The following is a 57,671-nucleotide window of genomic DNA, read 5'->3' as shown; positions in this document are numbered from 1 at the left end:
GCTTCTCTATGTTTTTTTATCTCATTAACTGCGTTTACTATAGACTTATCTATTGTTTCCAAATCTTTCTCTAATCTTGCGTTATCCATTCTTTTGGCTAGATCTTTGCATTCTCTATAGGATACCATTATTGGGTGTATTATCCCTGCTTCAACATGCCAATTGTAAACTTTTCTCAGTTCATCACTTGATAGTATTTTGATCGCATTTTCCCTCTGTAACCTAGAATATTTTTTATTTAATGGATTAGTACGATTTAATAGGAAATTCTCAACTAATTCGTCTTTTTAACTTGAGATAATTTTTCTAGTGACTCTATATATTTAAAAGTTTCCGCAAAGAGCTGTGCACCAGATGGAGCAAATCCTTCAAGCTGCTTGCTCTGAGCTTGATAAAAATCACTTTGTAAAAAATCTTTAGCTTGTTTCTTCATTATGGATAATTCTCCAAGCGCTTTTTCTTGGGACATTTCCCTTAAAATACCGATGGCCTTTTCAATTGCTTTCTTTCTCTCTTTACTGCCTTGTTTCCCATTTAATATGATGTGTTCAGTTTTGATGAAGGCATTACCACGATGACTCTTTGCGATGTTACAAATAATATTTTTTACAACTTCTTTATTTGCTGTATAATCTATCTCTTTTTCAAATATGTTGACAAATAATTGCCAAATTTCTTTGCTAACAAGCCTATTTCTCTTACTCTCAAAATCTTCTCCACTTTTAAATCCTAAAACAGTATAAAGATTTTCTTCGACTGTTGGCTTAGGGTGTTGTATCGTTGCTTTTATTTTTTCAGCAGCATATCGCTCTACTTTATCGCTTATACCAAAAAATCTACTTGTTGTACCCATAATATTACCTCACAATATTGATGTTATATAATAAAAGTATAAAAGTTTAATGTTTAATTTTTACTTAGTAATGGAATTATTAGGACAATGCCATTAACATTTAGACGAATAAATGAATCTTATGTCTGATCTTGGGAATGTATTGCTGCTCATAGCTTGTATTCTATCTTTAATATATTTATTTACACCATCTATCTATTACCGATTTATTACTTCTGGTATATTTTTTTGTGTATCTGCAGCAATAGCGATCTTAATTTACTGTCACATTACAAACGATTTTTTACTTGAAAATGTATATTATCATTCACATACAACAAAGCCTCTGATCTATAAAATTTGCGGTGTTTGGGGAAATAAAGAAGGTTCAATGCTGCTTTGGGTTTGGGTGCTTACATTGTATTTATTATTAATAGACATCTTTATTGATGATAGTAACAAACTGAAGAAGATCTCTCTAATCACTCAAGGCTTAATTTGCTTTTGTTTTTTATTGTTCACTTTAATTGAATCCAATCCGTTCACAAAAATGCCAATCATCGAAACAGACGGGCTTGGTTTTAATCCAATACTGCAAGATATAGGCCTAGTAATTCATCCACCAATACTATATCTGGGGTATCTTGGGTTTAGCGTTCCTTTTTCACTCTCTATAGCTGGATTAATTACAAAAATTGAAGGAAATGTTTGGGCAAAGATGGTAAGACCTTGGGTACTTATTTCTTGGTCAATCCTTACTTTAGGTGTCAGTCTTGGTAGTTGGTGGGCATATCGTGAACTTGGTTGGGGTGGATTTTGGTTTTGGGACCCAGTAGAAAATGTTTCTTTATTACCATGGCTAATTGCTGTAGCGCTTACACATTTGTTACTTGTGGTGCGAAATTTTAATACTTTGAGGAATTTTGCTATTTTACTAACTCTGACAACTTTTATATTGAGCATAACTGGAACATTTCTAGTGCGCTCTGGAATGCTTACTTCAGTGCATACGTTTGCTGATGATCCAAGATATGGACTATATATGCTAGCTCTACTTGGTGTGGTTACAGGCTGTAGTTCAGTGGTATTTGTTATGTATACGAGAAAAAATTCTACTTCGATGTCATTCCAGTGTGTAACACCAGATGGACCTAATTACATACCAAAGCCAAGCTTTCCTACTTTTTCACGATTTACAATGATGCTAATAAACAATTTATTATTCATCACAGCTTTTTTTGTCGTTTTTGTTGGCACTCTATATCCAATGTTCCTTGAGTATTTTACCGGTGAGTTAATTTCAGTTGGAGCACCGTATTATAATGCTCTATTTAATCCTATAGCACTTGCTATTTTAGTGCTTACCATAGTGGGGCAATATTGTCGTTGGCAGGGAAATAGCCTGATGCCAATATTTCGTGAATATAGATTTTCATTCTGTAGCGCTGCAGCCATTGTACCTTTTATTTTTCACATGGAGCTGATGATTATACTGTCGATCACCATTTCTATCGCATTGCTAGCCTTCATTTTAGAAGCGTATAGTAAGAGAATTCGTTTATTTAAGACAGCCTTTAGTGAATTAATTTTATTGGCAAGAAAAGTTTCTAAAGCTTACTATGCAATGATGATAGCACATGCCGGAGTGGCAATTCTAGTGCTTGGCATAGCTTGCTTGGTTGGTTGGCAGGAAAAAAAGGAAAATTATCTAAAAATAGGGGATAGCATAATAGTTAATAAATTTAAAATCACTTTGCAAAATATTGAGTTGATAAAAGAAAAAAATTTCCATGCGGTAAGAGGAGCAATGGATATTAAGAATTTACTGAGTAACAAAATATTAGGCAAAACAACGCCTGAATACAGATTTTACCTTGTAGAAGGCCAGAAAAATGTTGAAAGCAGCATTTACCATAATTTATTTTCTGATATCTACGTTGTAATTGGAGAAATTGATAAAAGTAAGAACAAAATCGCAACTAAAGTGCGCTATAAACCTGGAATGCCCATAATCTGGCTTGGATCCTTTCTAATTGCTTTTGGTTCACTCCTAGCTGCTTTGCCATTAAGGAGGCTTTCAGTTCACTGAATGTATAGGGAGTAAGATTAAAGATTTTAATTCAACTGTATATTGCTTTCATAATAACTATGCTAGATGTAATAATTAACATTATGTTAATAATATAGCATTAAGTATGTTTTATAAATATTCATTACAGGAAAATATGAAAGCATTATTTATATTACCTATTGTGCTATCTTCACACCTTTGTGTCGCTGATATAAGCATTAATGAACTTTTAGAAGTACAAATCCCTGTTATAGAAAAACAAAAATTCAGTAAGCATACTGAAAAAATGCAAACAATTTGCAGAAAAACAACAGGTGATCAACCCTATGTAAATGTAGCGGCTGAGAATCAACCCATAAAAAATACACCTGTAAACCAAACATTACTGGCTGATTCAAAAACTATAACAAATTCTAAAAAGGTAATTGAGCGTTCTACAAAAACACTTAGTAATGAACAGATTGTAAAAAAACAATTTGAAAATAAAAAAAGAGAAATATTAAACACAATGAATGAGCTAAAATATAAAAAAAGAGATATAGCAAATAAAATAAACGAATTAACATCAGAAATTGAGTCATTACAAGATTTTGCATTAACTGGAGAAGAGAAAAAACGTGATTTTTATTTTAGCGTTAGTGGAGGGAAAACACACTCTAGCAATCCTAATGCAGTTGTAAGTAGTATGAATGTAATAACTAAAGAAATTGCAAATACAGTTAAAGTTATATATGAGAATAGAGCAGATGGTGAAATAAATGCAATGCACACCAAAATCAACCCTTTCAAGGATAGCACAATAGATTTTCAATGGCTCGGTAGTGCAGCTTTAGGATATCATGTTGGTGGTAACGGGAAGATTGAGTTTGAGGCTATAAATTCTAACATGAAGATTATAAACACAAGTGACACAAAAGAAGCAAGCTTGTGGGCAATTATGTCCAATTTATATTATAATCCTACTATTAAAAATATACCATTTACTCCATACGTTAGTATTGGTGCAGGGCCAGTGAATTTTAAATTTGCTAGTGAACTGAAGGACAATGTAAATATCAATTTACCCTGGTTTGCTTACCAAGCAAAGCTTGGTATTGCTTATTCTTTCATTCCAGAACTAAAAATCTCTCTTGGTTACCGTTGCTTTAATATTCCTATACCTATAGCAGATAGCGTTGCTACACACAACGTTGAAGTTGGATTGATTTTTAATTTTTAGTGTTCTTGTAACGTATAGAAAAGGAAAATCATGAGAGTTAAAAATTTAATAGCGCTATTTTTATTTGCAAATACACCTTTTTTTGCCTTTGGAAAAAATATAGATGTAAAGCACAATTATTATGCCAGCGCTCGTTATCAACATATAGTTTCTCACAACACGAATGAAGTGTGGAAAGAATTTTATAAACAAGTTGACACTGATAAAGAAATGACTAAATATAAATTTGAAAGTTTATCTGATGCGCTGACAAGAGATATTAATTTTGTTGGTTCTGCTGCAATAGGCTATTATTTTGGCAATTCCAGAATTGAATTTGAATATATTAATACTAAATTAAATTTACATACTCATTCTGATAAGTTTAAAGATAAAAAATCATTATTTAACCAGAGTAATAGTGATAATAAATTTATAGAAAATGATGATAATTTTAGGGTTTTTCAAAAAAGATTTAGTGGTAGATATTACTATGACATCAGAGAATCTAAACGTTTTCACACGGGAATGATTAACCTCTATTATGATTTAAATATTAATTCTACATATTTCACTCCATACGTTGGAGTTGGTGCTGGAGTAACTTTTGGTCATAATGAGCTATTCTTTGTTAATAAAGATATGTTTTTCTTGGATAGTAGTAGCAATGACAAAGAGATCAAAGTTGAAACACAAAACGTAATAAATTATCAAGCAAAGCTTGGTGTTAATTATAATTTCAATTTAGAAACAAAGATTTCTGCCGGTTATGTTTATTTTGGTAGAGTAAATTCTGCTATGCCTCATTTTGTAAGACATAATATTGAAATTGGATTGAGTTTTAATTTTTAGTAAATTAAAGGCTTTGTCCTTTTACAACTGTTACCTGGTCTCACGAGTAGGTGTCGCCTTGTTTATGTTTTAAACTTATTCTTGATGTGATTGCAGTTTTTTGTTAATATATATTAATGTATGTATAATAAAATGTAAAGAGGCTTATGTTAAGTGTTATTTATTATATTAATGGTGATCCAAACTCCGAAGGGAGTACGATACATGTAGTGAAGTTTTTTGGAATATTTGGGTGTATTAAAGTTAATGCACTTAGGCAAGAGTTTCCCACAAATCTAGATAAATTTAATGTAGTTGAGTATTATTTTGACTATCCTTATTTTTCTAAAATTGTTAACCCAGAGCATTTTCAGGAAAAATTGGACGATGGAGAAAAGAGATTTACTAGAATAATAACTTCAATGTGGTCATGTGCCGCTATATTATCTATTGCTTCTAATGTGTTACTATGTTTAGCATATAGCAATCAAAAATCTAAAAAGGTACTTGCCGTGTTAGCTACTGCATCAGCAGTATTATCAACTATAGCTTGTATATTTTTTGTCGTGGGCATTCTATGGGTATTTTTTGACTTTGTTAAGGAAAAATTAGTTATTCATAAAATTAAAAGCTTGCTTAAAGATGAACTCAGTGACGAGTGGATAACACTCTTTAAAAATAAATTTCTGGGCGAAAAATCAGAAATAAATGGGAAAGCTAACGATGAGGAAGCTAATGATAAAGAATTAGAAAAAAACAAGAATATAGAAGAAATCCTCCAATTTTTCTTGGAAAGAAGAAAGATTCCAGCGCTATTTAAATTTCTTACAAATGGTGAGGAGTTAGTTTAGGCTGGAATGGCAATGGTGGATATGCTGCTTTTAGCTGGCAACCACCCAAATAATATAGTTCTAGATACTAACTCTATGGGAGGAGGAATCGCAACTGAAGTTTTAAAAAGATTTGAAGAACAAGGTATTTATTTAACACTAATTCATAGTAATTCTTACAGCTCACTTAAAGATGTATCCAGTACTTTTAAAGGAAGGTTGGCTGCACAGTGCTTAAATATTTTGCATAAATTTTTTGGATTAGAATTTAATTCAAAAGCAGATATAGAAAAAATGAAATCCCCTGTCTTAATTGCTGGTAGGAAAGATGATCCTATAATTACAGAGGATGCACAACTTGTTGGTAAATTGCCTGATCTCGATGGAAAAAATGGCAACCGATTAAGACAGAATGTGATACTTGAGCATGATCCTGAGAAAAAAGATTGCGAGATTACAAATATTCATACTGATGATGAAAAACATTTAGTTGGTCAATGGAAAAATAGTGATACATATACTCTCTTTCCAGAAATAAAATCCAAGTTTATTAGTGAAGCACATGATAATCTTATGAATTCTGGACTTAATAAAAAATTTGATTCAGAAGAATATAGGGGAAGCAAATTCTCCAGGGATTTAACTCCAAAAATAACACTGGTACGCGTCAATAAGGCAGGTAATTTATTAAGAGAATCTAGAACCGCTGGTTGATAAGGCGATTATGGAAGTTTATTATTTATATTGGGAAGTACTTTAGAGGAAAATTTATCTACATGAAATTCTCCAATAATCTTAAATAAAATTTCCAGTGAACGATTGTCAGACATATTATGTGCTGCTGATTTGATCAAATGTACTTCAACATCAGGTGATCTAATTTTTTCAGCTAAGCTAAGCGATGTGCGATATGGAACATCTTTATCATTAATGCTATGCAATAAACGTACGGGACAGTTTATGTCTATAACTTCTTTATTTAAAAGTAGATTTTTTTTACCATCTTCAATCAAGTTTTTAGTTATTTTATATGTGCAATTCTGATCATGCTCTGAAGTGAAATCTATTATTCCTTTAGAGTCTAGCTCCTCTTTTTGTTTATTTGATAATTCCTTAAACATTAAATCTTCAGTAAAATCAGGAGCAGATGATATACCGATTAATGCTGAGATTTTTTCTGGAAATTGAAGTGCGGTAAGAAACATCAGCCAACTTCCCATACTTGAGCCTATAATGATTTGCTTGCCACTTGTTAATTCATTTACTACTCTAGCGCAATTTTTTTGCCAATCGCTTATTGTATAATCAGTAAAGTTACCACTTGAATATCCATGTCCAAAATAATCAAACAATATGAGTGCTATATCGTTTTCTTGGCAAAATTTGTAAATAGCAGTAGCTTTTGTACCATCCATATTGGATGCAAACCCACCAAAGAAAACTATAGAAGCTTTTTTTCCTTGTAACTTTCTATATACTATGTAGTTGTTATCTTTATCAAACAATTTACAGTAGTCCATATTACTTTGGCAAAGCTACAGGATTATCACTCATTGAACGCAAGTAGCTGATTAAATCAGCAACTTCTTGTGGCTTAGAGATCCCTGTAAATGCCATACGCGTGCCTTTTATATAGGCCTTTGGATTTTTTAAGTAGGTAAAGAGTTCTTCATAACCCCAATTCCCACCTTTTTCAAGCATTGCTTTCGAATAATTAAATGAATTACCAAGATGAGCTTTTTTGTTGCCAACTATATTCCATAAGTTTGGACCTACTTTATTAGCTCCACCTTTTTCAAAACTATGACAAGCTATACATTTTTTTGCTACTGACTTTCCTTTATCAAAATTAGCATTCTGCATGAGTGTTCCAATATCCAACACAACTTGTTCGATCTTCTGCTGTGACTCATTGTTATCACTTGCTACTATTGTTTGGTGCTCAATCTTGTATTCCTCTGGATTGTAGAGCATATCAACTACATTACTAACTATCATAATGATTAGCCCAGATAGTAAAATAGATGCTGCAATTTTATTAAGCTCCATAGTTAAATTTTATCAAATAATGTTACTTAAATTATGCAAATATTTTTGCAAACAGCAAATAACAATCTTGGTAAGTGCACTTTAACATGCTTGGGGTGTAGCTAAATTTGACATATATGTATTAGACTGGATGATATCCTCTCTTTTCTTCCTTGTTAAGATAAACATCTTTTAATGAAAGCCCTGGTTTACGAGCATAGTCAGCTATTTTATTTTTAAACATCTCAAAAGCCAAAAGTACTGCAACTGTCATTACGGGTGCCACAACAGCTCCAATCACTGCACCTGCAGCAGCAGCCCACCATGTTGCAAATATGCCAGGCAAAATAGCGTCTGCAATTGCAGCAATAACAACTCCGATTGCAATATCTGTAAGTACAATAGTACCAATAAGTGGCATAGCAGCTAATATTAAACGCTTTCCGTCAAGTTTTTTGCTTCTAAAATTTTCTGTAATTTCATTACGACGGAAGTAATACAATCCTATAGCACAAGCTGCAATAAATGCCGGAAATGCGCCAGCCACAAGTGCACCTATAATTAGAGGTGACAGAGTTGTGAAACTAAATAGTCCTAATCCTGCAAAAGCTCCTATCACAGCTCCTATACATGCTACTCCAAGTAATATCAAAGCATTTTCCATGCCACCTCCTTTAATAATTAATTAATAATTTTATACTAGCGTTTCCATCTTAATTTATAAAGTTATTTTATTTGTTAATATAATTTTAAGATAAGGCAGGAAAGATTGATAAAAAACGTGTAAGTTATGTGCTATATAAGTGGAAGATTTTTTACTTACATCATGATTTCATCTAAAAATCTAATAACCAGTGAGTCAGTTGCAGCTGGTCATCCGGACAAAGTAGCAGACCAAATTTCAGATTCGATACTTGATAAATATCTCTCAACTGATCCTTTGTCACGTACTGCAATAGAGACTTTAGTTACTAAGGATAATGTAATTATTGCAGGAGAAGTATGTGGCCCTAATATTGAAAATAGCGAGATTGAAAATATTGTACGAAGCACAATAAAGGATATTGGTTATGAACATGAAGGTTTTCACTGGAAAAAAGTGAAAGTAAATATATTACTGCATGAGCAGTCGAATGATATCGCAATTGGTATAGATAGAGATGATCAGTGTGCTGGAGATCAGGGCATAATGTATGGATATGCTACTAAAGAAACAGAAAGTCTCATGCCGGCACCTATTTTCTATGCACACTTAATTCTAAAAAGTATTATGAATGCAGTGAAGGAAGAAAAAATCCCAAAACTTGGTCCAGATGCAAAATCGCAAATTACTTTAGCATATGAGAATGGTCTTCCAGTATGTGCTGAAAGTATTATTGTTTCAATACAGCATCCTGAAGATTTGGATCAGTTAAAAGTAAAAGAAACAATTTATCCTTATATAGCTTCATGTTTACCTCAAGGGTGGATGTGCTCTGAGGAAAATCTTTTAGTCAATCCAACTGGCAGGTTTGTTATTGGTGGACCAGTTGGTGATTGTGGTTTAACTGGAAGAAAAATCATGGTTGATACTTATGGAGGCTACATACCACATGGTGGTGGGGCGTTTTCCGGAAAAGATGCAACAAAAGTTGATAGATCCGCAGCTTATATGGCAAGGTACCTTGCTAAAAATATTGTGTTTGCAGGGTTGGCTGAACGCTCTCTTGTACAACTTTCTTATGCCATCGGCATGCCAAAACCAACTTCATTTTATATTGACACATTTGGTACAAATGTAGTAGAAGAAAAAAAGATTAAGAATTTTATAGAAGATAACGTAGATTTATCAACAAAAGGCATAATCAAACATTTAGCACTTGATCGCCCTATATATAAACGTACGGCCTGTTATGGACATTTTGGTAAAGAGCTAGAAAACGATGGCGGATTTTCTTGGGAAAACATGGATTTATCTGCTAACCTTTGCAGAGAATTCAACATAACAGGCAATTCCAAAATTTTAAAAGTCTTTAGATGATGCAGTCTGCTAAAATTTTTGATTTACAGCCTAATATTTATATATTAACTTATGTAAAGTGTAATAATTTTTACATAATAATTATACTATATTGATAATAATTTTTATTGTGAGGCTCCTACAGTGCATAATGATGTAAAAGAAGAATTCTATAACTTAGTAGTAACAGAATCGTCTGATCTGATTGAGAGAATAAAAAAACATCCTTTTAATGTTGAGTTAATGAATAATACGCTGGATTATAAAAAATTTAAGTTCTACCTTCAGCAGGACTTTTTATACTTGGTAGACTGCGCTCGCGCTTTATTAATTATTGCAGCTAAAGCTAATGACACTGAAATAATGGATAAATTAACTTATATAGCTGTAGGAACATTTGCTACGAGAGGTTTATATCAAGAACATTTTGCAGATTGTGACTTATCTGATAACCATAAAAAGTCAAGGTCTTGTTCGGCGTTTACTGATTTTTTCATGCGTGTTGCATATCATAATACCGTTGCTGAGGGTTTGGCAGCTTCTTATCCATGTTTCTGCATATATCAGATAATTACTCGTCATATAGTCAAGAGTAGTGTCGTTTCTAGTAATAAATATCAAAAATGGATTGATATCTTCAACACCGATGTGGCAAATAGTATGATTAATGATGCAACCGAGATTATGAATAAACTGTATAAAAAATCTAGCATGGATGAGCGAAAACGGATGGTAGAGTTTTTTCGCAATGGATTAGAGCTTGAGATAGCGTTTTGGAACGAGATATATTATTCTAATGTGTCTCGCAATGAAGGCACATTGACAGAAAATTGTTTTCGGCTCACATGATTTTTCTGGTAAGATAGTGTTCAGCAGTGTGATTAGAAGCTGTTATGGGTCGAATCTTTTAAAAGATATAGTTGAGCATCCTTTTAACATTGGATTGATGAATAATACTCTAAACATAGAGAGCTTCAAGTTCTATATTCAACAAGACGCATTATTTTTAGATGATTACATTCGTACCATGTTAATTGTTGCATCAAGAATGGAGGACTATCACAATGTCATTTCACTTGTTGAGGTTGCACAAGGATCAATAACTGTTAGCAGGTTTTTACACAATCACTATTTTACTATATATGGTATAAACCGTGGAGAGAAATCCCTTGAGTGCTTCAATTTTACTAATTTTCTTTTGTCCATATCATATGGCAATGCTTATGAGGCTATAACAGTTTTGTATTCCTGCATGTTTATATATCAAATTGTTATTGATAGCATGAAAAATGAGTTTAAGAAAAATAACAGGTATAAAGATTGGTTTGATTTTTGCAGCGGTAATTTAATGGAGTCCGCGTCTAATACTCTAGAAAATATAGTGGATGGATATTGTAGTAAGGCAGGAGAAAACGAGAAGAGCAGAATGCTTGAGCTATTTAAAATAAGTGCTCAATTTGAGTTAGATTTCTGGGATAGTGCATATCATTTTTCAAAATTTAATATTAAAATGATCTAAAATAGATCTAATTTAAGCTTCCTAAGTGAATTTTGAAAGAAGTCTCCCGAAAATGCCTCTAAAAATCTTCTTATACTTGGCATTTTTTATTCTCTCTATTTCAAAAGAAGAATTTTCACTATATTTTATTTATTATAAATATTAATCTTTATGACTATTTTAATAATCTATGATCTTGCCCTACCCTGTGAAAGCATATAAAAGATATTTACAATTAATACTTGGCATGATAAATTGAAAACAGCCTATTCCTCGGTAGCTCAGTGGTAGAGCAATTGGCTGTTAACCAATTGGTCGCTGGTTCGAATCCGGCCCGGGGAGCATTGTTTTTGTGAGGTTCCAGCACTTATAAGGTATGAACTTTAAATTAGTGGTTTTATGTATACTGGATGGTTGGGGAAATGGAATAGAGGGCAGCAAGTATAACGCTATTAGTAACGTAAACCCACGTTGTTGGCAATATATCAGTTCTAATTATCCAAAATGTAGCTTATCCGCTAGCGGAATTGATGTTGGATTACCAGATGGACAAATAGGTAATTCAGAAGTTGGCCACATGAACATTGGCAGTGGCAGAATAGTAAAGCAAAGCTTGCAGCGCATTAATCAAGAAATTCAAGCAATAGAGAGTAATAAAAACCTACAAGATTTTATTAGTAATTTAAAAAATAAGAATGGTATATGCCATATATTGGGATTAATATCTGATGGTGGTGTCCACTCACATCAAAAGCATATTTCCACTTTAGCAAACAAAATATCACAATGTGGGATTAAGGTAGTAATACATGCTTTTTTAGATGGCAGAGATACACTGCCTAATGCGGCAAACAAGTGCATTCAAGAATTTGAAGATGATATAAATAACAATGATATAAAAATTGTCACTGTTTCCGGGCGTTATTATGCTATGGACCGTGATAATAGGTGGGAAAGGACAATTGAAGCTTATGATGCTATCGCATTTGCAAAAGCGCCGTGTCATGAAGATGCAATATCACTCATTGATCAAAATTATCAAGACAATATAACTGATGAATTTATTAGGCCTGCGGTAATCGGTGATTATCAAGGTATAAAACCTGAAGATGGAGTGCTCCTAGCTAACTTTCGTGCTGACCGAATGATACAATTAACAAGTATGTTGCTAGGCAAAACGGACTATATACAATCTTCTGTTATCCCAATGCTTGACACTGGGATCCATCCATCCTATTTAAGTATGATGCAGTATAAAGAAGACTTTAAAATTCCTTGTCTTTTTTCTCCCACATCTTTTTCTAACACTTTAGGAGAAGTCATAGCAGGCAATAAATTGCAACAATTACGTATTGCTGAAACCGAAAAATATGCACATGTAACTTATTTTTTTAATTGTGGCAAAGAAGAGCCTTTTTCTGGTGAAGCAAGAATACTCATTCCTTCACCAAAAGTTAAAACTTACGATTTACAGCCAGAAATGTCAGCCTTTGAACTTACAGAAACACTGATAAAAAAGATTTATTCACAAGAATTTGCATTGATAGTTGTAAACTACGCTAATCCTGATATGGTTGGGCATACAGGTAATATAAAAGCAGCTGAAAAAGCTGTATCAGCTGTAGATGGCTGTCTTCACAAAGTGCTAAATGTTGTTAAGGAAGTTGGCAGTACTGCATTAATTGTTACTGCAGATCACGGAAATGTGGAATGTATGTTTGACGAAGAAAGCAACACTCCACATACAGCGCATACTCTAAACAAAGTGCCATTTATTGTATGTTCTAATTCTTATAATAATCTAAAATTGAGAGATGGAACTCTATCTGATATTGCTCCTACCATTCTGCAGTTACTTGGAATAAAAAAAACAGATGAAATGACGAGTAATTCGTTGTTTATGCTTAACTAGACAACTATCGTTCCTCTATAAACCCCAACTATGAATTAGAAAACAAAGAAAGTGTAGGAAATACAGGTCTTTTTGGGTTTTAGCGAATATGAAATAAGTGTCGAAACAATAGCCCCCCTGCGAAAAGGTAGAAAGTAGGTAAAAACGACTAAAAAGCATGTAAAATGAAAGTTTTAGAAGAGGGAAGATGGCAATAAGTTACGTGAAAATAGCAAGAACACCATATGTTTTCAGGCAATTAACGGGTCTGACAACAGAAGAATTTGAAAAAGCTGAGGTTTTTATGGGATTTTTGAACTTCGTTGGGGTACTTATATGGCTCTCATAAAATTTTGTTCACAGAGCCTAGATCGTGATGAGTCTTTTTTGCGTTCAATTGTTCTACTTTCAGGAGGATGCTGTCAGCCATCTCATATGATTATGTTTCTGACACTACAAATAGAGTGAGGTGAAATTTATAAAAGACTTCTATGCTATTTATTAAATAAGGGTTAACAACGTTAAAATTTTCTCATGAGCTATATAATTTTAGTAGGAAGTTTATACTTATTCTGATATACTGAATTTAATATGGTGAAAGGCTGGAGGTAAATATGGCTAATGATATAAGCTCTCTTAACAGACAAGACTCAATAACTAAAAGTTTAACAGCATCTTTAGTAGAAAAGAACACGCTTAACAGTCTAACTTCTGTTGAAGAAGAGGACGAATTAGAACAAAAAATAGTTGATCCTTTGATAACAAAAGGGCAAGAGCTGAAGTTAACAGAAAATCAAAAAAAGCTAAATAGTGAATTGTTAGATGCATTAGAAAACTTAAATGTTTATTCAGGAGTGTATAATTTTTATACAGATTATATTTGTGATCGTCCAGGTGCTTTAACCCTTAAAGAATTTTTAAATAGTCATAAAGATGATCAAGATCTGAAAATTGTTCTTGATTTGAGAAGAGAAGAATCAGAAGAAACAATATTGCATGATGTTGCAGATTTTAATATTGAAGCAGTAGATTTATTATTAACAGCAGGAGCTGATCCTAGTATTAAAAATAAAGAAGGCAAAATTCCATTGCACTATGCCGCTAATAGTTATTGCCATGAAGCTGTAAAGTATCTTTTAGATGCGGATGCTGACCCTAATATACAAGATAAAGAAGGCAAAATTCCATTGCACTATGCCGCTAATAGTTATTGCCATGAAGCTGTAAAGTATCTTTTAGATGCAGATGCTGACCCTAATATACAAGATAAAGAAGATAAAACTCCATTGCACTATGCCGCTCATGTTAATTGCTCTGAAGCTGTAAAGTATCTTTTAGATGCAGATGCTGACCCTAATATACAAGATAAAGAAGATAAAACTCCATTGCACTATGCTGCTGAGGAAAATTCTGAAGATGCTATCATTACACTATTAAACAAAGGAGCAAAAGTTGATATTCAAGATAAAGAAGGCAATACACCACTCCACAATGCTGCAAGGTGTGGAGATTTTAATGTGGTAGAGTTACTGACAGAGAAAAATCCTGATATTAATCTTAAAAACAAAAATGGAGATACAGCATTACATTTAGCACTTAACAGTAAAGATACACGTGTTCCAGAGAGTATTCTAGGTAACGCAAAAAGCATTGATTTTAATATTCGTGATAATAAGGGGGATACTACACTACTGTTGACTGCTTCTTTAGCTCAAGTGAATGTGTTGAGAGAAATACTAAAACAAGGCGCGGATATCAAATGTGTAAATAGCGAAGGTAATACTGCATTACATTATGCTACATATAATAGCCATACAGGAGGAAATTGTAAGACTACAAAAAGCGACATTCTTTCTTTAGATAATGATCCATTAGATAGTAATAGCAATGATTATTCTGAAGATACTCCTTATAAATGTGTAGATGAGCTAATTTATGCAGGTATAGATGTTAATGTTAAAAATCACTGTAATCAAACCCCATTGTTTTTTGCTACTGAAGCTAATAATATCCATGTTACAGAACTACTCTTAGAAAAAGGAGCTGACATAAAAGTACAGGATAAAAATGGTTACACACCATTGCATTACGCAATCAAGATAAGAAGTCTTAAGATGTTAAAGGCGCTTCTTCCTTGTAAAATAGATTATGATGGCGAGTATGGTGTTGGAACGGAAGAAGTTGATATTGAAAAAGCTAAAGAGATACTGGTTAATATTAGAGATAATGAAGGCAATACCCTTTTACACCATGCTGTAAAATATGGATGTAGCAGAGGAATGCTTAACTTTCTTGTAGAAAGTGGAATAGATATTAATGCAAAAAATAAAAATGGACTAGCACCAATTCATATAGCTGCGAAGTATGGGCATGCACATCTTATAGATTTTTTTATAGAGAATAAAGCTGATATTAATGTTCAGTGTGGAAATTTTACAAAGTCAGAAATTGATATTACGGAAAAGAATTTCATTAATGTTCAAGATGAAAGTGAAGATGAAAGTAGTGTTATAGATGTAAAAAACGACACTACTTATAAAGACGCGTCACCGATATCAATAACTGTTGAAAATAACCACGAAAATGCTACAGGTCAGTTATTATCCAGAGGAGCAAAGCCAAATATAGGGGATTATAGAGGATGGACACCTATATATATTGCAATAAGAGCAGCGTGTGATGAGAACTGTAAAGAAGAAGAAAGGGAAAAGGCATATAGAATTATAGAAAAGCTAGCAGTGTTTTCTAATGGAATACATCTTTCTAAAAAAGCTGAAGCTAATGAAAGAATTAAGACAATACTAGAAAATGCTATGAAAAGTAAAGATGGTAATAAGCTACCAACTGCGCCGGTGGATGAATATGTACCAAGCGTTCCGCCACTTGATGATGATTTTTATGACAAGATAGGTTCTTATGTAAAAAATATTCCTGAACTTTGCCTTTATCCAAGTCATTATCTTTCGGAAAAGTTAGAAGAAAATACTATCGATAGCAGGGATGAAGAGAAATCTATACAAAAAATAGACAGTGTAAGTAAAATGAGATTCACATTTCATGACAGAGAAAAACTGAATATATTTTCAGATAAAGTAGCAAAGAGTAAAGACATAGCTGAATTAAATCAAGTTGTAAGTGAAGCGTTAAATTCAGGAGTAAGGTTAAATTTTCTTAATAATAAAGATAACAGCTTTACAAATATTGTAATGCTAAGAATACAAGAGCTAAAAGAGAATTCTAAAATTTCCAGCAATATAATATGTAATTTGGTATCAAAAGGAGCCGATATTAATAGCTATGAAAAAATAAATCAAGAATTGGAAGAAGTATTTAAAGATCACAAGACCAATATAAAAAAAGCTTACTTAGAAGCTAATAAACGCATCGATGATTTTCACAAAGCTGTAGCAAGTGCAACTACTGGTAAAATAGAACTTATAGAAATAGATAATACAACTTTTTACCTGGAGTGCTCGGCAGATAGCACAGTAGATGTTGCAAAAGCCATAGAAGCAGCAAGAGGTTTAGGGTTATACGATGGAAACATTACGTTTGGTGGTAATATAGTAAAAATCGGTAAAGATGAAGTAGAAATAGAGACAAGCAATGGCACAAGAAACTACACTGATCTTTCAGACAATGGTGATGTAATAATAACGTTTCAGACAAGTTTAGGTAAGTTAGATGTTAGATTACACAACAGCATACAACATAAAGATTTTATTCAAGTAGAAGTTTGTAACCTTGAAAGATTTAATGAACTAATAGATATCAAAGAAGAAATAGGAAAAAGTTGTCTATTTGGAAGATTATCCGTTTATAATGCTATTACACAAGGAGGTTTTAAAAGATCAGGAAAACTTCAATCTTCTGAAACAATAAGCTGTAAAAGGCCTGAATCTTTTGAAGTTATTTCTCAAGACGTTAAGGCAGAAGAAATAATTGGAAGAATTAGTAGCACAGACATAAGCAGTTCAAGGGAAGATTCCTGGGCAAATAGAATACAAGGCAAAAGAACAAATGAAGGTTGTAGTAGAGGGGTGTGAATCTCTATATTTTTTATCCTTTTTTATGCCAGTGTGAGGTGTGTTGCCTCATAAGCAAGAATAGCCTTTTTACGCTCTATTCCCCAGCGGTACTTGTGAATTTCTCCAGATTTACGAATAACACGATGGCAAGGTATCAGGTAAGAGATAGGGTTATTAGCAATTGCATTTGCGGTAGCACGCACAGCTTTTGGTTTACCAATCATGCATGCAATATTTTCATAGGTCGTTGTTGTACCTTTTGGAATTGAGAGTAATCCCTGCCAGACTTTTACTTGAAAATCTGTACCTTTAGCAAATAAACAAAACGATTTCTTAGGATTTTCATCATTTTCAAAAATACTGCGCACTACAGTTTTTGTATAATATGTATCTTCTTTTAGTTGTGCCTGTGGCCATTCTTTTTGAAGCGCTGCAATAGCTGAAGTTTCGCTATCATCAACAAAAGACAGGCAACAAATACCTTTTTCAGTGACTCCAATCAGAGCATTTCCGAAAAGAGTAGAATGAAATCCGTAAAAGATCTCTAGATTATTTTTATCTTCTTTAGGTGTTGTAATTTTAAGCATTGATGCAATAGATAAAATTAAAATATGCTAATCTTGGAATCGAATTTTTATACTAATTTAAGAATCAAAGATACATAATTGTAATATATAGCTAGTCCAACACTACTTTGCAGCAGGTCTATGATAAAAATCACCTACAAATCTATAAATTGGATGCTTTTTTGCCTTTGTTTGCTCATATTCTTTTGTCAAAAATCTCCATTTACTCTGGTAATTTCTCTCTAAAGTTTTATCTTCTATGTTTCGTCTCATACCTTACTCCCTCAAAAATGTTTTTTTTATCTTAACATTTTTGTCATTGAATTATGTGACCTTTACAGGGATGAGAAGCTGGCACTGGAACGACACCAGTAGTTGACACTTAACACCAAGACCTATCACTTTACATGATGTTCGTATAGCTGTGGTATGGATTGGGTAATGCATATTTATCACACTGCTACGGGTCGAGAAGGGTCAGAGTCTTCAATCTCAGAAACACTTTCTTCGGTAGAATCAGGATCTTCGACTTTTGCAACTGATACCACTTTTTCACCGTTTTCTGTTTTAAATAAAGTTACCCCTTGAGTGCTGCGCCCTGCAATTCTGATATCATTGACTGAAATGCGAATCAATTTTCCTTTATCCGTGATCAGCATGATATTGTCACTTTGCTCAACTGGAAAGCTTGCAGTAACATTGCCGTTTCTGTTGGTAGTCAGAATATTGGTAATGCCAACACCACCCCTATTGGTTATTCTGTACTCATATGCGGAAGTTCTTTTACCAAAGCCATTTTCGGTAATGGTTAATATAAACTCCTCGTTCACTGCTAATTTTAAGAATAATTCGTTATCTATTCCTAAATTACTTAAGGTTTTTTCTAACTTAGGATTTATAGAATTACTACTTGCAGTTTCTAATCTCTTCTCAAGTGGTATTTTTAGGTAAAGTTCTTTTACTTCCGTAGTAATTTCTATCCCATTGAGCATTGTCATTGAGATTACACTATCGGCCTTTGCAAGCCTAATACCCCTTACACCATCTGAATTTCTACTCTTAAATTGGCGCACATCACTTGCAATAAATCTTATACTTTTTCCAAGTCTTGTTGCAAGTAAAACATGATCAATTTCATCACAGACTTTAACTGATATTAATTTATCACCTTCATCAAGCTTAATTGCTATTTTCCCATTGCTTGGAATATAGTGAAAATCTGCTAAAGAATTACGTCTTATATTTCCATGGGCAGTAGCAAAAACTATGTTTTGATTTTCATCATTCTCACTTGGTAGTGGCATGATGTTAGTGATTGTCTCATTTTCAGCGAGAGGAAAAATATTGACAAGCGCTCTTCCACGTGCAGTTGGTTCTGCAAGAGGTAATTTATAGACTTTTAATCTATAAACTCGACCAATGTTAGAAAAGAACAAAACGCTAGTATGAGTGTTTGTCACAAATAATTTTGTGATCACGTCTTCTTCTTTCAACCCCTGCCCTAGCTTTCCTTTGCCACCACGACGCTGAGTTCTATAGTGAGAAAGCTTAACGCGCTTAATATACCCATTCATGGTTACGGTGATTACCATGTCCTCTTGTGGAATCAAATCTTCAGCTTCAATGTCTGTATCTGATTCTTCTATTGTGGTTTTTCTTGCTACAGCAAATCTATTCTTTATTTCTTGTAAATTGTTTTTTATTTCTTTCATCAATTTCTCTTCTGAGCCAAGAAAATCGATGTATTCTTTGATCAAGTCGACCATTGTTTTGAGCTCTGCTTCTAGTTTTTCCTTTTCAAGGCCAGTTAAACGCTGTAGTTTCATATCAAGGATAGCCTTAACTTGTAATTCAGTTAATCTATACACTCCACCTTTCAAAAAGCTCGCGCTGTCAGAAATCAACTCAATAATAGTATTGATTTCATCTGAAGTTCTCCATTCTTTGTTCAAGAGTTCCTTGCATGCTTCAGCTGGATCTTTTGAGCCACGGATTATCTTGATAACTTCATCTATGCTTAAAACTGCAATATAAAGACCTATATATACATGAGCTTTCTCTCTTGTTTTTCTTAAGCGGAACTCTGTTCTTCTGATTAGTACTTCTTTTCTAAAATCAACAAAAGCTACTATGATTTCCTTTAGTGACATCAAAGCAGGTCTATTGTTATTGAGCACCAAAGTGTTAACACTAAAGCTACTTTTTAAAGGAGTGAGTCCCAATATTTGATTTAATATGAACTCTGCTGCAGCGTTTCTTCTGAGATCAATTACCACTCTGACACCAGACTTATCAGACTCATCTCTGATCTCTGTTATGCCATCAATTCTTTTTTCTTTTACAAGCTCGCCTATTTTCTCTATTAACTTAACTTTATTTACTTGATACGGGATTTCATCAATAACAATTGCTTGCCTATCTTGCGGCAAGTCTTCTATGTGGGTTTTGCCTTGTACAACAATCGATCCCTTTCCAGTTGCAAATGCTGACCTTATTCCTGACCTTCCAAGAATTGTTCCGCCTGTTGGGAAGTCTGGTCCTGGTATTACCTCTAACAATTCGTCCAGAGTAACTTCATTATTCTCTATGTATAAGATACAAGCGTCAATTATCTCTCCAAGGTTGTGGGAAGGTATATTGGTTGCCATACCAACTGCAACACCGCTTGCACCATTAACCAATAAGTTGGGAAATTCTGCAGGTAGCACAACCGGCTCAGTTTCATGCCCATCATAGTTTGGCCTAAAATCAACAGTGTCCTCATCAATATCATTGAGTAAAAAGTGTGACACTCTCTGAAGCCTTGCTTCTGTATAACGCATCGAAGCTGGTGGATCACCATCTATAGAACCAAAGTTACCTTGCCCATCAATAAGCGGTAAAAGAAGTGAGAAATCTTGCGCCATTCTCACTAAAGAGTCATAAATAGCTGCATCACCATGCGGGTGATATTTCCCCATCACGTCACCAACTATACGCGCTGCCTTTTTATATGGCTTACCAGCATCATACCCGGCTCTGGACATTGCATACAATATACGTCTATGAACTGGTTTGAAACCATCACGAACATCTGGTATTGCGCGGCTTATTATCACGCTCATCGCGTAGGAAAGATAAGAATCCTCTAATTCCTTTGTAATTGATACTGATACTATATTATCTGACATTTAAATATTAATTCGTTTATGAAAGTTTAACATTTAATTTAGCAAATGGTCAACGTTAAATCAGGCAAAAATGAAAATGTATCTGTTTAACCACAACTTGTGTCTTTAAGGAGTAAGGAATTATAGCTAGAACGACTTGCAGAGAGGGTGAGCCAGTTCATGACAATGATCAATTTCAAATTGATTAAAATTTAAACCATCACCTTATAGGTGATGGTTGTTAAGTTAGATAATTTGTTTGACATCAGAGACAGTATCTTGGGTCTGTATAATTAACTATTATAAAAACATGTTTTTAAATTTCTGCCAAAACCCTGGTTGATTATCATTAATCTTGGTAAATTTTATGTCTAAATGGTAATTTGGGTCTTTTGGTGCATCATACTTAAATGCTGAAGGTTGATACTTTATCATTATTATAAACATGTACATCATCATATAAGAGCTTTGTTGTGTGGTACTTTACGCTCTTTTGTTTATCACGCACTAAATTGCCTGATTCTCTTTCTATTTCCACAAATTTCGTTTTTTTCTGACATTCTACTATTTTTATTGAATCATTATCTAGTGATATTGAAATTGGCAGCCCATTTCCAGCATATTGCTTGGCTAAAAGCTTACTTTGAGGATGCATTTTTATCTCTCTACCAAAATGTGAGTCTATAAAATCGTTAGTCCAAAACCTATCTCCAGCATGTATGTTTTCTTGAGTAACATATGGCACGCCACCATAATCGCATTGAATTCTATAATCCCCAACACCGTTATTTTGAAAAAAATCGTGAGTGGCAGTGTAGCTACCAACAACGTCATTAATATAACCCATTATCTTACCTCATTAAAGTTTTAACCTAGCTCTATTATAATATAATATTTTTATAAATCAATCTGAAAACCCATATTCCTTCCACTTCTCTGTTACCTTTCTCACTATTTCTTCGCTCATTTCAATTTTCTTTCCCCATTCTCGTTTTGTTTCAGGTGGGATTTTATTTGTTGCATCAAAGCCCATTTTACTTCCGAGTCCACTTTCGGGGGAAGCAAAATCTAAATAATCAATTGGAGCATTTTCTATTGTGATTGTGTCACGCGCTGGGTCCATTCTTGTCGAGATTGCCCACATCACTTCCTTCCAATCACGTATATTTATGTCATCATCAACAACTATAATAAATTTTGTATATAAGAATTGCTTCAAAAAAGAAAGTATGCCCATAACAATTCTTCTTGCGTGTCCTGGATAAGATTTTTTTATCGACACTACTGCTATTCTATATGAGCAACCTTCTGGTGGTAGGTGGAAATCCACTATTTCTGGAAATTGATTGATAAGAATAGGAACAAAAATTTCATTTAATGCTTCACCAAGAATCGATGGTTCATCCGGTGGCTTGCCAGTGAAAGTGCTAAGGTAAATTGGATTTTTACGCATAGTAATTGCAGTAATATTAAACTCAGGAAACTGTTCAACAGAATTATAGTAGCCAGTATGATCTCCGTATGGTCCTTCATCTCGATAATTTTCTAGGCTCACGTAGCCTTCCAGAACGATCTCAGCATGAGCTGGTACCTGAAGCGGAACAGTTTTACAATTTACGAGTTCAAGAGGCTTTTTGCGTAGTAGTCCAGCAAATTGATATTCCGACAATGTTTCTGGCACTGGAGTTACAGCAGCAATGATCGTTGCAGGATCAGCTCCAATCACAACAGCTGCAGGAAATTCCATATCCCTGCCTTCCTCCTTCCAACGCTTATGGTGAGTTGCACCACCCCTGTGTGCTAGCCAACGCATTAGTGTTGTTTTTTTATCTATTACCTGCATACGATATATTCCAAGATTGAAATTATCTTGTTTATTGTCAGTTGGTCCTTTAGTTACCACAATCGGCCAAGTGATGAGTGGTGCAGGTTCGTTCGGCCAACATGTTTGAATAGGAAGAATGCTCAAATCTACTTCATCTCCCTTTAGTATCACTTCCTGGCACAGAGCTTTTTTTACTATCTTGCTTCGCATCGACAACACTACTTTGAGTAAAGGAAACATTTTTATTGCATCCTTAAAATTTTTTGGCGGCTCAGGGGATTTTAAAAATGCTAGAAGTTTACCAAGTTCTCTAAGTTCACTTTGATTTATATTTAGCCCTAAAGCAATTCTATCAATAGTGCCAAACAAATTAACTAGAACTGGAATAGAATTTTTACCATGTTCAGTGACAACGTTTTCAAAAATGATAGCTGGGCCTTTATTTGACAAAACTCTGCGGTGAATTTCTGTCATCTCCAGTATCGTTAACACTTCCTCTTTAACTCTAATCAGGTCTTTTTTTTCTTCTAAGACTTTAATGAAATCGCATAAATCGTTGTACATGTTTTTATTTCAGAAATTTTAATTTTATACCTGGTTTTTAACTTTTTTTATATACTGCTTGTTTTTCAGAGAAAGCAACAGTAGATACCTTATCTATTTACTTTTTACCGCTGCCCTGAACGGATATGTTAATTTTAAATATCTACTGCTCACAGCAAATACTTCTTGGTTCTTAGAAGTTAGTTTCAGTATGGCCAGTATGTTGATAAATAATAAAGCAGCTATTGAAATGTCAGCAACATCCCATAGTAATTGAATTTTACCTATAGAGCCAAGCGGAATAATCATGGTAAAAATTACAATCCAGATCTTAGTGTATTTATCATTCATAGACAAGTAGCGTATTGTCTGCTTTGAGCAGAAAAACCAGGTAAAAATAGTAGTAAAAGCAAAGCAAAACATTATAGCCATAATTAGGTAGCTAATATAAGGCCAATTTATTGCCTTTTTAAAAGCAAATATGCACATGTTTGTGCTTTCTAAATCAGTGGTCCAAGAATCTGTAACAAGGAGTACCATTGTTGTAACAAAAGCTATCAATGCAACTATAAAAGGTGATATTATGGTGATTAAACTCTGCTCAATAATAAATTTATTATTATTCTTTTTGGGAACTATTGAAGAGTGTACGATCCCTTCGAGGCCCAGTCCTATATCTGTTGCAAAAATACCTCGCAAAGTTCCCACTTGAATGATAGTCAATACTTCCAGAATTAAACTCAAAGATAAACCTGAATTAAAACTACTAATTGTAAAAAAATTGCTTCCTATTGATTGTATAGAAGGCAAAATATTTTCACTGAACGTAAATAACACGGCACCGCAAAGCGCAAGATAACTTATTGTCATTATTGGTATCATAGCTGATATGACAATTTTAATTTTTTTTAAACTCAAGGCTGTGATGATAAAAAAAATTGCAGCCATTGTAATTCCACCAACAATTACAGGTACACCTATCATATCAAGCGGTATTGAAAGTGAGTTTACCTGTACGAGACTACCAACAGTGATTGAAGCCACCATCATAATAACTAGAAATACAATTGCAGCCTTTTCAGAATTAAACGCATCAGCCATATAAGTTATAGGACCACCTATAAACCTTTTATTTTTTTCCTTTCTATTTTTTATACTCAGGTAACAGGTGACATATTTTATTACAGAAGTAATAACAATAATTATCATCATCCACAAAATGAACCCAGGTCCTCCTGTTTTGAGAGCAATAGCTGTTCCTGAAATATTTCCTACCCCTAAATTTCCACCTAAAATTGTGAATAGAGCAGCTATGGAAGAAAACTTATTTTCTCCTCTTTTGGCTCCAATAAGCGAAAGGGCGTATGGTAATCTAAATATCTGTAGCCACCTGAGTTTAAACGATAAGTACACTCCAGTGAGTAACATAAGTAATACTGTTGGCAGTAGTAAAACGAACTTTACTATATCCATCTGTGCACTAAAAGTGAGGATTTTTACTTAGTGTATACATAGAAGCTAGAAATATCTATCCTTATTTTCTCAAGTTAGGGTTACAGGCTATTTTGAAAGCTAAAAATCAATCAAATCCTCGCAAGTTTGCTCCTCATAAAAGAAATTCAACGTTATTGTGGTACCAAGTTTTGCTTCACTTTTTATATCAAAAGTTCCGCCCATTAATTCCACTAGTTTCTTACTTAGTGGCAATCCGATACCTGTGCCCTCATTTCTATATCCTGAATCTGCTTGGCCAAAAACAGACATAACTTTATATATATCTTGTTGCATTATCCCTATTCCATTGTCATGAAACTCAATAGTTAATAAATTTTTCTCTGTGTGCTCATTAATCACCATTCTGATTAAACCATTTTTCGGAGTAAATTTAATTGAGTTTGATAATAAGTTTATCATCACTTGCTTCATTCTCTTAGGGTCTGCAATAACTAATAATTGTTTATTAGGTATCTCTTTTTTTAAATTGATTCCGGTTTCTTTTAACTTAGGTAGTAGCATATCCAAACATGAATCTATTATTTTATTCAGGTTAAATTTTACTTTTTCCACCGTTAAACTACTTGATTCGGCTTTTGAAAAATCCAGTACATCGTTAATTAAACTAAGTAAGTGTGCTCCTGCATTATATATATCGTCTGCATACTCTTTATATTGTGAATTATTCATCGAATCTAAAGTGTCATTCTTAATCAGCTCTGCAAACCCAATAATAGCATTGAGAGGTGTGCGTAACTCATGCGTAACGCTTGCAAAAAACTTTAGCTTATTTGCATTTTCTTGCTCCAATGTTTCTTTTATTTGCTGTAACTCGATATTAGTTTTATGTTGCTTGGCTAGCACTTGAGTATTAGAGGCGTTTAAATAATACATTATTAGCAACAAAATTACCAATAATACACTTATGGAAGTTAAAAATATGCTATATATTGTAACGTAAGAATGGTTATAGTCTCGAAAAACCTTCAAAAAAAACGATGGTTTGGTTGCATTTTCATAGGAGATAGGAAAAATAGAAACTAACCTATTTTCTATAGTATAAAATATCTCTTGACCATTTAATAATTTATCAATGTCATTGTTTGTGAGTAATTGCTCATAATCATCATCCCGACTACTGAAATTATTGAATATTATTCTATTATTTTGATCATACAATATTATGCTCAGACCTTTTATTCCACTGGTCAACTGCAACAATTCGGCGCGGAATTTTACTAGATGGTTTATATAATCAAGATTTTTATATTCAGCGTGGTGTTTCTCTATTAGTAAGTAATGATACTTTTTGATTACGCTGTTTTCCAGTGCAGTTTTTAAGTTTATATTTGAAGAGCGGTAAGAAGAAAGTAAGTTGCTTTTTAGCGAATAGTTACAGTATATAACGCTAGATAAAGGTATCAAAATTGACAAAAGTAACAAGGTGATTCTTACGTGTCCGTCTTTCTTTATTACAGAAAATATCAATTTACTTGGCTTATACATATCCCCCTCATTGTAAAACCGGAGCTTTTATGTTATTAACAATAAAATTTAATATATCACATTTTTATGACTATTTCTCCTAATTTGCCAGTTTATTCTCCTATTAATATAGATTTTTCTTATGGTGAAGGTGTATACTTGTATGATGTTGATGGTAAGCGCTACATAGATTTTCATTCTGGAATAGCTGTTAATAGCTTAGGTCATGCCAACCCACAATTAATTAGTGCCCTTAAAAGGCAAGGGGAAAAGTTATGGCATATATCAAACACCTATAATATACCAACTGCTAATCATTTTGCAAAAAAGTTAATAAGTAACAGTTTTGCTGACACAGTATTTTTTGCAAACTCTGGATCAGAAGCGGTGGAGTGTGGGCTTAAAATTGCTAGGGCCTATCAAAACGGAAAAGGGAACAGAAATTGTCACAGAATTTTGACATTCCATGGTGCATTTCATGGCAGAACTTTTCTAACTTGTGCGGCAAATGACAAACGGAATTTTTCCGAATTGCTTAACCCTTATATTGATTGGTGTGATAACGTTGAACCCAATATTGAAAGCGTAAAAAAAGCAATTTCAAACGGTATAGGTGTTATATTAATAGAGCCAATACAAGGGCAAGGCGGCGTCAAAGTAATGGACAAAATCTTTCTAAAGGAATTAAGGAAATTATGCGATGAAAATGACATATTGTTGTTTTTTGACTGTGTGCAATGCGGTGCAGGTAGAACAGGAAAATTATTCGCATATGAACATATAAGCGTGGAGCCTGATATATGCGCTCTTGCAAAAGGGATAGGAGGAGGCTTTCCGCTTGGGATTTGCCTTGCAACTGAAAGAGCAGCTCAGTACATGGCGGTAGGCATGCACGGCTCTACTTTTGGTGGCAATCCACTTGCAACATCGGTTGGCAATGCTGTACTTGATGAATTGCTTAAGCCTAATTTTTTAGAGGACATTAAAGCTCGCGGTAAATACTTAAAAAGCAAATTAGAAGGTCTGGCTAGTCAATTTTCAATAATAGAAGAAGTTAGAGGTATGGGGCTAATGCTTGGAATGAAGGCAAAAACAGATAACAAAAAATTTGCAGACGAGTTAAGTCACCGTGGCCTACTGACAGTTGGAGTAACGTCAGATAACGTTGTAAGAATTTTGCCACCACTCATTATCGCTGAAAAAGAAATTGATGCAGGCATTGAAACTCTGAGCAAATACTTATCTGAGAAATTTTCTGGGTAAGGTCAATGGTTGTTTAGTTGTAATATACTGCTATAATGACAATAGAAATATTATTGATGGTAAGGTATGGAATTAGCAATAGGAAGCAATGCACCAGGTTTTAATTTACCAACCGATTCTGGTGAGAATTTATCATTGAGTGAATTTTTTGATAAAAAAAATGTGGTTCTTTATTTTTACCCTAAAGACGATACTCCAGGTTGTACGATGGAGGCTAAAGACTTCAGGGACAAAATAGATGATTTTTCTTCACTGAATACAGTAATAATTGGTGTATCAAAAGATAGCATTAAGTGTCATAGCAACTTTAAAGCAAAATATTCTTTGCCATTTTATTTGGTTTCCGATGAAAATGCTGAAATATTGAAAAAATATGGCGTTTGGGTTGAAAAGAGTATGTTTGGTAAAAAGTATATGGGAATAGAGCGTACTACTTTTTTAATAGATAAACAGGGTAAAGTAGCAAAAGTCTGGAAGAATGTAAAAGTTAGTGGGCATGTTGATGAGGTTTTGGAGGCAGTAAAATAGACCTTATATCTTGTAAAAAGCATCTGATGTTTTAAGCTTAAGCAATCGTTGGAAATCAGAGCGTAAAATAGTTCTCGAGGAATGACCCTTTTGAACTCCAAATTATTTTTTGCAATGTTGTCTTGACTGTTACCTCTGTCTTATGTGCACTGCATTTTTTCTGAGTTTTGCAAAATACAAACAAAATAATTTTACAAATTAAGATAAAAATGATAGCATGAAATTATTAATTAAATATTAAGGGGGGTGTGTGGGTAAAGAAGAATTAACATCTTTGGGTGTAATGGTAGGAATAGGTGCCATAATAGGAATAAGTGCAATAATTAGGAGCACTTGCAAGTTTGGGATTAAGTTATTTTCCAGCTTTACCAATTTTGGCTGCAGGAGCAATTATTGCTGTTATTCCTGCAATATTATTCTGTGCATATATGGTATATGATAATTATTTGAACGATGAATTTAACAAAGACGATATTATTATGTCACTTATCTTATCTTCTGTTAGTGCTGCAATTGGAGTTGGTCTTGCTGCAGTTGCGAATAGTTTTTTTCCTGGTGTAATGCTTGAAGCGTGCTCAGCAGCAGGGCTCGGTGCAGCAATAGGAGCTATAGCACCAGTTGCAGCATTTGCAGGACTTTGTGCAATAGAATTGATAGTGGAAAAAGTAAGTGAGTGGGTTGAATCACCTAAAATTGAATCAGCAACTCCTTCAAATGGAATTAAAAAAGAAACAGCTGCTGCACCACTTCCAATGAAATAAGATTTGCAGACTGCATTATCAATAGCTTAATTTTTACATTGCTTATTTGGGCTATTGATAAGTTGGTTATAATGAAGTATTATAAATCCTGTTGCTAGAGCATTGTGGTGAGCATGGGGATTGTTTTACAAATTTTAGGAAGGTTACTTGGTAAAGTTTTTCCTGCTAAAACGGTAAGTTCTTTTTTAGGGGTAGGGTATTTACCTGGTTGGCAGAATTACTGGGCTTCTTTTTTCATATTATTTATTGTCGATATTATACTACTTCTTACATACGGTGGCGAGTATTTACTATATAAAATGCCAGGTTCTGGAATAGTTGTAGCTACTATTTTTGCAAAATTGGCAGTAGCTATGTTGGTAATTCAAGTAATTGGGATATTTATTTTTCATGCTCAAGACCCTTCAGCAAATAGCGGTGAGAATATAGTGATACATCTAGCATCAGGGCAAGTGATGACTGTAGCACTTTCAATGCCAGCGATAATGGCTATTTATAATACTGTGAGCAAACTCTATGGGGGTATATGTAGACAAATACTCCAATGCCCTTTTTGGTTTAATGACTTCATGCACTGCTTCTTTTTTCTTATGATACCTTACGTGTTTTTTAATTTTGTAGAAGCGATAAAACCATGGCCAATAGGTACAATACAGCTTGGCTATAATAACGCAATATCAATAACATTTGAGGGAATTTTTCACACATTCTATGCAGTGATTTTACTATATTTAACAGCATTTATATTCTGCGATTTAACTATGCATAACGCAATTTTTCTAAACAAAGGCATAATTCAGTATATACAAGAAAATCCAACACCTCTTATTGACTATTTACATAATGTTATTAAAAAATAAACATTGAATAGTATTTGTTTATTTATATATTTAGTATAAAAAAGTGTACAATTTGCGTGAACGTACAAAGCATAATAAAAGGGTTACAAGATTTTTGGTCAGGTGAAGGGTGTACCATACTCCATCCGTACACATCTGAAGTTGGTGCTGGAACGCTGCATCCTGCCACAATCATGTCAGCAATTGATAAAAAGCCAGCAAAAATTGCGTATCTACAACCAGTAATTAGGCCAGCAGATGGTCGCTATGGTGACAACCATAATCGTTTATATCAGCATCACCAATACCAAGTTATAATAAAACCGTCTGGTAATAACTTGCAGGAAGTCTACCTAGATAGCTTAAAAAGTCTCGGCATATCAGATGAAAAATATGATATCAAATTTATTGAAGATGATTGGGAAAACCCGAGCGTTGGTGCGTCAGGACTTGGTTGGGAGGTTACATGCAATGGAATGGAAGTGACGCAACTTACTTATATACAACAGGTTGGAGGAATTGATTGTCACATGATTCCCGGGGAAGTTGCGTATGGACTAGAGCGTTTGGCAATGTGCATACAAGGCGTAGATAATGTTTACGATATAATTTGGAATGATAACGGTGTAACTTACGGAGATATTTTTAAACAAAGGGAATACGAATTTTCTTACCTGGCACTGGATTATTATGATACTAAAGTAGTATATCAACAATTTGAAGATACAGAAAAACTATGTAAGTTTCTTATCGAAAAAGAGCTACCGGTAGCAGCTTATGACCAATGTATTAAAACTAGTCATCTACTTAATCTGCTTGATGCAAGAGGTGTGCTTGGTGTGAATGAGCGTACAGCGTATATTGGCAGAGTGAGAGAGCTGACAAAAAAGTGTTGTGAATTATACATGAGTAAATAGTATGCAATTATTATTTGAATGCCTTTCAGAAGAAATACCATCAAGAATGCAGAACTCAGCTGCAGCTCAGATTAAAAATTATATTACCAACGCCTTTAATAAAAATAATGTAGAATTTACATCAATAGAGGTTTTTATGACGGCACGTCGTATGACTCTATTTATGGACAACGTAAGCGCTTCAGAGCTAAAAGATTTGAGTGACGAAATTAAAGGGCCAAACGTTAATGAGCCAGAAAGTGCTATTGAAGGGTTTTTAAGAAAAAACCAGAAAAATAAAACAGATTTACTTATTCGCAAAGTAAATAATGAAGATTTTTACTTTATCAAAAAGGAGAGCTGCTCATTTAACATCAAAGAATTTCTTAAAAATCAGCTAGAAGAGATGTTAAAGAATTTCTCTTGGCCAAAAAGCATGAGGTGGGGTGAAAGAAAAGAAAGATGGATTAGACCAATTAGAAATATTTTATGCATTTTGGATGATGAGGTGATACCTGTATCTTTTGCTGGAATTACAGCATCCAATATAACATATGGCCATCGATTCCTCTCAAATGATAGAGAGTTGACTATCAAAGAACCTAAAGATTACTTTGTACTACTAGAAAAAAACAATGTAATTCTGCAGCTAGATAAAAGAAAGCAATTTATATTGGAACAAATAAACACATTTACAAAAGCGCAGAATTTACAACTTGAAAAAAATGATTACTTATTAAATGAATTAACAGGGCTTATAGAATGGCCAATAGTGCTATTTGGTAAAATAAATCAGGAAAAATCATTTGGGCTACCAAAGGAAATGATATTAAGTATAATTAACACACAACAAAAATATCTTGCTCTCAGCAGCGGGAAGGAAATTTCATATTTTGTAACCGTAGTGAATGTTAATAACGATCAAGTTGTTAAAGGGCATGAAAAAATATTAGAAGCGCGCCTTGCTGATGCTCAATTTTTAATATCGCATGATAAAAAATATGATTTAGATTATTATGTCAACAAATTAGATTCAATATTATTTCACGCTTCGCTTGGCAGCGTTGGAGAAAAAGTAAAGCGTATTACAGCCTTATCAAAATATATAGCCATATGTATTCCACGCGCTTCACTTATTAAGGTTGAACGTGCTGCATATTTGGCAAAAGCAGATCTTGCAACATCAATAGTAAAAGAGTTTCCAGAGTTACAAGGAGTAATGTGTGGGTATTATGCTGCTCATTTTCAAGAAGATGAGGAGGTAGTGGAGGCTGTAACTGAGCATTATAAACCTGTTGGACAGGAGCAAGAATGTCCTAAATCTCCCTCAACAATTGCTGTATCTATTGCTGACAAAATGGACAGCTTGGTTGGTTTAATTGCAGCAGGTGAAAAGATCTCTGGCTCCTATGATCAATTCGGTTTGCGGAGAATAGCCATTGGTATAATTAGAGTAATACTTGAAAACAACTTGCGCATTCCAATCAAACTATTGATAGACAAAGCAGTATCTTTATATCCAAGGCGTGTATTTGCCAAAGATGTAACGTTAATTGATCAGGTCGATAAGCCAAGTAGAAAGCAGATTGCAGAAAAAGTCTTCAAGTTTTGCTTAGATAGATTTAGGGTTATATTAAAAAATAGGGAGATAAAGCAGGATATTATAGATTCTATACTGAATCAAAACGGTGTTAGCGACCTGTTAACAGCAGAAGAGCAAATTATAACGCTGAACCGCTGTCTTGACACACCAGAAGGCAATCAAATCCTAAATATATATAAAAGGGTTAGTAATATAGTGAGCAGAGCAGAAAAAGGTGATAATACCACTTATAGCACATCTTATAGTAGAAGGTTTTTAATTGAAGATGAAGAGATTGCACTATCAACTTATGCTATAACTGCTAGTGAAAACATTAAACAGGCAACAAAAAATAACCACTTTAATGCAACTCTTGGTGAGCTTGCCGGCTTTGCTCCATTTATCAATAAATTTATGGACGTCGTAAAAATCAACTGTGATTCTAATGAGCTAAGAAGAAATAGATTATCTTTGCTTGCGAGTGTTGTTTCCATCTTTCATTTAGTAGCAGATTTTAATCTCATACAAGTCAAGCAATGGGCTATGTCATAAATGCTCAAGCACTAAAAGAGCAAATCAAATTATCTCCACAGTCCTGTGGGGTGTACAAAATGATTGGGGATAAGAATAAGGCTTTGTACGTTGGTAAAGCAAAAAATTTGAAATCTAGGTTGTCTAGTTACCTTCAATTTGAAAATCTTTCCAAACGAATCAGAGTCATGCTTTCACAAGCTATCAAAGTTGAGATTTTCATAACTGAAAATGAAATTGAAGCCCTGCTTCTTGAAGGACAGTTAATCAAATCATTGAAGCCTACTTATAATATTGTACTGAGAGATGGAAAATCTTATCCTTATATAACAATTTCCAAACATGATTACCCAAGAATAGCAAAATATAGAGGCAAATTTAAGAAGGACGAATTTTACCACTATGGACCATTTCCTTCTGCCGCTGCTGTTAAAAATACTATATTATCATTGCAAAGAGCTTTTCTTCTCAGAGTCTGTTCAGATCAATATTTTTCCTCAACAAAAAGACCATGTATTGAATATCAAATTAAGCGCTGTTCAGCACCATGCGTAAATAAAATTACAAAAGAGGATTATTGTCAATCAGTAAAACAAGCACAAGATACACTCCTGGGAAGGAATAAGGAAGTGGAAAAACAATTAATTTCTATAATGGAAAAGTGTAGCAGTGAAACGAATTATGAGCTTGCAGCTGTATACAGAGATAGGGTAAAATTTCTCCAACAAATTCAGATAAAAGCTGTCGACTTTTCTTTCGAGGAAGATACAGATTTCTTTAGTATTGCACGTGAAGCAGATTTAGCGTGCATTAATGTGTTGTCATTCAGAAATAAATATAACTATGGCAGTGTTCCTTACTTTATTGAAAACTGTAGTGATCATTCAAATGATGAAATTTTATCCACCTTTTTAGTCAATTTTTATAATCTAATTAACATACCACAAGATAAAATTTACGTTCCTGATTTTGTTACAGATAATGAAATCATAGAACAAGCTCTGCAAAAAATTACTCATAAACCAATAAAGGTTCTGCACACAAAAAGTAATGAAGAGCGTGATTTATTAAAATTTGTTTACAATAACTCTCAGCATAGTTTAGAGCAGAAGCTTATAGAATATAAAAATAACCTAGAAAAGCTCGAAGACCTTGGCAAAATCTTTTCGTTACCAAATATTCCAAAACGTATTGAAGTTTATGATAACAGCCATATATCTGGAAATCAGCAAGTTGGTGTGATGGTTGTTGCAGGACAAGAAGGGCTTTTAAAAAGTGAATATAGAAAATTTACTATCAAAGAGGAAATTTCAGGTGACGACTATAGCATGATGAAAGAAGTGCTTACCAGACGTTTCTCCGGCAAGACAAAAGACAGAATACCTGATTTTCTCCTGATTGATGGTGGTCCTGGACATGTCTCCATAGTGCAAAATGTGCTACAAACATTAAATATTAATGTTCCTTTTGCTTGCATGGCAAAAGGCCCTGATCGCAATGCAGGAAATGAAAGATTTTATATGCTGAGCAGAAAAGAATTTAGTTTGGAAAATGACAGTAAAGTTATGCTTTACTTACAATCGTTACGCAATGAAGCTCACCGCTTTGCAATAGCTACGCACAGAAAAAAACGTGATAAACAGTTTATAGTTTCAGAATTAAGCAAAATACCAGGTATTGGTAACAAAAGAAAAAAAGCATTAATGTCTTATTTTGGGTCAGTGGAGAACATAAGCAAAGCCTCTCTAGCTGAGATTCAAAATGTATCTGGGATCAGTAAAGATTTAGCGGAAGTTATCTTAAAACACGTGAATTATAAATAGAGTTAACTGTTGCCTATAGACTATTTACATTTTATAAGTAACATTTAAACTTTAAAGGTTACTTATACTGCAGTGGTTAACTATGCATCTATAAAAGCAAGTGAACTATTGAACTCACTTCTATATGTAAAGATATTCAATATTCCATTTATAATTATTTGGGTAATTGCAACCGGGATTTTTTGTACAGTAAGGTTCAAGTTTATCAACTTTAGATTGTTCAAACATGGAATACAAACGCTATTTCACATAAAATGCAACGGTGATAACAATGGCATCATTACGCATATACAAGCATTTGCAACAGTAATTTCAGGAACAGTCGGCCTTGGAACGATATCAGGAGTTGCGATTGCCATTACAATAGGAGGCCCAAGTGCAATTTTTTGGATGATAATTACCGGAATGCTTGGTATGTCAATAAAGTTTGCCGAGGTGGTGCTTGCATTTACTCATCGCTCTGAAAATGCAACTGGCGGAGCTTTTTATTACATGAAACACGGGCTTGCACAAATTGGATTTCCAAAAACTGGCAAATTTCTTGCATTCACTTATGCAATTATGCTTATTATCGCAATGATATTTGGTGGAATACCATTTCAAGCGAATCAAATGGCAGCGCTGTCAAATAACCTCTTTGAATATAATGCGTCCATTATTATATCTCTACTTGTTTTAGTCGTGATACTTGGAGGAATAAAACGCATTGCTTTTGTGGCAACGAGCTTAGCACCTATTATGATAATGTTATATATAGGTATGTGCGTATATTTAATTTATGTAAATAAAAGCAATTTGCTAAACGCTCTATCTATAATATTTCAAGATATTTTTAGCAAATCAGCTGTGGTGGGAGGAGTATTCAGTGGTTTAATAGCGGGGGTGAGAAGATCAGTGTTTGCTAATGAAGCAGGTACTGGAACAGCAGCTATAGCACATTCAACTGTGAAAGAAGTAGATCCAATAAAAGTTGGGTGTGTTGCAATGATTGCACCATTTATAGATACAATATTAATCTCATTTTTAACTGGTATTGTGATAATAATTACCGGTATGCACAACGTTGATAATATTGGTGATATCACATTAATTAGTTCGATATTTTCAACAGCTTTACCCTTGTTCAGCAAGTCGGTTTTTCCTCTTATAATGTTTTCCTTTGCATTTTCCACAATAATCGCTTATTGTTACTACTCTGAAGTTGCCTTACTGTACTTATTTGATAATAAAAAAATACTAATATTATTTCAAATTTTTATAGTAATCTCAGTATATGTGAGTTGTATGTCAAAAAATATAGAATTTATATCTTACTTGGGTGATACATTATTTATGTGTCTTATGATCCCAAACACTATTGCGATATATCTGCTGAGGAGAGAAGTTTTAAATACGATAGATTCTTATTACAGTTCCAAAGGTAGTAAAAATGATTTATAGATTACTTTGTATAGCATTATTTTGCCTATTATTTAATGATGCGTATGGTTCAGGCTTTTACGAAGGATATGATGCTGTATTGGATAGAATAGACCACTTCATGAATGAAGTGCTGTTTTTCAAAATCTTTTATATACCGTTCATACTTCTTCTATTATCCTTTGGTTATGTGTTTTTAACCTTACGCTTTAAGTTTCTTAACATAAGAATGTTTAAGCATGCATTTGCTATTCTTTTCGGAAAATACGATACAGATCACCATGATGGCCACATCACACATTTTCAGGCGTTTATAACTGCACTTTCGAGTACTGTAGGTCTTGGCACTGTTGCAGGTGTTGCAATTGCAGTTTCAATGGGTGGACCTGGAGCGGTGCCTTGGATGATGATTACAGGTTTTTTTGGTATGTCAGCAAAGTTTGCTGAGGTAACGCTAGCATTTAGACATAGAACAGAAGATCAGGAGCAGTTATTCAGCGGGCCTTTTCAATATATAAGAAATGGTTTAGAAGAATTTGGCTTTAAAAAACTTGGTATTTTTTTAGCTGCAACATATGCAGTATTTTTTGTGTTATCAGGTCTTGGAGGAAGTGTAGCGTTTCAAACTAATCAGATGGTTTCAATATTATCTGGTTATTCAGATTGGGTAGATGGTCATCCTTGGTTTCTTTCGTCTATAATCTCTGCACTGCTTGGCTTGGTAATTATCGGAGGAATTCAAAGGATAGCCAGAGTATCTGCTGCATTAGTGCCTATTATGTCACTTATATATATATGTAGTTGCCTTGTTATCATTGGGTTTAATATCCACAACCTTGGTCACACATTTAAGATATTATTTTCCAGCATGATAGATTTTAATGCTGTTGGTGGAGGGATGGTAGGAGCATTTGTTGCTGGAATTCAAAGAGCAATTTTTGCCAGCGAAGCTGGTGTTGGTTCTGCTGCAATTACTCATGCAACAACTAAAGATGAAGAACCAGTAAGAACAGGGCTTGTTGCGATGATAGAGCCGTGTTTTGACACAATGCTAATTTGCTGTTTAACTGGAATAACAATAGTAATAACAGGTGCATACCAAACAGGTGTTGGTGAGGGAATATTAATCACTCAAAAAGCATTCGAGACAGTGTCTCCGTGGTTTCCTGTACTGCTAACAGTAGCTGCACCGTTATTTGCATTTTCTTCAGTAATTTCGTTTGTATATTGTTGTGAAATGGGGTGGCTATATTTATTTGGTGCAAAAAGTGTAGTGATATACCGCATAGCAGTGGTGATTGTAGCATTTTTCTCTGGCTTATCTAAAGATATCATGACTATTTCCAATATTGGTGGAACTCTATTTTCTTGTTTAGCTTTGATCAATATGACAGCACTTATACTGTTTAGCAATCAGATCAATGATGAAGTTCAATGCTATTTAAAGAGGTTAAAGAACAATAAAATTAATTAGGTTTTGGTATAATGGAGGGCTATATAGTTCTTATACTATCCTACATACTCGGTTCAATACCGTTTAGTTTAATTATTACAAAAGCTCGAGGTGTAGATTTAAGGAAAATAGGTTCGGGAAATATTGGCGCTACAAATGTATTAAGAACGGGAAATAGATCTCTTGCTGCTTTAGCCTTATTGCTCGATTCCTTTAAAGGATTCATTGCAGTTTATATAGCGCAGCAATTTTTTAACAATAACCATTTTTATACCCATCTGTCTGCAATTTTAGTAGTCTTTGGGCACATGTTTCCTATATGGCTGAAATTTAGAGGAGGGAAGGGGGTTGCAACAACTCTAGGAGTGTTGATAGCGCTTAACATTGATATTACTTTAGTATTCATAATAACTTGGATGATAGTCTTTCTTGCCTTTAGGTACTCTTCTCTTGCTTCACTCAGCGCTACTGCCATATCCGTGATAACTTCATTCTTTTTTGAAGTGGATCTATTCTTAACATTATTAACTATAGGAGTACTAGTTTTTCTAAAACACTATAGAAATATAACGAACCTTTTATGTGGTAAAGAACATAGGTTTTTATAATTTATTTATCGTGATGCTTCTACTGCTACATTATCAGCAGATACCTCGTTCAAAAAACGACTTGCAACAAACCCTTCCATCTCTTCTATCATTTGTTCCATGTTCTTCCCACTTTCCTTGCATGCTTTATCAAGTGCTAATTTCAGCTTAAATATATCATTTTCTTCTAACATCTTATCCATTTCTTCTCTTGTTATCTCTAATTTTTTTAGTAAAATATCTTCCATTATCTCTTTTTCTTCACCTTGATATTGTCTACTAAGCTCTCTATATGCAATGCAACACTTCCTTTCTCGCGGTAAGGCTGACAGATTCCGCAATGTAGTATCTACTTGTGCTTCAGTAGAGCTAACCTTTTTAGTTTGCTCAGCAGCTTTTAATTTAAATTCTTCCACTTCTTTTTTTATTATCGTATCAGCTATTTCTTCAGCATCGTCATAAGAAAAAATTCCCACAAGGAATTGTGTACTGAGTAGATCCTTATTTAATAATTCTAAAAAAACTTTCTCTTTAACGCTTTCAAATAAATTTTCTTGATTACTTAAACCATTCTCCCTTAGCTTATTTCTTATATGGTCAAGGAGAAAATCTTCTAGCATATTCAATTTTATAGAACCAATATTTTTCATTAACGTCAGTACGATTTCTTCAGTATAACCTAAACTATAATCTAATAACTTTTTCATTAAAGGGATGCTAATTTCTGCAATAAAGTCATTGACTATCTTCTGACTATTATCGTCAGGATTATTTTGAACTTTATACCAAGCATTAAAGATCTCTATATTATTTTTCTTTTCTTTTAACTCTTCCATAATATACTTGCGTGCTGCATTTTGTGCATCAAAAAGGAATATTTGTTTAGGGGGAGTGAACCTAATTTCTGGATCAGAATGCATACCCTCTAACGTACTGAGCATCCTCTGAATAATTCCTGTGAAGCAAGTATTAGGAATACGTTCCGATCTAGAGAAAGTCTGGCTATCAATTAAATTAGCAATTAATGCATCCTTTTTATTTGTAACAACTTCACTACTTCCATCGTTACAGGCTCTTAAAACTAAGAGTAGAATTTGCCCGCCTGTGAACCCAGAACGATGCTTCATGTTATTACTGCAAAAAGCATTCAAAAATGTAATTATTTTGTATTTATTCCCAGAACTGAATTCACGAAAATTAAGCTTATCTAATTTGTTTATATATTCAATAAATTGCTTGTACTCATTACTCTCAGTAATACCTTTAACATCTTCAGGGTCAGGTATTTTTTCACCATACTTATCTTTTAATTTATCAATATTTTCAATAATATCATCATTTTGTTGGTGAGGGAGTAAATGTTCATAGGCATTATCAAGTTTATTCACTGTAGCCCGTAGATTTTCTTTTATACCTTCCAAGAAAAAATTTATAGAAGCCTTAAATAATGTAATAGGATCAAAATTTTTTGGTCTTAGCTCACTCTGCAGTAGAATTAATATCATTGTAAGTGGTATTGTTCCCAGCAGCGAAACTAATAAGAAAGTAGTGGTAAAAATTAAGTATGTTATAAATGCTGAAAACAAGGCAAAAGATATCAGCTTTATTATGTTATTCTTGAAAAATATATCCCAATAGTCTTTTTTGGTTATCTTCGCAGCCTTTATCTCTTTGTAAATGTAAAAAGTTTTTATCTCAGCTCTAAAAAATATAGTGGCAAAGGTCAATAGCACGTTGGCAGGATTAACTAAAATACTCAACGCAACAAAATTTGCAAAATAACCAGCGAACTTTAACCGACTAGAATCTTTTGAAGGAAATTGCAATTGAGAAATGCATACTACCATAACTCACACCCATAACATTATCACAGCTTAGCATTAACAGAATAATCTATCAGTGTCAATGTTTATATCTATTCAGACTCGACTTCCTGTTTCAGTTTTTCTGCTTCAGACTTTGCTGATTGATTCTCTATCATTGTGATTGTTATCTCATGATCAAGCTTTTTAAGAAATGCCAACAATCGCTCCAGAGAGAAACCATCAGTTTTACCATTTTTAATTTGTAATACCTTCGGCTGATCAATACCTAATCTTTCGGCTGCTTCAGACTGAGTCCAAGTATATTTTTCTATAATGTTATTTATTATGCTAATCAACTTTTTTTTCATTTCTAAACTATCCAAGCTGTTCAATGATATTATTTCCATAATTTTTCCTCAATACATTCATATATCAATTAATCTTATTAAATATTTTTACATAATATCTAATATATCAAAATATTAATGATGTGTAACTTATCTTTAAATTATACAGCATTAATATATAAAAGTTTAAGTTGACTATATGTTGACATTTTCATCAACTTCCTAGTAATTTTAAATTATATTTTATCCAGAAAAATCATTCATAGCAAGAACTAGTTACAATTACAAGACTTAAAATATAAAGATAATTGTTTTAAAGTTCCTCTTACATAAGAAATTAATAGCTCTATATCTTAATACAGGTGTTTATTTAAATTTTTAAAAATTCTACTCTAATAAGAATTATCTTATTTTATATATTATATTTGCAATAGAGTGCAAATATTTGTTGCTTTTTATTACTAGCACTGAAACATTATTAATTAAGTGAAGCTATGTTTAATATGATGGAAATAAAAAAAGATGTTGCTGTGATTATGGGCAGTGAATCAGATTATAATACTATGGTTCATACTACTAATATGTTAAAAGCATTAGAAATTTCGCATAACATATTCATAATATCTGCACACAGAACGCCAGAAAGGCTTTTTAAATTTGCTAAATCTGCACAGGAGAAAGGTTTCAAGGTTATAATAGCTGGTGCAGGAGGTGCAGCCCATTTACCTGGTATGGTTGCGTCACTCACTTATTTGCCTGTTATAGGCGTTCCTGTGCATAGTAAGCAATTAAACGGCCTGGATAGCCTATTATCTATAGTTCAAATGCCAAGGGGTGTTCCTGTTGCAACTATGTCCATAGGAGAAAGTGGAGCGTATAATGCCGCAATTACTGCCGCATCTATATTGTCAATTTCCAGTAGTGAAATTGCCGGCAGATTAAAAGCCTGGAGAGAAAATCAGACTGAAGAAGTAAAAGAAAAACCAACTTTATTATGACAATTATTCTCTTAGATACAAAAACTATAAACCGTATAGCAGCGGGAGAAGTAATAGAAAGACCAGCAAGTGTTGTAAAGGAATTGGTAGAAAATGCCATTGATGCAAAAAGCACAGAAATAGAAATCAAAATAGAAAGCGGTGGGCGTAATCTTATTAACATAACAGACGATGGTAATGGTATAGGAAAGAGTGATTTAGAACTTGCATTTATGCGTCATGCTACTTCAAAATTAAGTGATAATGAGTTAATAGAAATCAAGTATCTTGGATTTAGAGGAGAGGCTTTACCTTCAATTGCAGCAGTAAGCAGAATGAAACTGTCATCAAAAGCAAGCAGAGCAAGTGAAGCGTGGTCCATCAGCTATGAAGGCGGAGAAAAAATAGGGGAAATTACTCCTTGTTCTTTGTCACAGGGTACACAAATTGAAGTAAGAGATTTATTTTTTGCTACTCCAAATAGGTTAAAATTTCTAAAAACCGAAAGAGCAGAAACTCAAAGCATTGTTGATATCATAAACAACTTAGCAATGATCAATCCTCACATAGGGTTTACTCTCACTTCAGGTAATAAAAAACTTTTAAGATATGCTAAGCAGGTTTCGTTATTTAATAGGCTCTGTGAAATAGAAGAGGAATTTCAGGGCAATTCTTTAGAGATTTGTGAAGAAGAAGATGGTATTAAGCTTGTTGGGCATATCTGCAAACCAACTGTCAATCGTGGTAAGTCCACTATGATATATACATTTGTTAACAACAGGCCAATCAAGGATAATTTGCTAATTGGTGCAATTAGATATGCATATCATGATTTCATTCCAAGCGAAAGATATCCTTTTGCAGCGTTGCACTTAGAGATACCTCATGATCAAGTAGATGTAAACGTACATCCAAATAAATCAGAAGTGAGATTTCAGAATAAGAAGCTTATATATGAAATAGTGACAAGAGGGCTGATTAAAGCATTATCAAGAAGGATAGGCACTCTTCCAGTACGTGACGTTGATGGACCTCAGTGTCAAGCTACTCTGATGACAGAAGATTTTTTAGAAGGCTCGTTGCCCAACTCTTTTAATAATTCTAATGCTAAAAAGGAATTCTATGAAAAAAAGCCAAGCCCTTTGCAAAATCAATTAATGAAAGAATTTGCTTCACCGAATTTAAAAACACAGAGTTTATCAGAACAGTTAAAACCCTATGACTATTCCTCTATTCAAAAATCTTCAGTGCAATCAGAGACTATAGTTCTGGAAAAAAAGACATCAGAGCAAGTCAAATTGGTAGAGGATCATCCACTTGGATTTGCACGCTGTCAGGTCTTTGATACCTATATTATTGCAGAAACCAGAGATAAATTAATTATAGTTGACCAGCATGCAGCCCATGAGAGGTTGGTGTATGAGTGCTTAAAACAAAAGTCAAATATCACTAGGCAAAAACTACTTCTTCCTGAAATAGTTGAAATCAAAAATCAGGCTGGAATGGAGATGATTGAAATTTATAAAGATAAACTTTTCGAGATGGGTTTTGATATTGAAATTAAGTCAGAAAATAAAGTGATAGTTAAAGAAATTCCTGCGATTTTAGGAACAATAGCTGTAAGAGAGATAATGCTAGACATAGTTGATAGGCTACTCGAGATAGAAGATACATTACCTATAGAAGATAGAATAAATAAAATATTGGCGACTATTTCATGTCATGGATCAATCAGAGCAGGTAGGAAAATGAGATTAGAAGAAATGAATGCGCTACTTAGACAAATGGAAGAAATACCATATTCTGGGCAATGTAACCACGGAAGGCCAACTTATATAGAAATGAAATTGAGTGATATTGAGAAATTATTTGAGAGAAGGTGATTTTTAGCTAAGTCATAAGTTGCAAGAAAATATGCCTCTAAATCATATAATGTCATCAGAGTTGGCATTCTGCAGTTACCCATCTTTAGCTCCCCTGCGAAACAACGTGAAGCAAGTTGCTGATAAAATCTGGTAAGAAATCCCCAGCCCAAAAATTATTAAAAACTATGTCGCAAATTCACAATTCCGGCAATAATATAAGATGTACAGTCCCAGAGTGTGATGGCATGGATTAAGTATAAATAACTCAGGAGATTGTGTTCACTGGTTGCATATAAGTTCATGTGGGGCAAGACCCCTTAAGCCGCTTTGTATTGCTCTACGCACCGCCTCTGTTGTTCTGGCGCACCCATGTAATATTTGTCCCATAAATCCTCCTTCGATGGTAACTTCTCATATATCATGCCATCATACTCTGGGATTGTACATCTAATACGGCTTAAAACTCTTAAAGGTCTGACTCCATATCAATTTATATGCAACCAGTGAACACAATCTCCTGAGTTATTTATACTTAATCCATGCCATCACACTCTTGGACTGTACATAAAATATTAAATTTTTATACACATATTCTGCTTAGTGATTATAAATAATCTATTTCTTCAGCAACCTATCACGCGCTGAATTTAGTTTTTGTGCAAAATATTCTGAGCCGCCTTTGTCTGGGTGAACTAATTTCATTAAATTTTGATAAGCTTTATTGATTTCATTTTCATTTGCTTCGGAACTTAACCCTAGCACTTTAAGCGCTTCATCTCTGGACATGTGATCGCCGCTCAAATTGGTGTGATTTTGAGCATAGCTTTTACTATTATTAAATTCATTCAAAAATTTATTTAATATAGAATTCATCACGAAATTTATCTTATTTCTCCTTGTAAGAAAAAGAAAAAATACAAAAACGCTAGGCAAAATAAATGTAATTATTATGAATATCAAAAAAAGGAAAAAGATGAATGACATGTATATTTTTTTATCATTTTATGATTAAATAGTAACAACTATAATTGTAATGGTAAATAACATGTTCATTCAAATTGAAGAAACACCAAATCCAAACACATTGAAATTTCTTCCTGGGTTTGCAATTCTAAATGAAGGAGAAACTGCTGATTTTTCAAACGCAAATGAAATAAAAAACTCCAAGTTAGCAGCAAATCTTTTTCAGATAGAATATGTGATAAGAGTGTTCTTCGGCCATGATTTTATTTCAGTAACAAAATCTGGTGAAGTTAATTGGGATATATTAAAAGTGGAAGTTTTAACTGCAATTATGGATCACTTTACTTCCGGTGGAAAAGCACTAAATGAAGAAGGAGAGAATGATAGAAACGTATCAAATGAAGAATTTTTCGATGAGAATGACATAGAAATTGTAAACAGAGTAAAAGAATTGATGGAAAGTTATATTAAACCTGCAGTTGCTCAAGACGGCGGTGATATAAAATTCCGTGGTTATAAAGATGGAATAGTCTATGTTGAACTCCAAGGAGCTTGCTCTGGGTGCCCAAGTGCTGCAATTACTTTAAAGCAAGGAGTGGAGAATATGCTAAATTATCACATACCAGAAGTTGCTGGTATAGAAACTATGAATTAATGTTATGACTAATCAAACCGCCCGTGGAACAAAAGACCTTTTATTTGATGAATGGTATAAGTTTAAATACATCCAAGAAATAGCAAACAAAATATCAAGTTTATATGGTTTTTTACCTGCTCAAACTCCAATATTTGAATACACAGAAGTCTTCACAAAAACTTTAGGTGATAGCTCAGACATTATTACTAAGGAGATGTATACCTTCAACGACAAAGGGGGAAAGAGCATAACTCTACGTCCTGAGTTCACTGCAGCGATTGTTAGACTATTAATTGAAAAAAAATTACAAACGCCGATAAAATTATTTTCAACAGGGCCTGCATTCCGCTATGAAAGGCCACAAAAGGGAAGACAAAGACAATTTCACCAAATAAATTTTGAAGTTTTTGGCATAGAAGATCCAAAAGCTGATGCTGAATTAATTTCCCTTGCTCAGCACTTACTTACTGAGTTTGGTATTGATAAAAGTACAAGGCTTGAAATCAACTCTTTAGGTGATGGTGAAACAATAGCTAAGTATAGAGAAGCCTTGATTTTATACTTTACAAAGTATCAGAATGATCTATCAGAAGATAGCAAGAACAGATTGATCAAAAATCCACTCAGAATACTTGATTCCAAGGATGAAAAAGATAGAGCAATAATTTTGGATGTACCTAAAATCAGTGATCACTATACGAAAGAATCTGCGTATTTTTTTGATCAGGTATTAAATGGACTGCAAGCTCTTGATATACTTTACACTGTAAATAGCAAATTGGTTAGAGGTCTAGACTATTATTGCCATACAGTATTTGAATTTGTCACAGAAGATTTGGGAGCACAAGGAGCGATTTTTGCGGGAGGGAGATACGATAATCTAGTGTCTTCAATAGGCGGAAAGCACACTCCGGCAATAGGATTTGCAGGAGGTGTTGAGCGCATAATGGAATTAATTAATTACTCTCATAAGGAAGAGAGGCCTATTTATCTAATTCCAATTGGAACAAAAGCTGAAGAATATGCCTTTACACTTGCAAGCAAATTACGCAGAAATGGTTTATATGTGAGTTACGAATATAGCGGAGCACTTAAAAGTCGCATGAAAAAAGCAAATCAAGCTAATGCTAAAATCGCACTAATTTTTGGAGACGAAGAGCTGCACAACAGAACCGTAAAAATAAAAAATATGGACACGGGAGAAGAAAAAACAGTTGCCTGTGACGATATTATGGAAGTTATATGTGACTCACATTAGGTTCAACTTGATCACATTTTTAACTTACAATACTCTGGAACTGTACATATATATCATCTCAAACAATTGATTATATGGTTACCTTCTGTATATATAGTCTTTTGAATATGAAGAAAATTAATGAACGAGTATGATATCACAGTTATAGGTAGCGGTCCCGGTGGTTATATAGCAGCAATTAGAGCAGCGCAGCTTGGATTTAAAACAGCAATTGTTGAAAAAGAAAAGAATTTAGGCGGTATATGCCTAAACTGGGGGTGCATACCAACAAAATCACTGCTTAGAGCATCTGAAGTTTATGGGCTAATAAAAAGATCAGAAGAGTTTGGTATAAAAGTAAAGGATGCAAGTTTTGATATACAATCAATAGTGAAATACTCAAGAAGCGTCGTTGATAAATTATCAAGTGGTGTTGCATATTTGATGAAAAAAAACAGCATTACTGTCTTAAAGGGTTTTGGTAAGCTTGCAGGTAATAATACTATAAAAGTTATGAGTGATAAGGAAGAACAGGAAATTTCTTCTAAGCACATTATTTTAGCAACTGGGCTTAGAGCACGAAATCTGCCTGGAATAGAAGCAGATGGAAATTTAATATGGAATGCGCAGCACGCTATGATGCAGGACAAATTACCAAAGTCGCTCCTAATTATAGGTTCCGGTGCAATTGGAATAGAGTTTGCGAGTTTTTATAGCACTTTGGGTGCTCATGTAACAATAATAGAAATAAAAGACACTATTTTACCGCTGGAAGATAAAGACATTTCCAATTTGGCACAAGAGATTTTCACAAGGCAGGGAATAAAAATATACACAAACAGTAGTGTAAAAACCATCACTAAAAATAAAGATTCTGTCCAGGTGCAACTGAGTAGTGGTGAAAGTAAAGAATTCGATAGAGTAATTGTTGCCGTTGGCATTCAGGCAAACACTGAGAATATAGGACTCGAGAATACAAAAGTCAAACTAAATTCATCTGGTTTTATTGAGACAAATGAGTGGTATGAAACATGTGAACCAAATGTATATGCAATAGGTGATGTAGCTGGCCCACCATGTTTAGCGCACAAAGCAAGTCATGAAGCAGTAATATGCGTTGAAAAAATTGCTGGTAAAAATGTTCATGCATTGAAAAAAGAATGCATACCAAACTGCACCTATTCACATCCACAAATAGCAAGTGTGGGGCTCACCGAGGAAGATGCAATAAAAAATGGATACGATATAAAAATAGGGAAGTTTCATTCTAACTTTAATGGCAAGTCTATTGCCCTTAGTGAAACTGAAGGATTAGTGAAAACGATTATAGACAAAAAAACAGGCGAAATTCTTGGCGCTCACATGATAGGCGCAGAGGTAACAGAATTAATTAGTAACTTCGCTCTTGCAAAACAACTGGAAGGAACAGACTCTGACATAAAGTCTACAATCTTTCCTCATCCAACCATTTCAGAAATGATACATGAATCAGTTCTTGCCGCAGATGATGATTCATTAAATAGTTAACCACCAACTTGCGGTCCATCTTTTTCTTGCTTAGCTTCACCTGGAGTGTGATTAGGTGCCATTCCATCAATAGGCCGATCACTACCATTATCACGCTTTACCACTTCTTTTAATCCCTCACCTGCTTTTTGTATTTCTTTTTGATCAAGATCTTTTGGATGTTTTTTATCTTGTTCTTTTTCTTGATTAACTAATGAATTTAGCCATTCACCTTGTCGCACACTTTCTGGTTGAATTGGATCTTCTTTGTATTTTTTATCTCTATCACCAGATTGCTCTTGTCCAGAAGTACCAAATAGTGTATTAAGAACCTCTCCCATTGCTTTAAACAGCAAACCTACTATGGGTGTTTGTTCTAACGCATTCCAGATCTTTCCTAAAATGCCACCAGCTCTGCCTTTTTCTTGACCTTTTCCTTCTGGCTCTTTTTCATTTGATTTTTCCTGATCATGATTTCTTAAAGCTTGTTCTTCTTGGCCCTCAACGTTAATAGAAACGTTTTCTTGCTGCTTCTTAGATCCTTTTTTTTTATTGTTATTTTCAGGCATTTTCAACTCAACTGTTACAAAGCTTGATAAAATTCTACGTGCAAATCATTAAGTAATGATTAATAATATAGTACTAATTTGTTATTTGCAAATGGATATTATCCTAGCAACGGGTGGCACAGGCGGACACATTTTTCCAGCCATTACTTTAGCGAAAGCACTAAAGACACAAGGTTATAATTGCATATTGTTTATTGACAAAAAAACGAACAAAAATAGTAATTTAGGAATACATGTCCTGCCGTTATGTAAATCAAGTGGAAATATTATCCACAAACTCAAGTTTTTTTTCTTGTTATTTTACAGCTCTATATTAGTTTTATATCAGACAAGAAAGTTAAGACCAAGATTGATAATCGGTTTTGGCAGCTACGCTTCTTTTCCAACTCTTCTTGCCGCAAAGATTCTTTCTATACCAATAATTTTGCATGAGCAAAATACAGTCTTAGGCCGAGTAAATAGGTTCTTTTTCAAGAGTGCAAAGTTGGTTGCAACCAGCTTTCCGGTGACTAAATATGCAAAAGAAGAAAAATGTGTTTTTACAGGAAATTTTATTGATATAAAAACGCAAGAATATCTTATTCCCAATGTCATTCCAACGTGTGATGCTGGAATCTGTATATTAATCATAGCAGGCAGCCAAGGTGCAAATTTTTTTGACAATGTAGTAAGCAGTGTAATTTGTAGCTTACCCACCAAAATAAAAAAGAAAATCAGAGTAACGCAGCAATGCATGAAAAAAAATATAAATATTGTTGAGGGCCAATATAAAAAAGAAAAAATTAACTATGAGCTAAGCGAATTTTTTGATGATATGGAAAATAGGTTAGGGAGTGCACACTTGGTAATCAGCAGAGCAGGAGCAACTTCAATAGCAGAAATCACTCTTGCTGGGCGCCCAGCTATATATATTCCCTACCTTCACTCAAAAGATAATCATCAATTTTATAATGCTAAATATATTGAAGACTCAGGTGCAGCTGTAATAATTGAACAAAATAGTGAAGCAAAAAAAAATCTAACAGAGTTGCTAATTAATCTATTAAGTGATCCAAAAAAATTACGTGATATAGCTAATCACACAAAAAAAACAGAGATAAAGGATGGAATAGCTGAATTTATCAGACTTCTTTCAACATTCTTAACCTAATTCATTATAAAGCTTTGGAAAAGATTAATTTTTTCTTACAGCTTTATCTTTTTAATCCTGCATAACATGGTTAAAAAAAGCAGAATTATTTCCTTGCAGCACCAGGTATATATTTTTTGCTATTTTTTCCACTAAAGGAGTAATGTCATCCAGATTTGAAAATTTTGACAATACATAATCCGCTAAACTTCTTTTATCTTCAGGCCTGCCTACTCCAAATCTCACGCGCCAATAATTATTACCGATAAAACTATCTATTGATTTAAGTCCGTTATGCCCAGCAGAGCTACCGCCTTGCTTTATTTTTATTCTCCCGAGTTCCAGGTCAGCCTCATCGTGTATAACAATAACATTATCTAACAAAACTTTGTAAAAATTCCTTATTTTTGAAACAGGAATACCTGAATTATTCATAAATGAATAAGGTTTCAACAACATAACTTTACTACCATCAATCATGCCAGAAGTTATCAAATAATTAGATTTTATGGAAAATAGCTGAAAATTCCAATACTTACAAATTGCATCAACAATAATGAAGCCAATATTATGATAAGTTAACTCATATTGTCCGCCAGGGTTACCAAGCCCAACTATCAGATGCACTATTCCTCTGTTTCTTCCTTAGGCTCTTCAACATCACTATCAGCAGCAGAAATTGTAACGATTGTAAAGTTTTCTTCTTCATGAGCTCCAAGCTTTACCCCTTCTGGTAACTTTACATCATTGATGTGTATAGACTGGCCAATCGTTTTACCAGACAAATCAATTTCTATAGCTTGAGGTATCTTATCAGGAGAACATTTAATAGTAATAGAGCGGCATAGAACATTAAGAACTCCACCTAATTTTATTCCTGGAGCTTTATTTTCATTTACAAACGATAAAGGTATATCTATTTTAATTTCACTGCCTTTATCGACAAATTGAAAATCAACATGTTGTACAGTATCTTTTACTACATGCAATTGAATATCACGCACGAGAGCATACTCTTTTTTGCCTGAAATATTCAACTCTATCAAATGTGCAGAAAGAGAACCTGATTTATATTGCTTTGTGAATTCCTTTGCAGACAACGTTAAATTTATATTGTCATGACCCTTCCCATATATAATCCCAGGAATACTTCCTTTTTTTCTTAGAGGTTGCATCGCTTTTGTTCTTGTCACATCACGTAATTCTGCGTTAATAGTCACTATTTCCTGTGCCATTTTGTTACTCCTAATTTAGCTAAACTCAGTAGAATATAACATAAAAATATCTATTTCAAAGTATAATCATTCAAAATGATAAATTTCGGATTGATGAAGCTTTTTGGAATTGTCACACTGAGCAAAAACTTCGCAACCGCTCACAGAAGCCTATTAGCTCTTATATAAGCCCCATAGCATGCCTGATGAAGCGTTTCTTAAGAAAATCTGAATTTTCAACCGCAACCAAGCCAAAATTTCTGAGTGCTTTAGTGCAGAGTATCCTATTTGAAAATATTCTATTCAGGCCATCGGTTGCAATTGCCATTGTAAAATTATCCAAGTATCTATCACGCGATATTTGCTTTAATAAATAATTGCTACCAATATCAACACCAGCGGCCTTTGCAGCAGTGATATGCCTTATAGTGCTTTCTACATCTCTTATTCCAAGATTCAGCCCTTGACCTGCAACAGGGTGAATTGAATGTGCTGCATCACCAATCAGCAAAACTCTACTTTTATATAACTGCTTTGCAAAAGCAAAACTTAAAGGATAGGATTTTCTTTTACCCTCTAATTTAATTTCACCTAAATAAGAACCAAATCTTTTTTTAAGCTCTACAATGAATTCCTCTTCAGGTAAATTCATGAGCATTTTTGAAATTTCAGATTTTTCCGTCCAAACTATAGAAGAAGTGTAGCCACCTTTCATTGGTAAAATTGCAAATGTGCCACCAGGAAAAAACCGTTCCACCGCAAGATTTTGGTGATGAAGGCCGTGTTCTACATTACATACTATACTGCTTTGTTTATAATCAAATTTTGTCATTGATATGGAAAATAACTCTGGTAGCTTAGAGTTTTTACCTTCAGCACAGATAAATAGTGATGATATTAACTCCTGATCATTATCAAGCATAACCTCCACATATCCTGAATCACAGGCAATTGTTTTATAGGAATGCTCAGAATATACTTTTAGTTTATTCAAAAAATTATTATTAATTGCATTCCATATAGTAGCATTATTGACCACGTAGCCCATGGGCTCTTCGCCAACCATCTTATGGTCATAATGCACAGTAATCGGGCTATTTCCATCCAGTATGCATATATCAAGTATAGGTTCAGCGTCATTTGCGACAAACTGCCAAATCCCTAAATTTTCCAATATTTTTTTTGAACCTTGAGAGATAACAAATGCTCGATTATCATTAATTGCACGTGGTAAGCTGTTTTTTTCAATCACAGCAACTGATATTGAGTGATTACTAAGGCCAATGGCGGTAATAAGACCAAGTAATCCGCCACCTGAAATTATTACATCGTAGTTCACCTTAATCTGCTCAATTTGCTAAGTTCTTTTTATATCTATCACAATTTCTAAAATCTGCACTATATTTAGTGCTGCACCTTTGCGTAAGTTATCAGCCACTATCCACATATTTAGACCATGCTGAACGGTATCGTCTTTTCTAATGCGTGATACGTATACAGCATCTTCCTGCACAGCATCAATTTGAGTTGTATATTCACTATCTTCACGTTTGTCGCAAACTAAAACCCCATGATCATCAGCTTTACCGAGTATTTCGTAAGCAGTTTCTTCTGTCATCGGGTCATAAAACTCTACATTCACTGCTATAGCGTGACCAATAAAAACAGGCACCCTAACACAAGTTGCAGTAACTTTTATATTTTTCCCTAAAATTTTTTCCGTTTCCCCTTGCATTTTCCATTCTTCCTTTGTAGAACCATTTTCCATGAATTCTCCTATATGAGGAATGCAATTAAATGCTATTTGTTTAGGAAATACCTCAGGCTTTTTAGCCTCATTCATGAATATTTTTTTGGTCTGATTGTAGAGTTCATCCATAGCAGCTTTGCCTGCACCAGAAGTTGATTGGTAAGTTGAAGCAACAATTCTCTTTATTTTTGCTTGCTTATGTAACAAGTGCATTACTAGTAGCATCTGTATTGTAGTACAGTTTGGATTGGATATTATATTATGGTTTTTATATTCCATGATTTTCTCTTGATTAATCTCTGGAATGATGAGTGGCACGCCCTCTTTCATTCTAAAATAGGAAGTGTTATCTATCACAATGCAGCCGGCCTCTGTTGCAATTGGTACATATCTTTCGGAAATATTAGACCCAGCGCAAAAAATGGCTACATCGATTCCAACAAAGCTATGGCCTTCAAGACATGAAATAATTAATTCTTCATCACCAAAGCTTACCTTTTTCCCCTCTGATTTTTTTGATGCAAGTGCAATCACAGAGTCTACAGCAATTCTCCCTTCGCTCTGAAATTCATCAAGTATGCTTAGTACTTCACGTCCCACTCTTCCAGTTGCGCCAACAACAGCAATTTTATACCCCATAATAGATTAAACCTCTAACTTTAAATGTATATTATATATTTACTGATAAAATTTACAATTATTTTAACATTTTTATCTTGCAATTAACCATAATTTAGTAATTATTATATAATATTAATCATGTTACATAATAAAACGAGAGATGACTACAGAAGAAGATACTCAGGTTAAGCCTATACCTCAAGAAACTGGAGAAAATAATGTTAAATCCGCAACATATAAGCCTCAAAAGGATATAAAATTCCCAAATTTCAATGATAAAAGGTATGGTATAAAAAGTCCTAGAATAGAGCAGCCGTTCCCACAAAAAGAGCAAGAACCTTCAAAGCCGAGCGGGTTATTAAAATCAATACCTATTATAGGAGGGTTTTTAGCAAATCTTGTACCTAAAACAAAAAAAGGTGGTCCAGAAATGACTAAGACGTATGATAAGACCAAAAAAATAGGTAGTGAATTTAAGGAAGGTAACGTTGAACAAGTAAGTGATAAGAAAAGAGTTAAATAAAAACATTCACACTAAAAATTAAGTCCGATACAATAAGGCATTGCTTTAGTTATCGTATTTAAATGGGCAAGGTTTTTACTATCAACGTAAATGAATCTTTTTTTGAAGTGCTGGTTCACTACATATTCTCTGAATATGAAAGAGAGAAAATTCCTGAATTAGAAATAATACTTCCTTGTAAGAAGGATGTATTTGCGTTACTCAGCGCATTTAAAAATTATAACACTGAAAAATGTATCATCTTTCCAGAAATAATTTCATTAGAGAATATTGATGAGGAAGATTTAATATTAAATCTTGATAGAATAAAAGTTATCAATCGGGCAAAAAGGACATTGCTACTGATCGAATTTATATTAAAGTGGAATAGGGAGAATAATGATCATTTTCCAATTGATTTAGCTTATAGTCTTTCATCATTACTTGGCAAAGCAAAAATGCCTAAAATAACGGATTGTGAGCAATTCAATGAACATTCAAAAAAAATAGAGAATTTCGTAAGCTTGCTTGTCAAAACTTGGAGTAAAACTTTAAAAGATTTAGGAGTGGTTGATATACTAGAGTATAAGAATGATTACATAAATAATATGGTGCTTTCACTGCAAAAAGATCAACATGTTATTTTTGTTGGCCTTGGCAAGGATGAAATTTATAAATCACTTATTAAAGCCATATATGATTTACCATTTGGAAAGGTGATTTTGCCTAACCTTAATTTTAAAATTAGAGAAGAAGATTGGAGCTCACTTGATAAGAAACACTATCAATATTGCCTAAAAAGTTTATTGGATTATTTAAATGTTGATAGAAAAGATGTGATATGCCTCTCTGCTCCAGAGAGTAAAGTAATTGATTGTGTTTTTGATATAACTGCTGATTTTAGTAAAATAAATAGTGAATATGTTAGTAATAGTGAGTATATTGAAGTAATCACTTGCGATTCTGAGGAGGAAGAAGCGCAAGTGATTGCTTTGATTATAGAAAATGAAAGTTATGAAAAGGTTTCTTTGCTTGCCCATAATAAATTACTTGCAACTCGTATAGCTTGTTTATCAAAGCAACGTGGTGCCATATCGGAAAATTATCCTTATATAACACTTCTATTTTATAGCGTGGAAGTTTTGACTTCAAATTGGAATAGTGTGGCATTACTTTCGCTACTGAAACATAGTCTGGTAACTTTTGGCTATACTAAAGAAAAATACAGTAAGATTTTATCTGAATTTGAAGTAGCGATATTACGTAACTTTAATACAAGTGGACTTGAAAGTATTATCAATATTATTAATAGCCATAAAAAGCTAAAATACAAGGAAGATATATTGTTGATTATCAATAAGTTGGAAACAATATTTAATCCTTTGCTTAACTCTATAAATCGTCCTATTTTTGATGTAGTAGCAGCTCACTTGCAGTGTGTTAATATGCTATCTGGTGTAAACTTTTCTGGATTAAATAATGAAGTGGGCTCCTTTATATATAATTTTATAGATGCATGTGAGGGTATCAAAATCAAATGCTCCTTAGAATTATATAGCCAAATTCTAACCTTATTTTTAGAGAAAGATTTTTTTTCTGTAGCAAATGACCTAAATAAATTTAGCCTATACCACAATAAAGTTGTAATACTCGCTGGATTTAATGAAGGTAGCTACCCGCCAGGTTTTCAAAGTCCGTTTTTGAATGCTACTACCAGAGAAAAATTTAGCCTTCCTTCTATGCAAGAAGAGCAGGGATATTTTTTATATACTTTATATAATTTGTTTTGTGCAAGTAAGGTTTATATTACAAGATCACTGAGTCATAGAAAGCCAATTATATTGCAGCGGTTGGAACTTCTGCTCAAGAAAGGGGAGGGCGGTTTGTCGAAACAGCCGTATCGTGATTGGCTAAGAATATTAAATACTCCTGAATGTGTTGTTCCATTTACTCAACCTATGCCAAAACCTCCGGCTGAAGCAAGAAAAGAAAAAATGCAGGTGATATCTTGCAGTGCACTGGAAAAATTAATTCGTAACCCTTATTCATTTTACGTTGAATATATACTCAGCCTTAAACAATTAAGAGACTTAAATTTTAGACCATCGATACTGGAATTTGGCACTATGGTGCATAATGTTCTTGCGAAATGCTCACATGATAAAAAATTGCCGGTAAGTATAGCACAGAGAGAATTCCTATCTAGTCAGTTTAATTTTTCAAATATGTGGTGGGTAAGATTGCAAAAAATCATTCAGTCTTTTATTGAATTTGTTGAGACTCGAAGCAATTATGCTCAGTTGGAAGAAAGTTTTTCGTATCAAATTAGTGCCATTCCAGCGGGTGATGCTGGAATCTGTCTAACGGCAAAATGCGATAGAGTTGAGCATCTTTCTGGCGGGCAAGTAGCAATCATAGATTATAAACTTGGTTCACCGCCTTCCAATGAGGAAGTTATGTCAGGATTTTTTCCGCAATTAATTTTACAAGCTTTAACAGTGGAACACATCACTAAAATGGAAGTGTCGGAACTTGCTTATTGGAAATTTGATTATGATAAAATAAAAATTATTTCTTTACAGGATTATAGACAAAAAATGCAAGAATTTCAGAATGATTTGCCAGATTTTTTATCTATTTATTTAAGTGATACCACTCCCTTTGTTGCCTCTCCGTATTTAGATAAATTCCTGAGATTTAACAGTTATAAACACCTGGAAAGGGTAAGGGAGTGGTTGTAGAATATGCTATAATATCACATCATTATTATGATCTGGTACCTCTTCAAGACTTGGTCCGGAGTAGCTATCATGTTGATGTGTGAGACCAGGCTCTTCCTCATCAGACCCAAATACCCACGATACCACACTAGTAATGACTGATAAAGCTAAAGACAGAGGTTTTGTAAGTATATAGATCAAACTACTTATTAAACCCTACATCGGAAGATTGAACATCTTCAGGCACTTGAGGAGGCTGATCACCATGTTCAAGATTTTCAGAGAACTCTGGTGGATTAGCTGATTCCCCAGGGTTACCTTGTGGTCACTGCCATTAAGTTAAGGAAGGAATGGCTAAAAATTGAACAAAAAAGTTTGTAGTGATTAAGGAGTTATGGCAAATGCTAAAACAAAATAGAGCAAACTTTAAAGTAGATAAACTCTTAGATGTAAATTAGTTAAGAAATAGCTTATTTAAAAGTCATTTTACAGAAGATTTGACAAAAGTTGCTCCAGGAATACTGTCTTTCAGAAATGAGTAGGGTAGTATTCAAAATACGTGTTTTCTAGCCCTTTTTTGGTAATTGAGTGAACGAACATCAGATATCTTATGAAGATCAACTTTCCTCCCCTTCCTTACAACTAAAGTGTTTGTTAAAAATAACTTAGATAATTGCTCCATAACGCAATCCATGTCCGATTCTGTAGAAAAAATATCGAAAGCTAAGTTTTTAATTGCATTAAATGAAACAGATTTATTAATGCTTTTTTCAAGCTTACTATCAGCTAGGTCTGCATTCAATGCCTCTTCTACATCTTCTGTCATAATACTTTCTAGGTTGCTAATAAAAATGGTTGACCAAAAATCCTGCTTAATAGTTTCAACACTTTTACCTGTAAAATTCTCTAAGCCTAACCTTCCTTTGAGTTTAGAAAAAAATGTTTCTATTCCCCAACGTAAGTAGTATAACTCTTCAAATTCCTCAACCTTAAATTGCTGCTCATCTAATAATGATGTAATTAGCACTTCAATTTCACCAGAGGAAAGTATGATTTTAACTAGCCTAAATTCCATTTCATCAGGTAATCCTAGCTTTCTTAGCTGCCTTGCCACTTTAATAGGTGCAGTAGCTACTGCTATTGTACTAGAGGGACTGCCCGGCTTAAACATATCGTTTACTTCACTAAAAGATGAACTTGGACAACGAATTACATAATTAATTTTCCTTTCCGTAAGCTCGGCAATAAATCGATAAGATACATACCCTCTATCACAGATTAGTAAGTCATCTGAACTGAGGCCTTCAAGCATATCGGTTGCTAAATCAACTTCATAACTGTCACCTCTACTTAACACCGATTTTATTGCAATATTATTTAGCACATCATAACAAGCTTCAAAGGTTGCACTTGTATAATCTTCAAACCTCTGAACTCCATTCCATACTGCTCTTGAGCCAAACTCCTCTATTACCTCATCACTTTTTGGTAGAATTAATATAGAAGCATCAAATGCAAGTACCCTGAAACCATGGTGAGTTTTAAACTCCTGATCCTGGTAATATAGGGAAACTACATCATCATTAAGTTCTGAAAATGCAGTATACTTTAGCTTCTGTCTTACTTGGGTAAAAGCACTTGCAGTAACTGTATAATCTCTCATCGTGTACAGAATAAATTCATTGAGCATCACTTGTAATGATTTCACACTTTTTCTGAAAATCAAAATGAATACATCAATAAAAGGCAATTTTCTTTTTCGTAGAAAGTCTTTTGGTGATACTTTGTGATCATTTATAAAGTTTAAACTTATCAATTTATTTTTTATGAATTCGATTATTGTTTTTTTTACTCATATTATTTTTCCTTTAAGTTTAGG

General features: G+C 33.7%; 51 protein-coding genes, 1 tRNA gene and 1 pseudogene (1 of these 53 cut by a window edge). 31 read left to right on the top strand and 22 right to left on the bottom strand.

The annotated features are described in order from the left end of the window. Together AAGD89_RS04215 and AAGD89_RS04210 are read right to left on the bottom strand one after the other, a co-directional pair. Positions 1-128: the 5' end (the start) of a hypothetical protein gene (locus tag AAGD89_RS04215; RefSeq protein ID WP_341807868.1), read on the bottom strand. Its footprint begins 400 nt before the window's first position; only the first 128 of its 528 coding nucleotides appear in the window; it begins with the start codon at positions 126-128; the stop codon falls past the left edge of the window. A gap of 146 nt (positions 129-274) precedes the next feature. Then, positions 275-853, bottom strand: a complete 579-nt coding sequence (locus tag AAGD89_RS04210) for a hypothetical protein (RefSeq protein ID WP_341807867.1) — start codon at positions 851-853, stop codon at positions 275-277. Between the two features lie 121 nt (positions 854-974). Here AAGD89_RS04210 and AAGD89_RS04205 point away from each other — a divergent pair, with 121 nt between their 5' ends. From AAGD89_RS04205 to AAGD89_RS04185, 5 genes are all read left to right on the top strand, one after another. Next, a complete protein-coding gene (locus AAGD89_RS04205) occupies positions 975-2,921 on the top strand; it encodes a heme lyase CcmF/NrfE family subunit (protein ID WP_410541843.1) in 1,947 nt (648 codons plus the stop codon). Between the two features lie 106 nt (positions 2,922-3,027). Beyond that, the gene (locus tag AAGD89_RS04200; protein ID WP_341807865.1) at positions 3,028-4,122 is read left to right on the top strand and encodes a P44/Msp2 family outer membrane protein; all 1,095 of its coding nucleotides are present in this window, start codon (positions 3,028-3,030) and stop codon (positions 4,120-4,122) included. A 30-nt stretch (positions 4,123-4,152) separates the two neighbouring features. After that, the gene (locus AAGD89_RS04195; protein WP_341807864.1) at positions 4,153-4,953 is read left to right on the top strand and encodes a P44/Msp2 family outer membrane protein; all 801 of its coding nucleotides are present in this window, start codon (positions 4,153-4,155) and stop codon (positions 4,951-4,953) included. A 146-nt stretch (positions 4,954-5,099) separates the two neighbouring features. Continuing rightward, positions 5,100-5,783: a hypothetical protein gene (locus tag AAGD89_RS04190; protein ID WP_341807863.1), complete on the top strand. Its 684-nt coding sequence runs from the start codon at positions 5,100-5,102 to the stop codon at positions 5,781-5,783. A 6-nt stretch (positions 5,784-5,789) separates the two neighbouring features. Next, on the top strand, positions 5,790-6,476 hold the full coding sequence (locus AAGD89_RS04185; protein ID WP_341807862.1) for a hypothetical protein: 687 nt from the start codon (positions 5,790-5,792) through the stop codon (positions 6,474-6,476). 8 nt (positions 6,477-6,484) lie between these two features. On the opposite strand, the gene AAGD89_RS04180 is transcribed toward AAGD89_RS04185, so the two are convergent. From AAGD89_RS04180 to AAGD89_RS04170, 3 genes are all read right to left on the bottom strand, one after another. Next, on the bottom strand, positions 6,485-7,282 hold the full coding sequence (locus tag AAGD89_RS04180; RefSeq protein ID WP_341807861.1) for an alpha/beta hydrolase: 798 nt from the start codon (positions 7,280-7,282) through the stop codon (positions 6,485-6,487). Position 7,283: 1 nt separating this feature from the next. Further along, a complete protein-coding gene (locus tag AAGD89_RS04175; RefSeq protein ID WP_341807860.1) occupies positions 7,284-7,811 on the bottom strand; it encodes a cytochrome c family protein in 528 nt (175 codons plus the stop codon). A gap of 121 nt (positions 7,812-7,932) precedes the next feature. Next, positions 7,933-8,454 (bottom strand): hypothetical protein, encoded by a 522-nt coding sequence (locus tag AAGD89_RS04170; RefSeq protein WP_341807859.1) that lies wholly within the window; start codon positions 8,452-8,454, stop codon positions 7,933-7,935. A gap of 162 nt (positions 8,455-8,616) precedes the next feature. Between AAGD89_RS04170 and metK the strand changes: the two genes are divergently transcribed. The 7 genes from metK (at position 8,617) to AAGD89_RS04135 (ending at position 17,224) form a co-directional block, all read left to right on the top strand. Then, complete coding sequence (metK, locus tag AAGD89_RS04165) at positions 8,617-9,810, top strand: methionine adenosyltransferase (protein ID WP_341807858.1); 1,194 nt, start codon at positions 8,617-8,619, stop codon at positions 9,808-9,810. A gap of 123 nt (positions 9,811-9,933) precedes the next feature. Next, the gene (locus AAGD89_RS04160; RefSeq protein WP_341807857.1) at positions 9,934-10,638 is read left to right on the top strand and encodes a TenA family protein; all 705 of its coding nucleotides are present in this window, start codon (positions 9,934-9,936) and stop codon (positions 10,636-10,638) included. 97 nt (positions 10,639-10,735) lie between these two features. After that, entirely contained in the window at positions 10,736-11,308 is a 573-nt protein-coding gene (locus AAGD89_RS04155; protein WP_341807856.1) for a TenA family transcriptional regulator, read from the top strand. Positions 11,309-11,557: 249 nt separating this feature from the next. Continuing rightward, positions 11,558-11,629: transfer RNA gene (locus tag AAGD89_RS04150), tRNA-Asn, on the top strand. A gap of 34 nt (positions 11,630-11,663) precedes the next feature. After that, positions 11,664-13,199, top strand: a complete 1,536-nt coding sequence (gene gpmI / locus AAGD89_RS04145) for a 2,3-bisphosphoglycerate-independent phosphoglycerate mutase (RefSeq protein ID WP_341807855.1) — start codon at positions 11,664-11,666, stop codon at positions 13,197-13,199. 187 nt (positions 13,200-13,386) lie between these two features. After that, complete coding sequence (locus tag AAGD89_RS04140) at positions 13,387-13,527, top strand: hypothetical protein (protein ID WP_341807854.1); 141 nt, start codon at positions 13,387-13,389, stop codon at positions 13,525-13,527. A gap of 265 nt (positions 13,528-13,792) precedes the next feature. Beyond that, positions 13,793-17,224: an ankyrin repeat domain-containing protein gene (locus AAGD89_RS04135; protein WP_341807853.1), complete on the top strand. Its 3,432-nt coding sequence runs from the start codon at positions 13,793-13,795 to the stop codon at positions 17,222-17,224. Between the two features lie 23 nt (positions 17,225-17,247). Here the strand turns inward: AAGD89_RS04135 and AAGD89_RS04130 are convergent, their stop codons facing one another. The 7 genes from AAGD89_RS04130 to AAGD89_RS04100 all read right to left on the bottom strand — a co-directional run bounded on the left by AAGD89_RS04130 (position 17,248) and on the right by AAGD89_RS04100 (position 26,289). Further along, positions 17,248-17,793, bottom strand: a complete 546-nt coding sequence (locus AAGD89_RS04130) for a methylated-DNA--[protein]-cysteine S-methyltransferase (protein WP_341807852.1) — start codon at positions 17,791-17,793, stop codon at positions 17,248-17,250. A 102-nt stretch (positions 17,794-17,895) separates the two neighbouring features. After that, positions 17,896-18,045 (bottom strand): hypothetical protein, encoded by a 150-nt coding sequence (locus AAGD89_RS04125; protein WP_341807851.1) that lies wholly within the window; start codon positions 18,043-18,045, stop codon positions 17,896-17,898. 179 nt (positions 18,046-18,224) lie between these two features. Further along, positions 18,225-20,942 carry a DNA topoisomerase (ATP-hydrolyzing) subunit A gene (gyrA, locus tag AAGD89_RS04120; RefSeq protein WP_341807850.1) on the bottom strand — a complete coding sequence of 906 codons (2,718 nt, stop codon included), beginning with the start codon at positions 20,940-20,942 and terminating at the stop codon, positions 18,225-18,227. A gap of 385 nt (positions 20,943-21,327) precedes the next feature. After that, on the bottom strand, positions 21,328-21,768 hold the full coding sequence (locus AAGD89_RS04115; RefSeq protein WP_341807849.1) for a hypothetical protein: 441 nt from the start codon (positions 21,766-21,768) through the stop codon (positions 21,328-21,330). Positions 21,769-21,825: 57 nt separating this feature from the next. Beyond that, positions 21,826-23,310 carry a UbiD family decarboxylase gene (locus AAGD89_RS04110; protein WP_341807848.1) on the bottom strand — a complete coding sequence of 495 codons (1,485 nt, stop codon included), beginning with the start codon at positions 23,308-23,310 and terminating at the stop codon, positions 21,826-21,828. A 93-nt stretch (positions 23,311-23,403) separates the two neighbouring features. After that, the gene (locus AAGD89_RS04105; RefSeq protein ID WP_341807847.1) at positions 23,404-24,762 is read right to left on the bottom strand and encodes an alanine:cation symporter family protein; all 1,359 of its coding nucleotides are present in this window, start codon (positions 24,760-24,762) and stop codon (positions 23,404-23,406) included. A gap of 99 nt (positions 24,763-24,861) precedes the next feature. Further along, positions 24,862-26,289, bottom strand: coding sequence for a HAMP domain-containing sensor histidine kinase (locus AAGD89_RS04100; RefSeq protein ID WP_341807846.1), 1,428 nt, complete (start codon positions 26,287-26,289; stop codon positions 24,862-24,864). Positions 26,290-26,355: 66 nt separating this feature from the next. On the opposite strand from AAGD89_RS04100, the gene AAGD89_RS04095 reads away from it, so the two are divergent. The 10 genes from AAGD89_RS04095 (at position 26,356) to plsY (ending at position 37,971) form a co-directional block, all read left to right on the top strand. Beyond that, positions 26,356-27,531 carry an aspartate aminotransferase family protein gene (locus tag AAGD89_RS04095; protein WP_341807845.1) on the top strand — a complete coding sequence of 392 codons (1,176 nt, stop codon included), beginning with the start codon at positions 26,356-26,358 and terminating at the stop codon, positions 27,529-27,531. A 66-nt stretch (positions 27,532-27,597) separates the two neighbouring features. Beyond that, a complete protein-coding gene (bcp, locus tag AAGD89_RS04090) occupies positions 27,598-28,059 on the top strand; it encodes a thioredoxin-dependent thiol peroxidase (RefSeq protein WP_341807844.1) in 462 nt (153 codons plus the stop codon). 341 nt (positions 28,060-28,400) lie between these two features. Further along, positions 28,401-28,820 (top strand): hypothetical protein, encoded by a 420-nt coding sequence (locus tag AAGD89_RS04085; protein ID WP_341807843.1) that lies wholly within the window; start codon positions 28,401-28,403, stop codon positions 28,818-28,820. Between the two features lie 113 nt (positions 28,821-28,933). Then, positions 28,934-29,680, top strand: a complete 747-nt coding sequence (locus AAGD89_RS04080; protein WP_341808920.1) for a phosphatidylglycerophosphatase — start codon at positions 28,934-28,936, stop codon at positions 29,678-29,680. 56 nt (positions 29,681-29,736) lie between these two features. Next, complete coding sequence (locus AAGD89_RS04075; protein WP_341807842.1) at positions 29,737-30,576, top strand: glycine--tRNA ligase subunit alpha; 840 nt, start codon at positions 29,737-29,739, stop codon at positions 30,574-30,576. Between the two features lies 1 nt (position 30,577). Continuing rightward, positions 30,578-32,689 (top strand): glycine--tRNA ligase subunit beta, encoded by a 2,112-nt coding sequence (gene glyS / locus AAGD89_RS04070; protein WP_341807841.1) that lies wholly within the window; start codon positions 30,578-30,580, stop codon positions 32,687-32,689. Positions 32,690-32,748: 59 nt separating this feature from the next. After that, positions 32,749-34,491, top strand: a complete 1,743-nt coding sequence (gene uvrC / locus AAGD89_RS04065) for an excinuclease ABC subunit UvrC (RefSeq protein ID WP_410541842.1) — start codon at positions 32,749-32,751, stop codon at positions 34,489-34,491. Positions 34,492-34,563: 72 nt separating this feature from the next. After that, on the top strand, positions 34,564-35,931 hold the full coding sequence (locus tag AAGD89_RS04060) for an amino acid carrier protein (protein ID WP_341807839.1): 1,368 nt from the start codon (positions 34,564-34,566) through the stop codon (positions 35,929-35,931). Beyond that, positions 35,921-37,384 carry an amino acid carrier protein gene (locus AAGD89_RS04055; RefSeq protein WP_341807838.1) on the top strand — a complete coding sequence of 488 codons (1,464 nt, stop codon included), beginning with the start codon at positions 35,921-35,923 and terminating at the stop codon, positions 37,382-37,384. The genes AAGD89_RS04060 and AAGD89_RS04055 overlap by 11 nt, the downstream gene beginning before the upstream one ends. A gap of 11 nt (positions 37,385-37,395) precedes the next feature. After that, positions 37,396-37,971 (top strand): glycerol-3-phosphate 1-O-acyltransferase PlsY, encoded by a 576-nt coding sequence (plsY, locus tag AAGD89_RS04050; RefSeq protein WP_341807837.1) that lies wholly within the window; start codon positions 37,396-37,398, stop codon positions 37,969-37,971. A 5-nt stretch (positions 37,972-37,976) separates the two neighbouring features. Here the strand turns inward: plsY and AAGD89_RS04045 are convergent, their stop codons facing one another. Beyond that, the gene (locus AAGD89_RS04045) at positions 37,977-39,455 is read right to left on the bottom strand and encodes a hypothetical protein (RefSeq protein ID WP_341807836.1); all 1,479 of its coding nucleotides are present in this window, start codon (positions 39,453-39,455) and stop codon (positions 37,977-37,979) included. Positions 39,456-39,865: 410 nt separating this feature from the next. Next, positions 39,866-40,162 carry a helix-turn-helix transcriptional regulator gene (locus AAGD89_RS04040; protein WP_341807835.1) on the bottom strand — a complete coding sequence of 99 codons (297 nt, stop codon included), beginning with the start codon at positions 40,160-40,162 and terminating at the stop codon, positions 39,866-39,868. A 443-nt stretch (positions 40,163-40,605) separates the two neighbouring features. Here AAGD89_RS04040 and purE point away from each other — a divergent pair, with 443 nt between their 5' ends. The 3 genes and pseudogenes from purE to AAGD89_RS07285 form a co-directional block, all read left to right on the top strand. Further along, entirely contained in the window at positions 40,606-41,100 is a 495-nt protein-coding gene (gene purE / locus AAGD89_RS04035) for a 5-(carboxyamino)imidazole ribonucleotide mutase (protein WP_410541872.1), read from the top strand. Next, entirely contained in the window at positions 41,097-42,962 is a 1,866-nt protein-coding gene (mutL, locus tag AAGD89_RS04030) for a DNA mismatch repair endonuclease MutL (RefSeq protein ID WP_341807833.1), read from the top strand. The genes purE and mutL overlap by 4 nt, the downstream gene beginning before the upstream one ends. Positions 42,963-43,394: 432 nt before the next feature. Continuing rightward, positions 43,395-43,520, top strand: a pseudogene (locus AAGD89_RS07285) (IS481 family transposase); the annotation flags it as partial. Positions 43,521-43,559: 39 nt separating this feature from the next. Here AAGD89_RS07285 and AAGD89_RS04025 read toward each other — a convergent pair. Then, complete coding sequence (locus AAGD89_RS04025; RefSeq protein ID WP_341807832.1) at positions 43,560-43,817, bottom strand: DnaJ domain-containing protein; 258 nt, start codon at positions 43,815-43,817, stop codon at positions 43,560-43,562. Positions 43,818-43,989: 172 nt separating this feature from the next. Here AAGD89_RS04025 and AAGD89_RS04020 point away from each other — a divergent pair, with 172 nt between their 5' ends. From AAGD89_RS04020 to lpdA, 3 genes are all read left to right on the top strand, one after another. After that, a complete protein-coding gene (locus tag AAGD89_RS04020; RefSeq protein ID WP_341808919.1) occupies positions 43,990-44,562 on the top strand; it encodes a NifU family protein in 573 nt (190 codons plus the stop codon). Between the two features lie 4 nt (positions 44,563-44,566). Then, positions 44,567-45,802 carry a histidine--tRNA ligase gene (gene hisS, locus AAGD89_RS04015; protein WP_341807831.1) on the top strand — a complete coding sequence of 412 codons (1,236 nt, stop codon included), beginning with the start codon at positions 44,567-44,569 and terminating at the stop codon, positions 45,800-45,802. A 120-nt stretch (positions 45,803-45,922) separates the two neighbouring features. Beyond that, positions 45,923-47,308, top strand: coding sequence for a dihydrolipoyl dehydrogenase (gene lpdA / locus AAGD89_RS04010; RefSeq protein ID WP_341807830.1), 1,386 nt, complete (start codon positions 45,923-45,925; stop codon positions 47,306-47,308). Here the strand turns inward: lpdA and AAGD89_RS04005 are convergent. Continuing rightward, positions 47,305-47,856: a hypothetical protein gene (locus tag AAGD89_RS04005; RefSeq protein WP_341807829.1), complete on the bottom strand. Its 552-nt coding sequence runs from the start codon at positions 47,854-47,856 to the stop codon at positions 47,305-47,307. The two genes, lpdA and AAGD89_RS04005, sit on opposite strands and share 4 nt — an antisense overlap. 91 nt (positions 47,857-47,947) lie before the next feature. On the opposite strand from AAGD89_RS04005, the gene AAGD89_RS04000 reads away from it, so the two are divergent. Continuing rightward, positions 47,948-49,006: a UDP-N-acetylglucosamine--N-acetylmuramyl-(pentapeptide) pyrophosphoryl-undecaprenol N-acetylglucosamine transferase gene (locus tag AAGD89_RS04000; protein WP_341808918.1), complete on the top strand. Its 1,059-nt coding sequence runs from the start codon at positions 47,948-47,950 to the stop codon at positions 49,004-49,006. A gap of 51 nt (positions 49,007-49,057) precedes the next feature. On the opposite strand, the gene pth is transcribed toward AAGD89_RS04000, so the two are convergent. The 4 genes from pth to AAGD89_RS03980 form a co-directional block, all read right to left on the bottom strand. Continuing rightward, positions 49,058-49,612 carry an aminoacyl-tRNA hydrolase gene (pth, locus tag AAGD89_RS03995; protein WP_341807828.1) on the bottom strand — a complete coding sequence of 185 codons (555 nt, stop codon included), beginning with the start codon at positions 49,610-49,612 and terminating at the stop codon, positions 49,058-49,060. Next, positions 49,612-50,220: a 50S ribosomal protein L25/general stress protein Ctc gene (locus AAGD89_RS03990; protein ID WP_341807827.1), complete on the bottom strand. Its 609-nt coding sequence runs from the start codon at positions 50,218-50,220 to the stop codon at positions 49,612-49,614. Before AAGD89_RS03990 ends, pth begins: the two co-directional genes overlap by 1 nt. Before the next feature lie 160 nt (positions 50,221-50,380). After that, complete coding sequence (gene ubiH / locus AAGD89_RS03985) at positions 50,381-51,538, bottom strand: 2-octaprenyl-6-methoxyphenyl hydroxylase (protein ID WP_341807826.1); 1,158 nt, start codon at positions 51,536-51,538, stop codon at positions 50,381-50,383. A gap of 18 nt (positions 51,539-51,556) precedes the next feature. After that, a complete protein-coding gene (locus tag AAGD89_RS03980; protein ID WP_341807825.1) occupies positions 51,557-52,588 on the bottom strand; it encodes an aspartate-semialdehyde dehydrogenase in 1,032 nt (343 codons plus the stop codon). Between the two features lie 142 nt (positions 52,589-52,730). Here AAGD89_RS03980 and AAGD89_RS03975 point away from each other — a divergent pair, with 142 nt between their 5' ends. Together AAGD89_RS03975 and AAGD89_RS03970 are read left to right on the top strand one after the other, a co-directional pair. Beyond that, positions 52,731-53,093, top strand: a complete 363-nt coding sequence (locus AAGD89_RS03975) for a hypothetical protein (protein WP_341807824.1) — start codon at positions 52,731-52,733, stop codon at positions 53,091-53,093. A gap of 62 nt (positions 53,094-53,155) precedes the next feature. After that, positions 53,156-55,813 carry a PD-(D/E)XK nuclease family protein gene (locus AAGD89_RS03970; RefSeq protein WP_341807823.1) on the top strand — a complete coding sequence of 886 codons (2,658 nt, stop codon included), beginning with the start codon at positions 53,156-53,158 and terminating at the stop codon, positions 55,811-55,813. Between the two features lie 6 nt (positions 55,814-55,819). Here AAGD89_RS03970 and AAGD89_RS03965 read toward each other — a convergent pair whose 3' ends face one another. Both AAGD89_RS03965 and AAGD89_RS03960 read right to left on the bottom strand, forming a co-directional pair. Further along, on the bottom strand, positions 55,820-55,993 hold the full coding sequence (locus AAGD89_RS03965; protein ID WP_341807822.1) for a hypothetical protein: 174 nt from the start codon (positions 55,991-55,993) through the stop codon (positions 55,820-55,822). Positions 55,994-56,342: 349 nt separating this feature from the next. Continuing rightward, positions 56,343-57,629 carry an IS4 family transposase gene (locus AAGD89_RS03960; protein ID WP_341808904.1) on the bottom strand — a complete coding sequence of 429 codons (1,287 nt, stop codon included), beginning with the start codon at positions 57,627-57,629 and terminating at the stop codon, positions 56,343-56,345. Between the last annotated feature and the right edge of the window lie 42 nt (positions 57,630-57,671).

The organism is Wolbachia endosymbiont (group E) of Neria commutata (assembly GCF_964026735.1).
GTDB lineage: Bacteria > Pseudomonadota > Alphaproteobacteria > Rickettsiales > Anaplasmataceae > Wolbachia.
This window is presented reverse-complemented; position numbering and strand designations above follow the sequence as displayed.

Bases quoted from the DNA above. Each gene is read 5' to 3' on its own strand.
- AAGD89_RS04115 (WP_341807849.1), bottom strand. From the start codon at position 21,768: ATGGGTTATATTAATGACGTTGTTGGTAGCTACACTGCCACTCACGAT.
- AAGD89_RS04130 (WP_341807852.1), bottom strand. From the start codon at position 17,793: ATGCTTAAAATTACAACACCTAAAGAAGATAAAAATAATCTAGAGATC.
- AAGD89_RS04175 (WP_341807860.1), bottom strand. From the start codon at position 7,811: ATGGAGCTTAATAAAATTGCAGCATCTATTTTACTATCTGGGCTAATC.
- bcp (WP_341807844.1), top strand. From the start codon at position 27,598: ATGGAATTAGCAATAGGAAGCAATGCACCAGGTTTTAATTTACCAACC.
- AAGD89_RS04105 (WP_341807847.1), bottom strand. From the start codon at position 24,762: ATGGATATAGTAAAGTTCGTTTTACTACTGCCAACAGTATTACTTATG.
- AAGD89_RS04155 (WP_341807856.1), top strand. From the start codon at position 10,736: ATGAATAATACTCTAAACATAGAGAGCTTCAAGTTCTATATTCAACAA.
- AAGD89_RS04000 (WP_341808918.1), top strand. From the start codon at position 47,948: ATGGATATTATCCTAGCAACGGGTGGCACAGGCGGACACATTTTTCCA.
- AAGD89_RS04140 (WP_341807854.1), top strand. From the start codon at position 13,387: ATGGCAATAAGTTACGTGAAAATAGCAAGAACACCATATGTTTTCAGG.
- AAGD89_RS04055 (WP_341807838.1), top strand. From the start codon at position 35,921: ATGATTTATAGATTACTTTGTATAGCATTATTTTGCCTATTATTTAAT.
- glyS (WP_341807841.1), top strand. From the start codon at position 30,578: ATGCAATTATTATTTGAATGCCTTTCAGAAGAAATACCATCAAGAATG.
- AAGD89_RS03990 (WP_341807827.1), bottom strand. From the start codon at position 50,220: ATGGCACAGGAAATAGTGACTATTAACGCAGAATTACGTGATGTGACA.
- hisS (WP_341807831.1), top strand. From the start codon at position 44,567: ATGACTAATCAAACCGCCCGTGGAACAAAAGACCTTTTATTTGATGAA.
- AAGD89_RS04080 (WP_341808920.1), top strand. From the start codon at position 28,934: ATGGGGATTGTTTTACAAATTTTAGGAAGGTTACTTGGTAAAGTTTTT.
- AAGD89_RS04020 (WP_341808919.1), top strand. From the start codon at position 43,990: ATGTTCATTCAAATTGAAGAAACACCAAATCCAAACACATTGAAATTT.
- AAGD89_RS04170 (WP_341807859.1), bottom strand. From the start codon at position 8,454: ATGGAAAATGCTTTGATATTACTTGGAGTAGCATGTATAGGAGCTGTG.
- AAGD89_RS04110 (WP_341807848.1), bottom strand. From the start codon at position 23,310: ATGTACAACGATTTATGCGATTTCATTAAAGTCTTAGAAGAAAAAAAA.
- AAGD89_RS04205 (WP_410541843.1), top strand. From the start codon at position 975: ATGTCTGATCTTGGGAATGTATTGCTGCTCATAGCTTGTATTCTATCT.
- AAGD89_RS04135 (WP_341807853.1), top strand. From the start codon at position 13,793: ATGGCTAATGATATAAGCTCTCTTAACAGACAAGACTCAATAACTAAA.
- AAGD89_RS04125 (WP_341807851.1), bottom strand. From the start codon at position 18,045: ATGAGACGAAACATAGAAGATAAAACTTTAGAGAGAAATTACCAGAGT.
- AAGD89_RS04005 (WP_341807829.1), bottom strand. From the start codon at position 47,856: ATGCCTGAAAATAACAATAAAAAAAAAGGATCTAAGAAGCAGCAAGAA.
- AAGD89_RS04100 (WP_341807846.1), bottom strand. From the start codon at position 26,289: ATGTATAAGCCAAGTAAATTGATATTTTCTGTAATAAAGAAAGACGGA.
- AAGD89_RS04195 (WP_341807864.1), top strand. From the start codon at position 4,153: ATGAGAGTTAAAAATTTAATAGCGCTATTTTTATTTGCAAATACACCT.
- purE (WP_410541872.1), top strand. From the start codon at position 40,606: ATGATGGAAATAAAAAAAGATGTTGCTGTGATTATGGGCAGTGAATCA.
- AAGD89_RS03980 (WP_341807825.1), bottom strand. From the start codon at position 52,588: ATGGGGTATAAAATTGCTGTTGTTGGCGCAACTGGAAGAGTGGGACGT.
- AAGD89_RS04045 (WP_341807836.1), bottom strand. From the start codon at position 39,455: ATGATATTAATTCTACTGCAGAGTGAGCTAAGACCAAAAAATTTTGAT.
- AAGD89_RS04190 (WP_341807863.1), top strand. From the start codon at position 5,100: ATGTTAAGTGTTATTTATTATATTAATGGTGATCCAAACTCCGAAGGG.
- lpdA (WP_341807830.1), top strand. From the start codon at position 45,923: ATGAACGAGTATGATATCACAGTTATAGGTAGCGGTCCCGGTGGTTAT.
- plsY (WP_341807837.1), top strand. From the start codon at position 37,396: ATGGAGGGCTATATAGTTCTTATACTATCCTACATACTCGGTTCAATA.
- AAGD89_RS04185 (WP_341807862.1), top strand. From the start codon at position 5,790: ATGGCAATGGTGGATATGCTGCTTTTAGCTGGCAACCACCCAAATAAT.
- AAGD89_RS03970 (WP_341807823.1), top strand. From the start codon at position 53,156: ATGGGCAAGGTTTTTACTATCAACGTAAATGAATCTTTTTTTGAAGTG.
- AAGD89_RS04200 (WP_341807865.1), top strand. From the start codon at position 3,028: ATGTTTTATAAATATTCATTACAGGAAAATATGAAAGCATTATTTATA.
- AAGD89_RS04095 (WP_341807845.1), top strand. From the start codon at position 26,356: ATGACTATTTCTCCTAATTTGCCAGTTTATTCTCCTATTAATATAGAT.
- AAGD89_RS04180 (WP_341807861.1), bottom strand. From the start codon at position 7,282: ATGGACTACTGTAAATTGTTTGATAAAGATAACAACTACATAGTATAT.
- AAGD89_RS04025 (WP_341807832.1), bottom strand. From the start codon at position 43,817: ATGAATTCTATATTAAATAAATTTTTGAATGAATTTAATAATAGTAAA.
- AAGD89_RS03975 (WP_341807824.1), top strand. From the start codon at position 52,731: ATGACTACAGAAGAAGATACTCAGGTTAAGCCTATACCTCAAGAAACT.
- mutL (WP_341807833.1), top strand. From the start codon at position 41,097: ATGACAATTATTCTCTTAGATACAAAAACTATAAACCGTATAGCAGCG.
- uvrC (WP_410541842.1), top strand. From the start codon at position 32,749: ATGATTGGGGATAAGAATAAGGCTTTGTACGTTGGTAAAGCAAAAAAT.
- gpmI (WP_341807855.1), top strand. From the start codon at position 11,664: ATGAACTTTAAATTAGTGGTTTTATGTATACTGGATGGTTGGGGAAAT.
- AAGD89_RS04040 (WP_341807835.1), bottom strand. From the start codon at position 40,162: ATGGAAATAATATCATTGAACAGCTTGGATAGTTTAGAAATGAAAAAA.
- AAGD89_RS04210 (WP_341807867.1), bottom strand. From the start codon at position 853: ATGGGTACAACAAGTAGATTTTTTGGTATAAGCGATAAAGTAGAGCGA.
- gyrA (WP_341807850.1), bottom strand. From the start codon at position 20,942: ATGTCAGATAATATAGTATCAGTATCAATTACAAAGGAATTAGAGGAT.
- metK (WP_341807858.1), top strand. From the start codon at position 8,617: ATGATTTCATCTAAAAATCTAATAACCAGTGAGTCAGTTGCAGCTGGT.